Source organism: Natrinema sp. CBA1119, from assembly GCF_002572525.1.
Classification (GTDB): domain Archaea; phylum Halobacteriota; class Halobacteria; order Halobacteriales; family Natrialbaceae; genus Natrinema.
In genome coordinates this window covers 1,125,761-1,183,431 of the sequence record NZ_PDBS01000001.1, presented here as the reverse complement: position 1 = coordinate 1,183,431, position 57,671 = coordinate 1,125,761, and the positions used below count along the sequence as shown (strand labels likewise).

The window sequence follows — 57,671 nt, the reverse complement described above, 5'->3', positions numbered from 1 at the left end:
CATAAATTCGTGATCGACGGTGCTGGACTCTTTCTCGGCTGAATCGTTTCGTTAAAGCTCGTGTTCACTGCTACCACGCCGCAATGATTAACTCAGATAGCGTAGTCCCGCCGTTTACGGCGTTGACGAGACGCTTCGCGTCTCGTTCGCACATCAGAACGCTTCGCGTTCTGAGGACGGGCGTGAATCGCGCCACCCGACTACGCGAACCACCGGTTACTCCCCAGCTGGAGTCTCCAAGTCGTCGGCGGCGTGGATCAACATCCCACGCCATGTCAGGCCGTGTTCGTTTTTCACACGTTTGATGCGCTCGTACTGTTCGTCGTCAGGGACTTCGATGTTAACGTGGTTCGACACAGTACCTACGATAATCCGTAGATTTATGTTAGTTTTGCTCGTACACAGAAGTAGCGATGAAGCGTACCAACGAGTTCGAAGTAGTTCCCCAGTCCGACGAGGACGGGGAGTTGCTTCGTCGACTGTTGGACGCTTCAGCCGCTCTCTGGAACGAGATCAATTATCAGCGCCGAACCAACTTCGACGACCCGGACGGCGACGTTTGGAAAATCGACGAGTACCGCGGTCGGTACGGCGGTATGCTCGGCGCGTCGACCGTTCAGCAGATCGAACGAAAGAACCGCGAAGCGTGGCACTCGTTCTTCGCACTCCGAGAGAAGGGCGAAGCCAACGGCAAGCCCGGCTTCTGGGGCAACCAAGACGAGGGTCGCGAACTGCGGACATACATCCGCAACACGTCGTACTCGGTCGAATGGGGCGAACACTCCCGGCTCGAAATTCTTGTTGGTCAAGACCTGAAAGAGGAGTACGGTCTTGGATACCAAGAACGGCTTCGGCTCGAGGTTCGCGGCGAACCCAATTGGAAAGAGTACGACAAACAGGGCCGGTTGGAACTGTATTACGACGATGTGAGCGAGACATTCAGGGCCTTTCAGCCAGTCACAATCGACAATTCTCGACTGGCACACCCACTGGCGGACGAAACCGCCGCTCTGGACATCGGCGCAAACAATATCGTCGCTTGTACGGTTTCGACTGGCGAGCAGTACCTGTACGAAGGCCGCGACCTGTTCGAACAGTTCCGCAAGACCACGCAACGGATTGCCGAACTTCAGTCGAAGCTTCGGGAAGGCCAGTACAGTTCGAAGCGAATCGACTCACTGTACCGACGCCGGACGCGACGGCGCGACCATGTGATGGACGCGCTCGCTCGCGACGTGATCGAACGGCTGTACGACGAGGGTGTTTCGACGGTGTACGTCGGCGATCTCACCGGCGTACTCGAGACACACTGGTCGGTTCGGACGAACGCCAAGTTGCACAACTTCTGGGCGTTCCGGCGGTTCATCAAGCGACTCAGTTGCACCGGCGAGGAGTACGGTATCACCGTCGAGGTTCGAACGGAAGAATGGACCTCGCAGACGTGTCCGAATTGCGGTTCGACCGAGGACACGACGCGGCACCAGGGCACGGTGACCTGTACCTGCGGTTTCGAGGGCCACGCGGACCTATCGGCAAGCGAGACGTTCCTGAGGCGGCACGAAACAGACGTAGCACGGCCGATGGCACGGCCTGTGTGCCTCAAGTGGGACAGTCACGAATGGCTGGGGTCACCACGCTCTCCCCGTCCCAACGAGGAGCACACGAACCCGCAAGTTGCCTCCGTGGTCGTTCGAGACGACGAAGTCGTCTCGTGATGACGAGAGAGCTTGCTCTCTCGAAGCAACTCGGCATAGCCGAGACCCCCAGCGTGAGGAAACCCCGGCGTTCACGCCGGGGAGGATGTCATGACGACGACGTCTGGAACCGCGACGTGGAGATCAACCTCACCGGCACCTACAACATCAGCGCCGAGGTCTTCCCGGAAATGTGCGACCGCGGCTGGGGCCGGGTCGTGAACATGTCCTCGATGGCCGGCTGGTACGGCGGCTTCGGCCAGATATCCTACTCGGCGACGAAAGCCGCCATGATCGGCTTCGGCCGGACGATGGCGCTCGAGGGAGCCCAGTCCGGGGTGACCTCGAACGTCATCGCGCCGAACATCGTCGTCGGCGACTGGGCCGACATGAGCCCCGACGAACTCCGGGAGAACGTCGACGAGTACTACGCCCGCATCGCCGAGGCGACGCCGATGCGCCACCTCGGGACGGAAGAGGACGTGGCCAACATGGTCACCTACCTCTGTTCGGAGCAGGCGAGCTACGTGACCGGACAGGTGATCGGCGTGACCGGCGGGATCGATCTATTCAGCTTCTGACCGCGAGCGGGGACCGGCCGCGGCCGCGCTCTCGTCACGTCGGCCGTCACTCGGGATACGCGTCGTTCCAGGGCCGCTGGCGCTCGAATGCGGCGCTTGCGGTGATCACGTCGTCGTCGGCGTGGCGTGGGCCCGCGATCTGCATCCCGACGGGGAGCCCGTCGACGACGCCGGCCGGGACCGAGGCCGCAGGTTGGCCGGTGAGGTTGAACGGCTGCGTGAGCACCCAGCCCCGATACGGCTCGATCTCGACGCCGTCGATCGCCGTCGGTTCCTCGCCGTGGGGGAACGGCGTTGTGCCCGCGGTCGCCGTCACGAGAAGATCGTACTCCCCGAAGAGGTCAACCAGCCCGTCGAGGACGTGGGTCCGGACGACGTCAGCGCGCTTGTACTCCCGCGTGGTCGGCTCCTCGGCGTCCATAATGAGGTCGACGAGATACGGCCGAAGGCGGTCGCGATCCTCGCCGAGCGGATCGAACCCCTCGTCCTCGAGGTTCTCGAGCAGCGATCCCCACCGCACGGTCGCCATCGTGTAGTAGGCCTCGAGGATCTCCTCGTTGTCGTGTCCGAGATCGGGATCGACCACGTCGACGGTCGCGCCGGCGTGCTCGAGCGCCGAGACGGCGTCCTCGAGCACGTTGCGCACGGCGGGGTCGACGGGATAGATGCCCATATCGGGGCTGTACGCGACGGTCAGTTCGTCGATCGGCCGGTCGACCGCGGCGTGGTACTCGCTTCCCTTTGGGATCGAGAACGGGTCGCGCGGATGGGCTCCGGCCATCACGTCCAGCGACAGCGCCGCGTCTTCGACCGTCCGGGCCAGCGGCCCCTTCGTGGAGAACGGGGTGTGACTGGCGAACGCATTCGGCCGGCTGACGTTCGGGATCACGCCTTGCGTGGGTTTCAATCCGTATACGCCACAGAAGCTCGCCGGGATCCGGACCGAGCCACCGGCGTCGGAGCCGGGTGCGAGCGGGACGAGCCGGTCGCCGAGCGCCGCGCCGGCCCCGCCGGAGGAGCCACCCGAGACGCGGTCGGGATCGAACGGTGTTCTGGTCGGCCCGGCGACGCGGTTGTCGGTCGTCGTCCCGAGCCCGAACTCGGGTGTGTTTGTCTTTCCGACCACGATCGCGCCCGCCTCCCTGAGCCGGGCGACGAACGGTGAATCCGACTCGGCGACGCGGTCCTCGAAGAGCAGGGAGCCGGAGGTTGTCCGGACTCCCTCGACATCGTCGAGATCCTTGATCGCGACGGGGACGCCGTGCAGCGGCCCGAGCGGCTCGCCATCATCGATCGCGCGGTCGGCCTCGGCGGCCATCTCGCGGGCCAGATCGTCCGTGACGGTGACGAAGGCGTTCGTCCGATCGTTTCGGTCGTGGATCCGCTCGAGGGTGTCGTCGACGACCTCGGTCGGCGAGTACTCACCGTCCCGGATCGCTCTCGCGAGGCCGGCGGCCGTCGCGTGCGTGGGTGAAGCGACCATAGCGGTCAGTCTGTGATCCCCATCGACTTCGCGATCGTGTTCAGTTGAATCTCGTCGGTGTCCTCGACGATCCGCAGGATGCGCGCCTGGTGGACCAGATCCATGCAGGGGTTCTCTTCGGCCAGCCCGTTTGCGCAGTCGTCCAGACTCTCGAGGATCAGTTCGGTCTCGTCGTCGGTGTCGAAGCTCACGCCGCCTGCGGTAGTAGCCACCATGTCTAAATGTGAACGATATCCGTTGATTGCTTATTGCTGGGGTGTCTGCTCGTCGTCTTCGGCCTCGAGGACGATGTCGAACTCGTCGCGTAGCGATTTCTTGTCGAACTTCCCGGTCGAGGTCTTCGGAATCTCCTCGATGAACCGGTATTCGTCGGGCAGCCACCAGGAGGGGAACGTCTCCGAGAGGTGGGCCTCGAGGTCGTCCTCGTCTACGTCCGCGCCCGCGGTCGGCACGACGACGGCCAGCGGCCGCTCCTGCCAGCGCTCGTGGTCGACCGCGATGACCGTCGCCTCGCGGACGCCCTCGTGAGCGATGAGTTCGTTCTCGAGTTGCACCGATGAGATCCACTCCCCGCCGGACTTGATGACGTCCTTGTCCCGATCGACGATGTCGATGTATCCCATCTCGTCGCGGGTGGCGATGTCGCCGGTCCGCAGGAAGCCGTCCTCGGTAAAGGACTGCTCGTTTTCCTCGGGTCGGTTGTGGTAGCCGTCGGCCACCCAGGGGCTGCGAACCTGCAGTTCGCCCATCGTCTCGCCGTCGGCGGGCACCTCCTCGCCGTCGTCGTCGAGTATGCGGATCTGCATACCCGGTACGGGCAGTCCCGCCTTCGCGCGGTACTCGTACTGCTCGTCGCTCGGTAGTTCGGCGACTTCCTTGCGGAGCGTGCTGAGCGACCCCAGCGGCGAGGTCTCGGTCATCCCCCACCCCTGAATGATCGGCGCGTCGTACTCCTCGTCGTACTTCCGGATGAGCGATTCGGGCGGCGCGGAGCCCCCGACAGTCAGCCGGTCGATGTTCGAGATGTCGACCGTGGGATTCTCGTCGAGGAACTCGGCCATCTCGAGCCAGATCGTCGGCACCGCGGCGGAGAACGTCACGTCCTCCTCGTCGATCAGGCGCGCGATCGACTCCGGATCGGTGTGGACCGAGGGGAAGACCTGTTTGGCCCCGACGAGCGTCGCGCCGTAGGGAATTCCCCAGCCGTTAGCGTGGAACATGGGGACGACCGGGAGCACGGTGTCGCGCTCGCCGATCGCGTTGGCGTCGGTGTGACCGCCCATGATGCTGTGGAGGTACATCGCTCGGTGGGAGTAGGCGACGCCCTTGGGCAGCCCCGTCGTCCCCGAGGTGTGGCACATCCCGTACTCCGCGTCCTCGTCGATGTCCGGCCACTCGTACTCTGCCGGCTGCCCTTCGAGCAGCGATTCGTAGTCCGTGACCGGCTCGAGGCTCGTCTCCGGCACCTCGTCGTCGAGGACGACGTACTGCTCGACGGTGTCTAACTCGTCGGCGTTGGCCTCCACCTTTTCGATGAGCCCCGGATCGACGAAGATCACCCGGTCCTCGGCGTCGTCGATCGTGTGGACGAAGTGGTGGTCGGGCAGCCGCATGTTGCACATGTGGATCGACCGCCCCGAACACGCCGGCCCGAAGTAGAGTTCGTAGTGCCGGTAGTGGTTCGTCGCGACGACGCCAACGCGGTCCCCCCGCTCGAGGCCGAGGTCGTCGAGCGCGTGCGCGAGTCGGTTGATCCGCTCGGACGCGTCGGCGTACGTGTAGCGGTGGACGTTTCCGTCGGGCAGTTTCGTCACCAGTTCCCGGTCAGGAAACAGGTCGACCGCCCGCTCGAGTAACTTGTCAAGTGTTAACTGGGAACCCATCATGGTCGTCTGCAGTGATTCTGTCCAGCGACTTATGGTTTGGGTTAATATTGCTCCCGAAATTCGCTTGTGGGTCCATCACTGCCTCGTTTACGCGCTCAGCGCGGTTTTCGTCGGAGGCCGTCACCGCGACCGTGTCTACATTCCGTCGGTGGTGTCCTGTCAACGTAGACGAAGAATTATACCTGCGGTCGTGGAGCGGTGGACTGTGACATACGATAGCATATACAATGCAGTCGCTGACCGGTACGAGTCGGGGATGGGGTGGGACGAACACGTACACGTCGGGGACGAGGAGTCGCTCAATATCGCCGAGGAGGCGCTGGGTCGTCACGCCGACTCCGACGAGACGGGCCTTCGCATCCGCGACTTCGAGCGCGGCGAGACCGAGACGTACACCTTCGCCGAACTCGCGGCGGCGGCGAATCGGGTCAGCAACTACCTGGTCGAACACACCGAGCGCGGCGACCGCGTCGGTGCGATGCTCCCGACTCAGCTCGAACTCTACGCCGTCGTCTTCGGCACGATTCAGGCCGGACGGATCTACCTGCCGCTCGCTCCCGTGTTCGGCCCCGACGCGCTGAACTACCGGCTCGAGGACTCGGGCGCGGCCGCGCTGTTCACGACGACCGAGGGCTGCGAGGTGGTCGATGGCGACCTGCCGGCACTCGAGCGCGTGATCGCGATCGACGACGGGGACGCCGGCGGTGGGACTATCGACGGTGGCGGGGCGCTCGAGGGCGACGCGACGGTCGACGAGTACGACGCCGTCCGCGCCCGCGACGACGAGTTCGAGACCGTCGAGACGCACCCGAACGACCCCTACTCGCTGACCTACACCTCGGGGACGACGGGCCCGCCGAAGGGCGTCCCGACGAGCCACCGCGGCCCGATCGAACTCTACGCCTACTCCGAGTACGTCGTCGACCTCCGGCCGGACGACGTCTACCTCGTCGCGGCGTCGCCGTCGTGGTCCTACGGGCTCACCATGGGGACGATCATGTCCGGCGTCCGCGGGACGGCAATCGGCTGCTATCGCGGCCAATTTGATCCCCACGCGTTCTTCGAGACGCTCGAGGCGTGGGACGTTGACAACGCGATGATCCCGCCGACGGCGCTCAGACAGTCGCGGGCCGCCGGGATCGACCTCGAGGCGTGGGACATCGACCTCCGGGTGTTGATCTCGGCCGGCGAATCGCTGGACGAAGAGACCGTCAACTGGTGCGAGGACGGACTGGGCGCGCCGCCCCAGGACGCCTACGGGCTGACGGAGGGCGGCATGGTCGTCTGCAACTACGCGTTCGACGACTGGGACGTAAAGCCCGGAAGCATGGGAAAAGTCACGCCCGGCGAGGAAGTGGCGCTGTTGGACGACGACGGAAACGAGGTCGATCAGGGTGAGGTCGGCGAGATCGCGATCAGACGCGACGAGGACGCGCGGGGATCGTACTGGGGTCGTCCAGAGGCGACCCTCGAGACCTTCACCGGCCTCTGGCTCCGAACCGGCGACCTCGCGCGGCGGGACGAGGACGGCTACTTCTGGTACGTCAGCCGGGCCGACGACGTCATCATCTCTTCGGGGTACCGGATCGGCCCCGCGGAGGTCGAGGAGGCTGCCGTCGTCGGGGAAGACCACGAGACCCGCGGCCAGATCGTCAAAGCGTACGTCACCCTCGTCGGCGACCACGAACCGTCCGGAGAACTCGAGGTGGAACTGAGCGAGTTCGCCCGCGCGGAGCTCTCGAAACATGAGTACCCCCGCGAGATCGCATTCCTCGACGCGCTCCCGAAGACCGCCAGCGGGAAGATCAAGCGCTCTGCGCTCGCTGAGTGATGACCGGTCGCGCCCCGACGACTACGCCGCTCACAGGATCACACCGCTCCCGCGGAGGTCGGCCAGTTCGTCCTCGTCGTACCCCACCGACGCGAGCAGGTCGTCGGTGTGCGCTCCGTGATCCGGGACCGACTCGTCGTGGCTTTCGGGCACGTTAGACCCCGCTGCCGGAAACCCGACCCGCGGCGGCGCATCCGCCGGCCGCTCGATCAGTCCGCGCGCCTCGAGCTGGGGGTGCTCTGTGGCTTCGGCCGGCGTACACACCGGCCCGACCATCGTCTCGTCGGAGAGCGCCTCGAGCCACTCCTCCTGCGAGCGGCTCGCGAACAGCGACTCGAGTTCCTCGCGGACCGCCTCGAGTTCGGCCGGGTCGTCGGTGCCGTGAGCGTCGATCAGCCCCTCCCGTCCGGTCTCCTCGCAGAAGGCTTCCCAGAACTTCGGCTCGAGCGCCGCGAGCGTCACGTAGCGCCCGTCGGCTGCCTCGTACACGTCGTACCAGGGGTACCGTCCGGTGAGCGCGGTCTCGCCGGGCCGGGGATCGTCGCCGGTGAGCGCCTCGTGGGAAATCGCCTGCGAGAACGAGGCAACTACGTCGGTCATGGCCACGTCGATATACTCCCCGCCGTTACCGAGTTCGCGAGACAGGAGTCCGCCGACGATGCTGAAGGCCGCGAACAGCCCGCCGCCGAGGTCGCCGATCTGGTAGCCGGGGATCTGCGGTGCCATCGCCTCGTCCTCGCGAGTCATATCGAGCAGCCCCGCGAGCCCGACGTAATTGAGGTCGTGGCCCGCGCGCTCGGCGTACGGCCCGGTTTGACCGTAGCCCGAGAGCGAGCAGTAGACGAGGTCCTCGTTGTACTCGAGCAGCGTTTCGTAGCCGATCTCGAGTCGCTCGGCGACGCCCGGTCGGAACTGTTCGAAGACGACGTCGGCGTCCGCGACGAGTCTGTAGAAGGCCTCCCGCCCCGCCGCCGATTTCAGGTCGACGGCGATGCTACGCTTGCCTCGATTGACGCTGTCGAACAGCGCGCCGACGTCGCGGTCCGTCGTCGGCGGTGTGTACCGCGCGTAATCCCCCGCGTCGGTGTCCTCGACTTTGACCACGTCAGCGCCCGCGTCGGCGAGCAGTTGCGTCGCGTACGGGCCCGGAAGCAGGCGGGACAGGTCGAGTATTCGGATGGAATCGAGCTGCATGGTACCACGTCCCGGTCTTCTCTCAAAAGCCTACTGTCGTCGAGCAGCCAGCCACCGCGGCGACCGCTGCTGCGTCGGCAGTCGCCTCGCTTCGTCAGCCACCGCTTCGTTCCGTCAGTCGTCGCACTCCTCCGTCAATCGTCGTCCGCTACCGTCAGTCGTCGCCCTCGAGTTGCACTAACTCGTCGACGTCCGGGATGTCGGCCGCGGCGTCCGTGATCTGTTGCATCCGGTCGGTGTGTTTGTCGACCGCGTAGGCGGCCAGTCTCCCGTCCTCGAGGCCGACGCGCTCGTCGGGGTCGTCCGGCTGGAACCGCTCATCCTCGGTGATCCCCTGGACGAGCGGGAGGAGTTCCTCGACCGTTTCCTCGACGATTGCGGGGTCGACGCCCTCGGCGATGAGCTTCTTGAGCTGGTTCATCCCGAAGCCGACGTGGCGGCCCTCGTCGCTGCGGATCTTCGTAAAGCCCTGAACGAGTCCCGGCAGGTGTGGCAGCTCGTCGAACTCGCCGCCGTAGGAGGTCTGCATCCCGTAGTACCCCGTCTGAGCGAGGATTCCCTCGACCGTGAGGTGGTAGTGGCAGTACGCTCTGGCTCGGTTTTCGGGGGTATCCTCCTCGAGCAGCCGGAACTGCGCCTTCCGGTTGCGGTCGAACAGTTCGATGTAGGGGTCGTTGAACCACCGCTCGTGGCGGGGGTTCGATCGCTCCCAGCCCAGTTCGTCTTCGACCGTCCAGACGACCTCTCGCCAGTAGCGGTCGAAGAAGTCCGCGTGTTTGGCCTCCTCGTACATTTGGGTGGTCAGGAACAGCTGGTCGTCGATATTGTCGAGTACTGCCCCCAGCGGCGCGAGATCCTCGGTGACCGCGTCCTCGCCCGCGCCGAACTTCGCGATGCCGTTGAGGGTGCCGTACCACGACTGCCGGTCGTACGATTCCGAGGCCTCGATGAACTCGAGGAGGTTCTCGACGTCTCGCTCGAGGTCGATCTCGCCGGGGTCCCAGTGTCGCTCGACTGCGTTTCGATAGTAGCGGTTCGATCTGGACTCCCGGTCCATCATCTCCGTTGGCGTGTACTCTGTTGCCATATCCCACATATGTCGACTCGACTATTAAATGTGCGGTCGCTGTCGGGTTGCTCGGCTCGCGAGGACTCCGTTCGGACCGTCTCGGCTGATAGCCGACACGGGGACGGAGGTGCAGTTCGTCGGTCAGTTACCACTCTCACCGGCGTTCGCTCCCGGGGTGTCCCCGCTCGCGTCACCCGAGGCGCGTTGGGCCTCGCTCTCCTCGACGCGCTCGTGGACGTCGAGCGTGGTCATCGTTCGGTAGGTTTCGATCCGGTCGGTCTTGGCGAGTCGGTATCGGTAGTAGACGTACGCGACGCCGAACCAGCCGATGAGGACCACGCCGACGACGGGTCGCTGGAGGAGCGTGACCAGCCAGAACGCGCCGGTGGCGACTCCCCCGCCCAGCACCGCGAGGAGGAGCCCGCGGTATCGGCGGAGTCGAAACGGGGCGTTGGCGTAGTGTGCCGGGAACTCCCGCGGCAGGTTCCAGAGGCCGATGGCACAGAAAAAGTACGCCGTGAGACTGGCAAGGCCGATGAACACGGAGAGTCCGACGATTTCGTCCGCGAGGGGAACGAGCGCGAACGGCGGGACGCCGAGCACGGCGACCGCGTAATGGGGCGTGTCGAACCGGGGGTGAATCCGGGAGAGCGACGCCGGGAGAATGCCGTCACGGCTCGCGCGCATGAGTGTCCGGGAGAAGACGAGCAGCGTCGTATTCACCGTGGTGACGACCGCGAAGATCGCGCCGGCGGCGACGACGTACTCGCCCCACCAGGGGAGGAATCTCGAGGCGGCGTGCGCGAGATCGGCCTCGTTCCCCAGTTCCACATACGGAACGACCCCGACAAGGACGGCGATCAACCCCACGTAAAACAGCACGACGATACCAATACCGAGTCCCAGTACGAGCGGGATCGTTCGTCCGGGGTCGTCTATCTCCTCCCCGAGTTCGATCAGTAACCCGAATCCGAGGAACGGGTAGAACAGCGCGACGACTGCGAGCCCGAACCCGCCGTAATCCGGGAAGAACGGGGTGTAATTGGCGGTCTCGATCGCGGCCGCTCCGGGGACGATGAACGTCAGGAGTGAGACGACGAGACCGACGAAAAAGACGATCTGCACCTGTGCGACGACCCTGAGCCCGACGACGTTGACGAGCAAGACGAACCCGAGCAGGACGTAGATGAGCCACATCGACGGCACGTCGAAGAAGATTCGGGTGTACTCGGCGAAGCCGGTCGCCGTAATGAGCAACGACGCCCACGCGACGAGGGGGATCGTGAACGGGACCAGAAACCCCCAGTAGGGGGCCGTGAGCCGAGAAATATAGACGTACAGGCCGCCGGCGACCGGCATCGCTGAGCCGAGCAAGGCGTTGTACAGGACGACGAACCCGGCCGGGATCGCTGCGAGCGTGATCGCCAGAACGAGCGCCGGCCCCGCGGTTCCCGCCAGCGGTCCCGGCAAGACGAATATCGGGACCGAAATCGCGTTCCCGACCAGGAGCGCTAGCACCCCAAAGATGCCGATGCTCGAGGAGAGCGTCTCCCCGTCGCCGTCGGTGACCCCGCTCATTCCGTCGCTGACCGGTCCCTGCGGCGGCGACGAATCGCGTAATCGCGGAACCGTCGCCCGAGGACGAACCCGACGATACCACCGAGGAAGGGTGTGAGGACGAGCAGCGCCTGGATCGTCAGGAGGGGGAGTACGATCCCGATGCCGAGACCGACCACGAGCCCTCCTTCGGGATACTGCGCCGCGGCTACCTCGCGCTCGACGTCGTCCATCGCCGCCGGATCGTCGCGGTACTGTCCGATTGCCATGTTATGTCCAACCATACCAATGATAAAATACCTTTGGGTGTTGACACTCGGAGGGCGCCGTCGGAGAGAGCGCCGGCCGAACCGAGTAGCCACGGCAGTTGACAAGAACTAAGTCGATACTCGTGAAGGGTGATGGCATGGCACAACAGAGCGCTGCCGTCGTCGGCGGCGGCATCATGGGCGCCGGTATCGCACAGGTACTCGCACGGAACGGCTACGAGGTGGCCGTCCGCGAGATCAACGAGGAACTGGCCGACGAGGCGCGCGAACGCGTAATCTCGGGCAACTACGGGCTCGAGGACGCCGTCGAAGGCGGCTATCTCTCCGAGGACGAGAAAGAGGCGGTGCTCGAGCGGATGACGTTCACGACGGACCTCGACGCGGCGACCGACGGGACCGACTTCACGATCGAGGCGGTGACGGAGAATCTCGCGATCAAGGGACAGGTCTTCCGCGACCTGGACGAGGTCACGGACGACCAGCCGCTATACTCGAACACGAGCGGCTTCGCGGTGACCTCGATCGCCAACGCCGTCTCCGACCCGTCTCGAGTCGCGGTGACGCACTTCTTCAACCCCGTCGCCGTCATGGACATGGTCGAGATCGTGCAAGCGCCCGAGACCGACGAGGCCGTCGTCGAGCGCGCCGAGGAGCTGATTGACGAACTCGGAAAAACACGTGTTACCATCGACGACGACCCCGGTTCCTACGGTTTCCTCGCCAACCGCTGTCACGCGGCGATGCGCGAGGAGGCCCAGAAGATCGTCGACGAGGGCATCGCCACGGAGGAACAGGTCGACAAGGCGCTCGAGGACGGGTACAACCTCCCCGTCGGCCCGTTCTCGCTGGCCGGCATCGGTGAGGAGTGGGACTGAGGGCTGTTTCTACAGCGGTGTGGACTCGTTTTTCGCTTCGGACCGACGAACCGACATGCGGTGGCGCGCGCTGTCGGTCGACCGAACGATAGTGAGGGCGGCCGATGATACTGCGCGAGGGATGAGCGAAGGAACGGAGTGACTGAGCGAATCGGCTGGGGAGGACGTGGAATCCCTAGTTGCCACGATGGCAGGACACCCTTATCCGCCAGTTCTAAACACCACTCAATGATTATTGTCAACCAAGATAGTGTGCGCTGCTATCGTGGCAATACGGAGGGACCACGCCCTCCCCAGCCGATTCGCTCGCTCTGCTCACGGTTCCCTTCAGTCACCGTTCGCTATCCGAGGCGCTCACAGTGTTCGCGCCTCGCACCGCTCACTCATCCCTCGCGCAGTATCGAACCGCAACTCGCTAGTCGCTCACTGCGGTTCAGCGCGCGCCACCGCAGGCCGAAAAATCGGTCAGGAGCGAGACGGCGGTCGTCCGCCCTATCCCGTTACTTCCCTTCGAACTCGGGCTCGCGGTCCTCGCTGAACGCCGCCGCGCCTTCCGCGTGGTCTTCCGTCTTGAGCAGCTCTTGGAAGAGCGATCGGTCGTACGCCAGCCCCTCCTCGAGCCCGGAGTGAACGGCCATATCCGCGGACTTCTTGATCCCCTGGATCGCCAGCGGTGCCTGTCCGGCGAGTTCGGTGACGAATTCGTCGACCTCGTCCTCAAACTCATCGTCGGCGTAGACGTGATTGACGATCCCTTCGTCACCGGCTCGTTCCGCAGAGATGTGTTTCCCGGTCATCGCGAGTTCCTTCGCGACGGCGGGACCGGCCAGTTTCTCGACGTACTGGACGCCGCCGGCACCGGGGAGGATGCCGAGATTCACTTCGGGGAAGCCGAACGTGCTGCCCTCGCTGGCCAGTCGGAAGTCACAGGCCAGCGCGGTCTCGAGGCCGCCGCCCAGACAGTAGCCGTCAATCTTCGCGATGACCGGGGTCGGGAAGTCCCTGATGAAGTCATAGTGAGTTCTGGCCGAGGTGCCGCCGGCCGACTCGTCGGAGAAGCCACCGATGTCCGCCCCCGCACAGAAGGCCTTCTCGCCGGCACCCTCGAGCACCACGGCGCGCAGCGCGACGCCGTCGGCGTCCTCGTTCCGTTCCTCGAGGGACTCGAGCCCCGCGATGATGTCGTCTCTGAGCTGGCCGTTCAGCGCGTTCAACGCGTCCGGCCGGTTCATCGTGATCGTGCCGACGCCGCGCTCGTCGTCATATTCTACCAGGACAGTATCGAAAGATTGGTCCATGCACGGTGATCGCGGCCAACAGTCAAAAAGGTACACTGTTCGCCGTTTCAGGCGTCGCGAACTCGTTCTCCCGACGATTCTACCGGACACCGATTACAGACGTTGCGAGGCGAACGGCACCCGTTTGCTCGTCGTCATACGGAGCGATCGAGGGCGAGCCGACGATGCGATCGCTCGCTCGAGTCGCATTCGAAGCCGCGGGTGACAGCGCTCGGGAAAATAGCAAACCATATACTATATGGTACTATAGGGTAGTTATATTATTCCTCACACCTTAGCAGGATCCGTTCCAAAAACCGGACTCGAGCGGTAGACCGCCTTCTGTGGAAGGTTATGTGTTAGACAGCAGTTTGTCGACGACCCGGTCGTGTTCGCTCGAGAGACGGTGAAAACCCTCTAACTTGGTCGAAAATGGTTGTCTCACACTTCTCGATGTTGTTACTGTCTCACTCATAGAGTACTAGATGTGTTTCATTTCTTTCATAGTAAGCGGAGAGAAATCATCTCCCATTTCGACGAACGGTTGACGATACTGCGCGCAGACTCGAACGCTGCTCGAGCACCGGGACGAACGTGGTCGACCGCTTTGACCGACGACTCAGACCGCCCGCTTCGACCGACGACTCAGACCGCCCGGTTCAGACCGCTCGGCTCAGAACGCCCGGAGGTCTTCGAGCACGGCTTCCGCACTGCCGTCGGCAATGACCTCGCGTGCCCGCTCGAGTCCGTCCTCGAGGCTGTCGACATCCTGGCGGGCGTGCATCCGGAACGCGCCGTTGAGGGCGATGGCGTCGGCGAAGTGTCCCTCGCGGTCACCGCTGAGGACGGCCTCGGTGATCGACGCGGAATCGGCCGTCACGTCGTCGACCTCGAGGTCTTCGGCCTCCATGGCCATGCCGTAGTTCGCGGTTTCAATCTCGTAGTCCTCGAAGGAATCCCCACCGTCGTCGCCGTCTCGATCCCACTCCGCGACCTTCGTATATCCGGGCCGGATGTCGTCGTAGCCCTCCATTCCCTGGAAGAAGATGGCCCGCGAGTAGTCGAGTCGCTCGCTCTTGGTGATCGTGTCGGTCAGCTTCTTCGCGAACGCGAGGTGGTAGAACGAGCCCAGGTGAACGTCGGCGTTCGCCGGGTTCCCGATCGTTTCGATCGTGTTGACGAACGTTCGGACGCCCATCTGATCGCGCCGGTCGTAGAGGTCCTGTATCCCGGGGTTGAAATTCGGCTGATAGTAGAAGCCAAAGCCGGTCTCGTCGACCATGTCCGCGCTTTCGCCGGGCTCGAGTTCGGTTCGGACGTCGAGCTCGTCGAGGACGTGTTTGTACGCCGTCGCTTTCTGCGTCGGGACCCGATCGCCGGAGTGGACGACGATGGGGGTGCCCGCGGCCGCGGCGACGACGCCGGCTCCGACGCCGAGGACGGCGGAGCTGTGCTTGCCGTCGTAGTTCGCCCCGCAGTCGACCGGATCGCACTCCGGCTCGGCGGTAACGATCGACTCCTCGTGCATGACGTCGGTGTAGGCCGCCAGCTCCGTCGGAATGTTTCGCTTCCAGCGATTGGCCAGCCAGAACGCGCCGAGCGTCGTCTCGTCCGGTTCGCCCGCCAGAATGCGCTGGAACGCCTCTCGAGCCTGTTCGCGGGTCATGTCGTCGGCCGACTTCGGGCCGGAGCCGATCACTGCCGTCAGCAGCCGCTTGAGCGGCCAGTCGCCGAATTCCTGGGTTGCGTGCGCCATGTTGTGCACCCGTTGGGTCGGATCGCGCAAAAGTCTCCCGCTTCCGGCGCTCGTTCGGCCGTCAATTGACGGGTTTCACACCGATAATCGGGTGAACCCCAAGAACGGCCCCGCCGCACGCGGTTCGAGTCGGACCCGAAAACGATACGGTCCCCTTCTCCCTAGGGCTACCAATGAGTAGCCTGTCGGGGGACTGGCGCGAGGCCATCGACGACGTGGACGCGGCGCTGATCGACGGCTATCAGAGCGGCTTTCCGATCGAAGCGCGACCGTTCCGCCGCGTCGCCGCCGACCTCGGAATCGAGGAATCGGCGGCGGTCGACCGCGTCCGCACACTCCGGGAGGCGGGGATCGTCCGCCGGTTCGGTGCCGTCCTCAATCCCCCCGTGATCGGCTCGTCGACGCTCGCCGCGGTACGGGCGCCCGCGGACCGCTTCGACGAGATCTCGACCGTCATCAACGAGTATCGGCAAGTCAACCACAACTACGCCCGCGATCACGAGTGGAACATGTGGTTCGTCGTCACCGCCGGCTCGCGGGAAGCCCGCGACGAGATCCTCGCCGATATCGAGGCTCGAACCGGCTGTGACGTACTGAACTTGCCGATGCTGACCGACTACTACATCGACCTCGAGTTCCCCGTCGTCAATAGCGATCGGTTCGCGCGCGAGTCACTGGCGCGGCGTACCGACTCCTCGGCCACCCGGATCAGCGAGGAGGCCACGGGCGGTCTCTCCGCGATCGAGGCCGAACTCCTCCTCGAGATCCAGGAGGGGTTCCCGCTGTCGGCGACGCCGTATCGCGATATCGCCGCGAACGTGGGATACGCCGTCGAGGACGTGCTCGCGGCTATCGAACGCCTGCTCGAGAGCGGCTGTCTCAAGCGGATCGGCTGCGTGATCAACCACGTCGTGACGGGGTTCGATGCCAACTGCATGGTCGTCTGGGACGTCCCCGACGACGATCTCGACGAGCGGGGCGAGCGCGCGGGCGAACTCTCCTACGTGACGCTCTGTTACCACCGACCGCGCCGGCCCGAGCAGGAGTGGCCGTACAACCTGTTCACGATGATCCACGGTCGCGACCCCGAAGCCGTCGACGCAAAGATCGACGAACTCGCCGCCGACTACCTCCCCGTCGACCACGAGCGGCTCTACTCGACCGAGACGCTGAAGCAGACGGGCGCGCGCTATGACGAACTGGTCGGACGCTGACGGGCCGGTTACGGTCGTTCCGGACCGTCGCCGTTCAGTCCGAATCGGAGACGGGACCCGATCACCCCGTTTTCACGAATTTCGCGGCACCGTTCTGTTCGACGGTGATCCGATACGTCTCGTAGCTGAACTCGACTTCCATCTGTGATTCCGGTGCGGGCGGGTTCGAAAAGAGTTCGTCGAGCATGCCGTCGATGCAATCGTACATCGTCGGTAACTCGGCGCGCCCTCGATCTTCGATGTCCGCGACGACTTCGACGATCTGTATCGCTGGGTTCTGCGCGTCGGTGTCCAGCTGTCGATGACGGATCTCTCGCTCAGTTCGATCTGACACAATAGACGCCTATCGGGAACCGCCGGCATAGCTGTTCGTATCCGTACGGATGACTCTCGTGTAAATGAAGCATATCAGGCCGCCTTACTCGAGCGCTTCGGCCACGGCTTCGATCGGCGTCGGCGGCTCCTCGGTCGCACCGGGCCCGTTCTCGAGTTGTGTCCGGCAGGAAGCACCGGGTGCGACGATGCGGTCGCCGTCGCTCTCGTCGACCTGCTCGTAGAGGATCGAGGCGATGGCGTCGCTCATCGAGGCGTGTTCGGACTCGTAGCCGAAACTGCCGGCCATCCCGCAGCAGCCCGAATCGAGCGGGTCGACGGCGTAGCCCGCCCGTCGGAGCACGCCGACGGCGTGGTGGTCCTTCGCGACCGACTTCTGGTGGCAGTGGCCGTGATAGACCAGTTCGTCGGTCGCCGCGCGCTCGTCGAAGGGGATCTCTTCGTCCAGCCGGAACGTATCGACGTATTCGCAGACGCCGTAGGTGGCGTTCGAGAGCGTCTCGGCGGCCTCGGTGGAGAGCAGATCGAGGTAGTCCTTCTGGAACATGACCGCATCGGAGGGCTCGATGACGACCACGTCCCAGCCGTCCGCGACCCGCGGGGCGAGCGCGTTCATGTTCTCGCGGGCCGCGTCTTCCGCCTTCTCGAGGAATCCCTTCGAAAACGCCGGCCGACCGGTATCGCCGAGGTCGTCGGGGACGGCGACGTGGACGCCGGCGGCCTCGAGCACTCGGACGGCCGCCTTCCCGGCGTCAGGGTGACTGTAGTTGGTGTAGGTGTCAGGGTAGAGGACGACTTTGCGGGTGGCGTCGGCCTCCCTGACTCGAGCGCCGCCTCGCTCGTCAAACCAGTCCCGGAACGTCTCCGCGTGGAACGTCGGCAGCGGCCGGTCGGCATCGATCCCGGCGGCGACCTCGAGGAGATTGCGCGCGCCCGGCAGCTTCGGCAGGGCGTTCGACAGCGGCGCGAACCTGCTCCCCCACTTCGAGAGCGTCGACACGTTGGCGAAGAGTCGATCCCGGAGCGTCGCGCCGTTTCGCTGGTGGTACTCGTGGGTGACCTCAGCCTTGAGCTTCGCCATGTCGACCTCGCTGGGGCAGTCGATGGCACAGCCCTTGCAGCCGATACAGAGCCCCATCACTTCCTCGACGAACTCGTCGGAGAACGCCTCGTCGGGATCCAGGTCGCCGCTCATGGCCTGTCGAAGCGCGTTCGCTCGACCTCGAGTCGCCGTAATCTCCTCGCGGCTCGCGCGGTAGGTCGGGCACATCACGCCGCCCGTCGTCGACTGCTCGCCGCGACAGCCGCCGCAGCCGTGACAGAGCTCGACCATCCCCTGCATGCCGTTGTCGTTTGCCCACTCGAGCGCGGGCTCGAAGCCCGCCTCGAACTCGTAGTCGGGGTCGAACCGCAGGTGCTCCCGCAGGTCGGTCGGATCATCCTCGCGGAAGACGACCTGTCCCGGATTGAGGATCCAGTCGGGATCGAACGCCGTCTTGAGGTCCTGAAAGGTCGCCCAGAGTTCGTCCCCGTAGAGCTTCTGATTCCACTGCGTGCGGGCGCGGCCGTCGCCGTGCTCGCCCGAAACGGAGCCCCCCAGCCGACACGAGGTCCGTCACGTCGTCCGCGATGCCGTGGAGCTGCTCGAGACCCACTTCGGTCTTCGTGTTCACGAGCGGTCGGACGTGGAGCACGCCGGGGCCGGCGTGGGCGTAGAAACTGGCGTAGGTGTCGTGTTTCTCGAGGATCTCCTCGAAGCGCTCGACGAACTCCGGCAGCTTCGCGGGCGGGATCGCCGTGTCCTCGATGAAGGAGATGTGCTTCTCGTCGGTCGTCCGCGAGAGCAGGATCGGGAGGCCGGACTTGCGGAGCTTCCACAGTTTCGCGCGCTCGGCGTCGTCGTAGGCCTCTATGGCTTCGAGCGCGAGCGTCTCGGAATCGCTGCTCGGGGCGTCCTCGGCCGGTTCCCCGGCGGGCGTCGCCGACGGGAGGCGGTCGGCGAGCAGGCCCGCGACTTGCTCCCTGCCGTGATCGGCGTCCTCGGCGTAGAACTCGACGAGCAGGACGGCGTTCGTCCCCTCGGGGAGCATTTCGGTGACCGGGCCGAACTCGGCCGTTTCGCGCGCGAGATCGATCAGCACGTCGTCGAGCACTTCGACCGCGGCGGGGTCGTGTGCGAGAATCGGTTCGACGTCCCGCATCGCCTCGTGGAGGTCGGGGTAACAGAGCAGCGAGACCGCCTTCGTCTCGGGGATCGGCTCGAGCGAAACGGTCGCCTCGGTGACGACCGCCAGCGTGCCCTCGCTGCCGGCCAGCAGCCGCGCGAGGTTGACGGTTCCGGGTTCGCCAGTTTCTTCGCCGCCGGGTAGTTCCTCCCCTCGCGCCTCCGCAACCAACCGGTCGAGATTGTAGCCCGAGACGTTGCGCTTGAGATTCGGATACGTTTCCGCGATTCGGTCCGCGTCCTCCTCGAGGATCCGCTCGACTTCGGCGTAGATCCGGGCTTCGAGGTCGCCGTCGGGGTCGGCTCGCTCGCCGATTTCCTCGAGCGCGACCTCGCCAAAGCGGGTGACGGTGCCGTCGGCGAGGACGGCCTCGCACTCCTCGATGTAGGCGTCGGTCTTGCCGTACTTCAGGGAGTGTGAGCCGGTCGAGTTGTTGCCGATCGCGCCGCCGATGGCGCTCTTATCGCCCCACGCGGGGTCCGGGGCGAACTTGAGGCCGTGGGGCTCGAGGGTCTCGTTCAACGTCCCCAGGATCGTCCCCGGCTGGACCGTCGCGGTGTGGCCGTCGGTGTCGATCTCGAGGATCTCGTTCATGTACCGTGTGAAATCCAGGACGACGGCCCGGTTGACCGTCTGTCCGGCGAGGCTCGTCCCGCCGCCCCGCGGGAGGACCGGAATCTCGCGCTCGGCGCAGTACTCGAGGATGCCCGACACGTCGGCCGTCGACTCCGGAAAGGCGACGGCGATCGGCGTCAGCTCGTAGGCACTTGCGTCGGTCGCGTACAGTTCGCGAGAGTAGGAGTCCGCACGGACCTCGCAGTCGACCAGTTCCTCGAGGTCCGCGACCAGGGCCGGTCGATCGACATCGTCGCTCCGATAGTCGTAGTTCGCTCGCCGGTCGGCGGCCGGGTCAGCGCTCGGCTCGAGAGACATACGTCACCCTTGCTCAGGGGTGGCTAAAAGTGCCTCCATTAGCGACGATTCGACCGGCTCCTCGATTCTCGGCGCGGATCGGACGGAGCTGCTCGCTCGGTCGACCGCTGTCCACGAGTGGGAAGGGAAGCGGCCGGACGGCGGATCTCGAACCGCCCGACCAGCACGCGGGCTGACGTACTGGGAGTGGTGACCGACCGGAAAGATGGCCCCGTCGTTTTCCCACGTGCGCCCCCGGGGCCGCCGCCCGTGGTGTTGGGCGGTACTAGTTAGTAACAGGGGAACCGAAACAAGCGATATGCCTAACTAGTAGGGGTTACCGCGAGCAGGCGTTCGAGGGCGGCTTTAACTCCGATTTCGGCTGTCGATTCCGCCCCCGGTTTCGGCTGTTGGCTCCGTCGCCATCACTCGAGGCGATTCGATCCATCGGTGTCGGGCTTGAGTCTACTCGTCGCCCCACTCGCCGCTCATGCCGACGCGCTCGCCGTCCTCCCAGACGTAGTAGCCCTCGCCGCTTTTCTTGCCGAGGTTGCCCGCCCGGACCTTCCGGCGCAGGGACTGGGGCGGCTTGAACCGCTCGCCCAGTTCCTCGCGGAGGTGCTCCGCGATGTGCAGGCGCACGTCCAGTCCGACGTGATCGGTCAGCTCGAGGGGTCCCATCGGGTGACCGTACCCGATTTCCATCCCCTCGTCGATGTCGGCCGGGCTGGCGACGCCCTGTTCGACCATCCGGATCGCCTCGAGCCCCAGCGCGAGGCCGAGTCGCGAGGTGGCGAAGCCGGCCGTGTCCCGGACGACGACATCTTCCTTTTCGATGTCTCGGACGTAGTCGACGGCGAACTCCTCGGTGCGCTCGTCCGTCTGCTCGGCGATGACGATCTCTACCAGGTCCATGAGATGCGGCGGGTTGAAGAAGTGCAGCCCCACCGCCCGCTCGGGGTGCTCGAGCGCGCTGGCCATCTCCGTTACCGACAGCGAGGAGGTGTTCGAGGCGATGACGGTGTCCTCGTCGGTCGCCGCTTCGACGTCCGCGAACACCTCCTGTTTGAGGTCCATGTCCTCGGGCACCGCCTCGACGACGAGATCGGCGTCCGCGACGGCTTCCTCGAGGTCGGTCGTCCCCTCGATGCGCTCGAGGGTTTCCTCCATCTCTGACTCGCTGAGTTTGTCCCGGTCGACACCGCCCTGGAGGTTGTCTCGGATCCCCTCGAGGCCGTTTTCGACGAACTCCGCCTCGATGTCGCGCAGCACGACGTCGTTGCCCGCCATCGCGGACACCTGTGCGATTCCGTGGCCCATACTCCCCGCACCGAGAACCGTGACTTGCATACGTGAAGACACTGGGGAAACTATCAAAAGCGTTCCCTTTCGAACAAACGCCGTCAGTACGCTTCCGGACCGTGAATCGCTCTGCTCGAGACGGTAGTCCACGCGCCACTGCGACGTATTCGCGCTGTGCTGTACACGAGTCCAGTCCCTCGTTGGTCGCTAACTGAACCATAGATGCACGGTCGAATGACGAAGAACGGAGCTACTTTAGTTCCGGAGCGCGAGCCACTCACTACCAATGAGCGACAGCCAGCCAGTCGTCGTGCAGGCGGTCAGGACTCCACAGGGGAAACACGGCGGCGTCTACGCCGAAACCGGGAGCGAAGAGCTCTCGGTGCCGTTAGTAAACGAGATGCTCGAGCGAACGGGACTTTCCGGCGAGGACGTCGACGATATCCGGTGGGGGTGTGCCAAGCAGGTCAACGAACAGAGCAACAACATTGCGCGGGTCATCGCCCTCCTCTCCGATCTCGGCGAGGGAGTCCCGGGCACCACTATCGACCGCCTCTGTGCCTCCTCGGCGGAGGCGATCATGAGCGCCAGCGACGCCATCCGGGCGGGCCAGCGCGAGGTCATCGTCGCGGGCGGCGTGGAGAACATGTCTCGCAACGAACGTCGGAAGGGGATCGACTCCTACGCCGGCATCGCGGAACAGTACGACGCGGCCGGCCTCGCGATGGGCCAGACCGCCGAGACGGTCGCCCGCGAGTACGACATCTCTCGCGAGGAACAGGACGCGTACGGTGCCCGGAGCCAGCAGCGCGCGGTCGAGGCGACCGAGGACGGCAGGTTTGACGACGAAATCGTCCCCATCGAAACGGACGACGGGATCGTCACCGAGGACGAGGGGCTCCGTCCCGGCACGACGGCCGAAAAGATCGCCGGCCTGCCGCCCGCCTTCGAGGAAGAGGGCACCGTCACCGCTGCAAACGCCTCGCAGGTCTCCGACGGCGCTTCCGGGGTCCTGATTACGAGCCGTGAGTTCGCCGAGGAGCGGGGCCTCGAGATCATGGCGGAAATCGAGGATCACAACGTCGCCGGCGTCGACCCCACGGTGATGGGGATTGGACCCGTTCCGGCAGTCCGCGGAATCTGGGAGCGCAACGGCCGGTCGGCCGACGACTACGACCTCGTGGAACTCAACGAGGCCTTCGCGAGCCAGACGATCTACTGCCGGGACGAACTCGGCTTCGACGACGACAGCTTCAACGTCAACGGCGGGGCGATCGCCATCGGCCATCCGCTGGGTGCCTCCGGCGCACGCCTTCCCGTCACGCTGATCCACGAACTCCAGCGCCGGGGCGGCGGGCTGGGCCTCTCGACGATGTGCGTCGGCTACGGGCAAGGCGCGGCCGTCGAGTTCCGCGTGCCGGAGCGATCGGGTCGGCTCGAGTAGACCCCTCTCGAGGTTCGAGCCCGTGTGATGGACCGGGTCTCGAGTCCCGTCGCGTCCCCCTTCTGATAGCGTTCTCTGCAGAATCCAAATCCGTCCTCGAGTACAAATTCAACGGCCGAAATAGGGATCCGTGGCCCTGAAAAAGCGTGCCAGCTATCCGGTAGCGGACTGCAAAAATACCGAGGTATTCGCTATTGGATCCGTCCTCGAGCGGAGCCCGATTACAGAATCTGGTCGGCGATGATGTTCTTCTGGATCTCGCTGGTACCCTCGTAGATCTTCGTGATGCGGGCGTCGCGGTAGTAGCGTTCGGCGGGGTAGTCCGTCACGTAGCCCGAGCCACCGTGGACCTGAATGCCCTCGTCGGCGACTTCGACCGAAATCTCGCTCGCGAAGTACTTCGCCATGCTCGAGTACTGCGCGGCGATGTCCTGGTTCTCCTGCTCGACCTGGGTCGCCGCACGATACGTCAGCGAGCGGGCGGCCTCGACCTTGGTGGCCATCTCGGCGATCTTGTGCTGGATGGCCTGAAACTCGGAGATCTTCTGGTCGAACTGCTCGCGCTGGTTGGCGTACTCGATAGCGGCGTCGAGCGCACCCTGGGCGGCACCGACTGCCTGGGCGGCGACGTTAGTCCGGCCGGCGGCGAAGAACTCCATCAACTGATAGAAGCCCTTGTCGACTTCGCCGATGACGTTCTCCTCGGGGATGCGAACGTCGTCGATGATGACTTCGGCGAGGTCGGAGGCGCGGATACCGAGTTTGTTGTCGATCTTCTCGGTCTTGATGCCATCCCAGTCCATGTCGACGAGGAAGGCGGTGATGCCGCGGTGGCCCTCGCCGGGGTTCGTCTTGGCCATGAGGACGCCGACGTCGGCGACGGTCCCGTTGGTGATCCACATCTTGTTGCCGTTGGCGACGTACTCGTCGCCGTCCTTGTCGGCCTGCGTCTCGATGCCGGCCACGTTCGAGCCGTGGGCGGGCTCGGAGATCATGGACACGGACGCAATCTCGCCGTTTGCGATCTTGGGGAGCCACTCCTCTTTCATCCACTCGTCGCCGAACTCGATGATCATGTTCGAGCCGAAGCCGGCACTCCCGATGGCCGAACCGATTCCCGGGTCGGCACGCCAGAGTTCCTCGGTGACGATGGTGCTGGCGATCTTGTCCATCCCGGCACCGCCGTACTCGAGCGGGATACTCGGTGCGACGAAGTCGTACTCGGCGGCCTTCTTGCGGAGTTCCTCGGGGTACTTCCCTTCCTGGTCATGTTCCTCGGCGACCGGTACCATCTCGTTTTCGCCGAACTCGCGGACGGCGTCGCGAATCGCCTCGTGTTCGTCGGACAGGGTGAATGCCATGCGTCACCGAACGTGTGCCGGTACCAAAATAGCTTCGATATATTCAACAGTTGCAAGGTATCGCCGACCACGTTCTAACGTTGTTAAGGAGATTCCGGGACCCGCTCGTCTCGAGGGGAACGGCAGGTTCCGTCGCGAACCGCCCGCGGGCCGCTTGCGAGCCGGCTACGACTCGTCGCGGAGTTCGAACTTCTGGACCTTGCCGGTCGTCGTCCGCGGGAGTTCCTCGACGAACTCGACCTCACGGGGGTGTTTGTACTCCGCGAGGTTCTCGAGGCAGTACTGCTTGATGTCCTCGGGGGTCGCCTCGGCGTCGGGAGTCGGGACGATGAACGCTTTCACGGTCTCGCCGCGGCGCTCGTCCGGGATCCCGACGACGGCGGCGTCGGCTACGTCGGGGTGCTCGAAGAGGAGCTCCTCGACTTCGCGCGGATAGACGTTGTAGCCGCCGGTGACGATCATGTGCTTCTCGCGGTCGACGACGTAGAAGAAGTCGTCCTCGTCCCAGTAGCCGATGTCGCCGGTGTGGAACCAGCGCTTGCCGTTCTCGTACGTGAAGGCCTCGTCGTTAGCCTCGGGCAGTCCGTAGTACTCTTTCATCACGTTGGGGCCGTGGATGACGAGCTCGCCCGTGATATCGTGGATCGCGGCCTCCTCCTCGTCGATCGGCCCTTCTTCGACGCGGGGAACTTCCTCGAACACCTCGTCTTCGGGCGGCTCGTCGCCGCCCGAATGGTCAGCGGAACTTCGTTCCGCGCTATCGACGATCTTCGACTCGACGCCCTCGAGCGGCCGGCCGATACTCCCCTTCCGGCGAGCGTCCCCGCGGTTGGCGTGGGTGACCGGGCTCGTCTCGGTCAGCCCGTACCCCTCGTAGAGCTCGACGCCCCACAGCTCCTCGAAGCGCTCTAAGACCTCGATCGGCAGGCTCGAGCCGCCGGAGTTGACGAAGCGAAGCGCCTCGAACTCGTAGCTCTCGGCGTCGGGTTGGTTGATCATGTCGTTGAACATCGCCGGCACGCCGAACATGATCGTGATGTTTTCATCCTCGAGGAGGTCCATCACGGTCGGGGCATCCCACTCGGAGACGGGGTAGTAGGTGCCGCCGCTGTACATCGCGCCGTTCATGACGACGGACATGCCGTAGATGTGAAACAGGGGCAGGGTACCGACGAGCCGGTCGGAGGCCTGAAACCCGCCTGGCGGGACGTCCGCGTTCGCTCGCGTCGTCCAGCCGATGTTGTGATGCGTGAGGAGGACGCCCTTTGGCGTACCGGTGGTCCCCGACGTGTAGGGCTGGACCGCGATGTCGTCGTCTGCGCGGTCGACGATGTCCTTCGTCTCGTCGGCGAGGAAGTCGTCGAACTCGGTGGCCCCCTCGACGTCCGCACCCACGCTGATCACCTGTTCGACCTCGGTGTCATCCTGGACCTCGAGGACGTTCGGAACGAGATCGGCCAGCGCGACGACGGCTTTGGCCCCGCTGTCGCCGAGCATGTGGCTGATCTCTCGAGCCTTGTACTGGGGATTCATCGGAACGATGATCCCGCCGGCGCGCAGGGTGCCGTAAAAGGCCGTGACGAACTGCGGCAGGTTCGGCAGGTAGATCCCGACGCGGTCGCCCTCGCCGATCCCGCGGTCCTCGAGGGCCTGCGCGAACTGGCCGGTTCGCTCCCAGAACTCCTCGTAGCTCAGTTCCGTCCCCTCATACGCGATCGCGGCCGAGTCCGGATGTTCCTCGACGGTCTCGGCGACGTCCGTCACGAGATTTGTCATACCCTGCGTATTGTTGTCAGGGGGATTCAAAAGGATTGTTACTCGCTGGGCGGATTCATTTCCGTTGTCCGAGAGACGGAGTGGACCGCCCCGTCGACGAGGCCGGCCTCAGTCGAGCGTCGTCGGATCGACGCCGGAGTCGGTGCCGCTCCCGCTCGGCAGGTCGTAGCCGACGACAAAGCGGGCGTGCAACAGCGTAGCGACGATGACCGCCGCGGCGACGATCTGGACGGCGACGTGGCCGATCGAGCCGAACATCGCGACCATTGCGGCGATGACGTAGAGCCCGCGGACCGGCGCGGAGAGATCGCGAGCGCCGTCGAACCCGACTGCCGCCACGATTAGGGCGACGGTGCCGGCCAGCACGACGGGGAACGCGACTAGCGTCTCGCTCGACCAGTAGATCAGACTCTCGTTCGCGATGAACGCGTAGGGGATAACGAACCCGGGCGCACCGAGCCGGAGCGCCTGCTTACACGACTGGAGGAAGCTCGCGTCCGCGATGCGCGCCCCGATCGCGACCGAGATCGCGACCGGCGGCGTGATCGCCGACAGCATCGCGAAGTAGAACACGAACATATGTGTCGCGATGTCAGGGGTCCCCAGTTCGGTGATCGGTTTCGCGACCAGGATGGCCACGAGGATGTACGCCGCGGGCGTCGGCATCCCCAGCCCGAACAGAATGCTCGCGATCATCGCGAGGAACAGGACGACGAACAGCCCGCCGCCGAACCCGAGCAGGCTCACGTCGCCGAGGCTGACGATCGACGTCGCGACGCGCGCGGTTAGCCCGCTCCCCTCGAGCAGTTCGACGATTATTCCCATGGCTGCGAGGACGCCGACCAGCGGTGCCATGTCGACGCCGCCCTGCTTGAATCCATCGAGGGTCTGTTTCGTTGTCGCCACGAGGTTCCCGAGCGGGTCGCCGCCCCGTATTTCCCGTCCGAAGATACTGGCCGCCACTTCGTCGGAGCCGACGCCGACGACGCCGACGACGAAGTTCCGAACGAACATCACGCCGATGATCGCGAAGATAGTGTTCATCCCCGACGACAGCGGTGTGTACCGCAGATAGATGAGCGTATACAGGAGGACGCCCATCGGGACCGCGAAGTGGACTCCCTTGAGCAGGAGCCGCCACTTGAACGACGAGAGGTCGCTCGAGATCCAGCCGAACTTGAGGATCGTGAAGTGGATGGCGAGACAGACGCTGAAGTAGAACAGCGCCGCCGGAATGACGCCCGCCTGGACGATATCCAGATACGGGACCTGAATGATGTCGGCCATCAGGAACGCGGCGACGCCCATTACCGGTGGCAGCATCTGGCCGCCCGCGGAGGCGACCGCCTCGATCGAGGCGGCGACATCGTCGTCGACGCCCTGGTCCTTGATCATTGGGATGGTGAAGCTGCCGGTCGTCGCGGTGTTGGCCGCCGCACTGCCGGTGATCGAACCCATGATCATGCTCGAGATGACGGCGATCTGGACGACGCCGGTCCGGAGGCTCCGCCCGAGTTCCGTCCCGACCTCGCGGACGAACTCCATCAGCCCGAACGCCTTCGCGATCCCGGCGAACATGATGAAGATCGCGACCCACGTCGAGCCGATCCCCATCATCGTTCCGTCGTAGACGCCGCTGAGTCCGATCGCGCCGTTCTCGGCGATCTGCTCCCAGCTCTGCCCCGAGTGCTCGAAGACGCCAAACAGCCGCGAGCCAACCGCGGAGTGGGCGTACGCGATCGCCGCGACGGCGACGGCTGCGATCGACGTCCCGAACGCCCGGCGAGTCGTATCGATCGCCAGCGCGATCAGTATCACGCCGACGACGTGGTCGGTGGTGGTGTAGCCGAGGATGTACGCGTCCTCGTCGAGCCGGGTAAAATTCGTGTAGACGTAGTACATCGTGAGCAGCGCCGCGATGGCGAACGCGAGCGCAACGTACGGATCGATCCTCGACCACGTGCGCCGCGCCCGCTCGAGTGCGCTCCCAGCGGCTTCCTCGGTTGTCGACGAGGACGCTGCCCCGTCGATACCGAATTCGCCGCTCTCGCCGGCGAACTCCTTGCGGGCATAGTCGAGATAATACAGCCCGAGCCCGAGCCCGAGGAAGAGGATCATATACAGCTTGTCCCGCTTCACCCAGCCGGGTTCGGGTACGAGCCCACTGAGGGGCCACCCTCCCACGAGAGACACGGCGTACGTGACGGTGTACAGTGTCAGGGAGAACCCCAACGCGTAGACGACGAATCCGAGGGCTATCTCGGGAAGGTCGCGGTCGGAATATGTTCCGGACATCGGTTTCGTTAGTTACCGCCGTCAGCGATGAAGAACCACGGCAGGTCGTAGAAGTGGACGATCTGTGCCATATCGAAGCCGAGTTCGCTGTAGTTACCGGCGTCTTCTTGCACCTGCTGTGCCGACCAGTTCTGGATGTACACCATCTCGGCGTCCTTCTGGTCGAGCGCACCGAGGTTCGCCTCGGTGCCCTGACTCGTCTGTGCCTCGACGAACAGATCGTCGGTCCCTTCGTTGACGGCGCTTGCCATCCCCTGGTTCGCGGCGTAGGCCGTCGTCGTCGACGTCGACGTCCGCATCCGGACGTCCGTGTCGCCGGTCGCACCGCCGCTCGTACTGCCGCCGGCGCGCTCGAACTCGTCGCTCCAGACGCCGATTTCTTCGTAGAAGTCGGCCGCGGCGTCGTGGAAGGGGACGCCGTCGTACATGTTCTTGACCCAGAACTCGTCGTCCTCGTAGGTTCCCAGCAGGCCGTGGTACTCCGCTAGCTCCTGTTGCTGTTCGTACATCGTCTCGAGGAACGTATAGACCGTGTCGTACTCGAGGTCGGCCCGGGAGACGAAGTTGTACGCGAAGGTCGGCGCGGGAACCTCGTCGGGAGCGTCGACGTTGTCGATCTGCCCTGTCTCGGCCGGCCGGATCAGTAGTCGATCGTCGTCGTTCCAGGCCTGCTCGGTCTCATCGGTCACGTCGAGGACGCGGAGGTTGTCGACGGTACTCGCGGTCTGCTGGAGCCAGCTGGGCGTGATCGAGAAGTTCATCAGCGTCCCGACGCCGACGTTGAGCTGGTTCTCGTTAATCGCGTTGCCCTGTTCGCCGTAGCTGGTACTCACGCGGTCGTAGCCGTCGGTCGCGTGATCGAGCGCTCGCTCGAGTGCCGGGGCGGTCCCGGAGCCGCTCGGCGTTGGTGACACCGACGTGTTCTCGTTGATGTCCGACAGGGTCTCGAGGTTCTGGTTGCTGCCGCCGCTCGTCTCGCCGCCGATACAACCGGCGATCGCCGCGAGGGAACCGACGCCTGCTGTCGCGAGAATCGATCGTCGAGTGGTACGCCTATCCGTGGACTTGTCTCTCTTCGCCATGCCAAACATCTTCATAGTTACCTATTATAATCCTTCCGCAATCTTCCGAAATCCCAATATATTATACAAAATTCCAACATGAATGGCCGGGAGAAACGACTCGAAGCGATCGGTGCGAACGAGAACCTCTTTTTGGACAATCGACAGCGAGTTGTCGAAACCGGCCGTCCGCTTCCGCCTCAATGACCACTCATGTGACACCCTGTATCGCAATACCTATTGTGCCATTCCCATAGGTCTAGGTATGCTGGATTTCGTTCAGCTCGAGGATGACCTCGACCAAGAAGAGCGGATGATCCGGGACACGGCCCGGGAGTTCGTCGAAGAGCACGTCAAACCCGACATCGGCGAACACTTCGAGAACGGGACGTTCCCGAAGGAGCTCATCACGAAGATGGGTGAACTCGGCTTCTACGCCCCCAATCTCGAGGGGTATGGCTCGCCGAACGTCTCCGAGACGGCTTACGGGCTCCTGATGCAGGAACTCGAGGCCGGCGACTCGGGGCTGCGCTCGATGGCGTCGGTCCAGGGGGCGCTCGTCATGTACCCGATCCGGGCCTACGGGAGCGAGGAGCAAAAGGAGGAGTGGCTGCCGGCGATGGGGCAAGGCGATGCGATCGGCTGCTTCGGCCTCACCGAGCCCGAACACGGCTCGAATCCGTCGGCAATGGAGACCCGCGCGGAGGCGGACGGTGACGGCTACGTGCTGAACGGCTCGAAGACGTGGATCACGAACTCGCCGATCGCCGATGTCGCCATCGTCTGGGCGCGTGATAAGTCGGCCGAGGACGACCCCGTCCGCGGATTTCTGGTCGAGACCGACCGCGACGGCGTCTCGACGAACAAGATCACCGAGAAGCTCTCGCTGCGTGCGTCGATCACGGGCGAGATTGGCCTGAACGATGTCCACGTCCCCGAGGAGAACGTTCTTCCCGGCGTCTCGGGCATGAAGGGGCCGCTGTCCTGTCTCACGCAGGCCCGCTACGGCATCGCCTGGGGCGCAATCGGCGCTGCTCGAGACTGCTTCGAGGAGGCCCGTCAGTACGCCAAGGACCGCGACCAGTTCGGCGGTCCGATCGGCCGGTTCCAGCTCCAACAGCGCAAGCTCGCGGAGATGGGCACCCAGATCACGCTGGCCCAGCTGCTGGCCCACCGCCTCGCCGAACTCAAAGAGCGTGGCGAGATGCGACCCCAGCACGTCTCGATGGCCAAGCGGAACAACGTGCGCACGGCACGCGATCAGGCTCGGATCGCCCGCGAAATGATCGGCGGCAACGGCATCACCACCGACTACTCGCCGATGCGCCACATGGCCAACATGGAGACGGTCTACACCTACGAGGGAACCCACGACATCCATACGCTCGTCCTCGGCGAGGAGTTCACCGGTATCCCCGCCTACCAGTAGCGACGCGAGCCGACGATTCGTACCACGCTTTTTTCCCGACTTGAGTTCGGATTCAGGGACGACCGTCCCGCCTGCCAACACTTCTGTCCCAGTATCCGGAACATTGATTGCGACGTGCGAACAGTATCGGATATGAATACGGATCGGGACGAGACCGAGACCGTCGGCGTCTCGACGACGCGAAAGACGTTCGAACTCCTCGAGGCGCTCAAAGCCGAGGAAGGGGTCACGATTGCGGCTCTCACGCAGCGGACCGACCTCCCCAAGAGTACCGTCTACCGTCACCTGCAGACGCTCACCGACATGGGCTACGTGATCGAGCGCGACGGGAAGTATTACGTTGGCTTCCGGTTCGTCGAACTCGGCGAGCAGGCCCGTTCCCGGAAAGTGGGTTACACGGCCGCCAAACGAGCGGTGTTCGAACTCGGTCAGGAGACCGACGAACGAGCGGTATTCATCGTCGAAGAGGACGACGAGGCCGTCTACGTCCACCGCTACGGCAGCCTCTCGAACACGATGATCGGCCACCGGCGACCGCTCCACTCGATGGCCTCGGGCAAGATCATTCTCGCAGAGTGGGACGACGCCGCAGTCGACCGCTACATCGAGGAGGTGGGACTCGAGGCGATCACGTCGAATACGATCACCGATCCCGACGCGCTGTTCGACGAACTCGAGCGGATCCGTGATCGGGAGTACGCAGTGAACAATCAGGAACACATGGACGGACTCCGCGGTGTCTCCGTTCCCGTCTATACGCCCGACGACGAGTTCCTCGGATCGCTGGCCGTTTTCGGACCGACGAGCCGATTTACGGACGACTACGTTCACGATGAGCTCCCGACCCGGCTTCGGGATAAGGCGGGCGAGATCAGGATCACGCTCGCGTACGGCTGACGGCCGTCACGATCGGCCGACCGAGGACTCAACCGGCACACGTGGCTCTCAATCAGCGCCGATATTTCATTCGACGAAACGACGATCGGACGGAGCGAAAACGGAGATCGCCTAGCGGCAGAGACGCATCGACTCTCCCGGCCCCCGGAACGGAACATCCGATATACAAACGGCACGTTCCGCATACTGAAACGAAGGCTGTCTGCCACCGAAACGACTTTCCTCGTCTTTCGGGACAGTCCATTCGATGAACCATCAGCCGACAGGGCCCGGACCGGATCCGAAAGTTCTGCGCCTCATCCGGAAATACGACCTCGAGGGCGTCGGCGACGAACTCGAGGCACGGTGGACCCATCCCGAGAACCGAACGAGTCTGCGAGCGCTCGCCGAATCATTCAACGAACGAATCCTTCGGGCCGCACTCGACGATGCCGACGTCGAGACAATCACCGACGATGTCAGCCGCCTGTACACCCTTCTCGATGGAACCGAGGGGAGTCGCGGCGAGCAAACTGCGGCCAGACGGCGACTCGAGCGAGCGGGGGTCGACGTCGAGACGGTTCGAGCGGAGTTCGTCTCCTACGGCGCGATCCGATCGTATCTCACGGGTCACCGGGACGCGTCGCTCCCGGAAACCGACGAAGACGCTCGAGAGTCGGAGTCCAAAACGATCGAGGGCCTCCGACAGCGGACGGTCGCCGTGACCGAAAGCAAACTCGCTCGACTGCGGGATACTGACCATCTGCAACTCGGTTCATACCGTGTTCTCGCCGACCTGCAGGTCCTCTGTGAGGACTGTGGCCGACAGTACGATGTCGCTACGCTGCTCGAAACTGGTGCCTGCGAGTGCGGCGAGCAGTAGCGTCCCCGCAAGCCGGTGATCGCTCGGTAACCATAACAATCGTACTCCTGTTATGGGTTCCGCCGTGTTTCCCGTTTCGCTCCGGTACTGCTCGAGCAAATTCCGACTGTATCTCGACTATCTATCATATATGGAAATATTATGATTTTAGGATGCGGTAACCGGCCCCACTCGTATACTCTGATTCACTGAAGTCCCATACACTCGCTCAGACGAGTTACTAACCGGAGATCTCCTCAAATTCTGCGTGAGTTAATCGCTCGTTCCCCGCCCCGTTCTTAAAACCCAAATAAGTGGCTAAAATGCGGGTCTCTGTACGTTTCAGCCACGTACTGTGACTCCTCGAAACAAAATGGCTAATATATATTATTCCTTAGTTATCGTTCGAAGTAGTGGAATTGATATACTTCTATGAACGGTGTCCATTGTCAACGGACGGGTTCGGTTGACCGGACGGGCGGGACGAGCCGACTCGACCGAGGGTTTATCAGACAACCCGCGGCCAACAGGGGCATGTCGGACCAACCCCGACGATCGCGACGGACAGTCCTTCGAATGCTCGGTGCGCTCACGACGGGGACGATCGCCGCAGTGACGACCGCCGGTGCGAGCACCGGTGAAACGCCTGATCGACCGGATCACCCATCGAATTCCCGGAGATTGCGACCGCCGTCCCGCGGTTCGTCCTCGGCCGACATCGCAATCGGCGATGTCCTCGACGGAACCGATCTCTACATCGGCGTCGTCGACCGGATCGTCGACGGAGAACACGTCGTCCTCCTGCTCGAGGACGGCGAGGCTGTTATCGATCAACTCGTGCTACCGGTCGATCGGTTCGACGAGATTGCACCGGACGACATCCTGTTGAGCGCTGCCACCGACGGCGAATTACACGCCTACCGACGCGTCCCGTCGAAACCGAACGGCTGTCCCGATCCCGATTTCGAGCAACTGTCGTCGGACGCCTGAGGCGAACTCCTGTCAATACCGGAACATACGATTGGCGGGTCGCGGGTACGTCGGGACACAGTTACAGCAGATTGTACGAAACGACGACCCGGGTAACCCATCATCCGCTCCCAGCGCTACGTTCGGGCCCCCGTCGGCCGTCCGCTTACAGCGCTGTCTCTTCCCCGAATCAAGTGACCCCATCACACGGCCGGAATCAGCAAGTACAACGCGTAATACTCGGACAAGCGTTGTCTTCAATACGATGGTGAACACGGCCTCATTCGGGATCGAGCTGAAGCGACCGGGGACTACCAGACTTCGGGCCGCGTTCTTTAGCGTGTGGTTCGTCGATCTCGTCGCAACGGTACTGTTCTTTACCGTCCCGTACGCGTACGAGATAAATCCCGTGACAGTCTTTCTTCACGACCTCTTCGGAATCGCCGGCGTCGTTTTCGCCGCCCTCATCTACGCCGGGTTCGTGCTCCTGATCGGCTACGTCCTCTCGACGCCGCTGGACATCGCCTTCGTCGCCACTATCGTCGGAATGTACGCCCTCTTCGCGAGCAACAACGTCGTTCTGCTCGTCTCACGCGAGCCGTTACTGGCCCCGATCGTTCCGTGACCGAGTCGACCGTCGCGACGATCCGTCGATCGGAGGGTCGAACGAATCTGTCGTTCCTCAGTGACTCGAGTCGTCCGGTAGGCCGCTGGTTTGCGAAATAGATCGCTGCGAGAAGTGGGCCAACTCGGATTTGAACCAGAGGCAGACGGTCTGGTTCACTTCGTTCACCAGCTGCGACTGCCAGGGCTCAAATCCGAGTTGATTGTATTTCCACTGCTCACGGCTCACTACGTTCGCATTGTTCGCAGCAAAAATGGGCCAACTCGGATTTGAACCACCGGAAGACGTTCCGGGTCGCTCACTTCGTTCGCTCCCGGGCTGCGACTTCCGTAATTCAAATCCGAGTCGGGTTCCATATTTGCGGCTCGCGAGATTGCTCGCGGCAAAAGTATGGGCCAACTCGGATTTGAACCGAGAGCCTCCACCTTATCAGAGTGGCGCTCAACCTAATTGAGCTATTGGCCCGCGCCGTCTCCCTCGCACTCGGTAGTTGCCCGGTGGGACGTTTAAGCGTTTCTTTCTCTCCGACCCGTGATATTCGCTACCGAGCGAGGGGATCGTCGTCTCGCTCGTCCCCGTCGTCCGTGCCATCGTCGCCGAACTCGATCGTGTACGAGTCCTCGGTGCCGTCGACGGTGTAATCGTCGTCGCCGAGGTCGTACATCCCGCCGTCGGTCGGTTCACTCTGTTCTCGAGTCGTCCCGTCGTCCGGGAAGCCGAACGTCCAGACTCCGCCGCTGGCGAAGCCGCCGGTCTTCTTGTCCGCGTACGGAACGATCACGAAGCGCTTGAGCGCGGCGCGGATCGGGATCCGCGTCAGCGGAACGGCGAGCAGGAAGCCGATGAGGTCCGTCACCAGTCCGGGAGTCAGCAGGAACGCGCCGGCGGCGATCAGCAAGCCGCCGTCGAGCAGTTCGTTCGTCGGCGGCTTCCCCTGTGCCATCGAGCGTTGCATCTTCCGGATCGTTCGTCGCCCTTCGGCCCGAACGAGTAACATGCCGACCAGTCCCGTCAGGACAACGAGCAGCACCATCCCGACCCAGTTGACGAACCCGAACTGGGTGACGATGACCGCGAGTAACACGGCGTCGAGAAACGGGATGAGCAACAGCGCGAGGATCCACCGGAGCATACGCCGATCTAGTCGCCGAACGGTGAAAATCTTTTACTCTCGTTCCAGCGACGGAATCGCCGCCCGCGCCCGCCCGCGCCCGCTCGAGGTCGCCCGAACCCACTCGAGACCCGAATCCGGTACCGGAAGCGAACGAAGGGCTTACGCCGGCGACTCACGTCGATGCGGTATGAACGAGACGACGCGCGTCGAGTGGCGCGAGTGGGGAGGGGAGGTCTTCGACGAGGCCGCGGAGGCGGACGTTCCCATCTTGCTCTCGCTGACGGCGACGTGGTGCGATCACTGCCACGAGATGGACGCGGAGACCTACGCGGAACCTCGAATCGCGGCCAACGTCAACGATAGCTTCGTCCCCGTGCGAGTCGACGTGGACCGGTACCCCCGCGTTCGCGATCGGTACAATATGGGCGGCTTCCCGTCGACGGTCTTCCTCGCCCCGAACGGGAAGGTCCTGACCGGCGCCGGCTATCTCGGCCCCGACGGGATGCGACAGGTCCTCGACAGCGTCCGAACGATGTGGCAGACGAAAGGGACCGGCGCGGCGCGCGTTCCCCGTCCGCTCCGCGAGGACAACCCGCCCGCCGGCGAGTTGACGGCCGATATCGAACAGGGAATGCTCGGCCACCTCACCGACACGTACGACGAGACCGCTGGCGGCTGGGGCCAGCAACCGAAGTTCCCGCTGCCCGACGCGCTCGAGTTCGCGCTCAAACGCGATCGGGAGATGGCGTTGCGATCCTACGACGCGGTCGGCGCGAACCTGCTCGACGAGTACGAGGGCGGCTTCTATCGCTTCGCGACCGAGCCCGACTGGTCGGGGCTCCAGCGCGAGAAGCTGCTCGACTCCAACGGCGCGTTAGTGCGGGCGTTCGCCAACGCCTACCTGCTGACCGGCGCGGACGAGTACCGCGACCCCGCCGAGCGGACGATCGAGTATCTGACGGGCACCCTGTGGAACGGCGAGGTCGCCGCTTTCGCGAACAGTCAGGCTCCCGGCGAGGACGACGCGTACAGCCTCGACGCCACCGATCGGGCGGCCGCCGCGGAGCCGCCGGTCGACGAAGGGGTCTTCGCCGGCTCCAACGCGTTGGCGATCGAGGGACTGCTCACCTACTACGCCTACACCGACGACGAGCGCGTCCGCCGCTATGCCGAACGCGCGCTCGAGACCCTCCGCGAGGACCTGCTCGCCGACGGTATCGTCGCGCACGCGCTCGAGGACGCCGATCGCGACAGCAACGGAGGCCCCGTCCCCCTTCTCAGCAATCAGGCGCGCGTCCTCGGCGCGCTGACGACGGCCGCGAGCACGATCGATCCGTCCGTCCTCGCGGACGCGACGGTGATCGCCGACGCGACAATCGATCGCCTTCGCGACGAGGACTCGTTCCTCGACGGTCCCGCCGCGGGTGTCGGCCTGTGCGATCGGCCGCTCCGGCCGCTGGACTCCAATGTGGCGTTCGCGGACGGGCTGGTCGAGCTGGCCGTCCTGACCGGCGAGGATCGCTATCGCGAAATCGCATGCGAGACGCTCGAGGCCTTCGCCGGCGCGAGCGATCGCTTTGGCGTCCAGATCGCTCGCTACGCGACCGTTGTTTCGCGACTGCTCGAGGGGCCGCTGGTGATCAGGATCGCCGGCGAGCCCGGTTCTGATCTGCATCGCGCGGCGCTTCGGCTGGCAGACCACGAGAAGGTCGTCGTCCCCGACGCCGATGCCCTCGAGGCGGGAACGGCGCGAGCCGAACTGGGCGATCGCGTCTCCGATCGCGCCGAAACTCCCTCCGAGTTGAGCGAGCAGGTCCAGTACCTTCTGGACTGACGTTCGGCCTCCTCGGGGCCGACTATCCCCTCTCGTCAAACTACCACAGTGTTTATGTTTCTTCGGGGGCATCGTCCGACATGGCCAGTCTCAGGGATCTCGGGCTCTCCGAGTACGAAGCTCGAGCCTACCGATCGCTCCTCACCACCGGCCCCACAACGGCCAAGGAGTTGTCACGGGCGAGCGACGTGCCGATGGGGCGGATCTACGACGTGCTCAACAGCATCGAACAGTACAATCTGGTCCGGAGCCAGACCGCCAGTCGGCCGAAGAAGTACGTCGCCGTCGAGCCATCAACGGCGCTCGATCGGCTGCTCGAGGACAAGAAACGCGAACTCGACGAGAAGGCGGACCAGTACGAGTCGATCGTCGACGATCTCGCCGACGAACTCGATGCGGCCGAACCCGTCGAGGAACAGTTCTGGACCGCCGCCGTCGGTCCCGAGGAGACGATCGACCTCCTCTTAGAGCGCCTTGCGGCTGCCGACCGCAATATCGTAATGGTGTCGTCGCATCCCTCCCCCCAGTGGGACATGCAGGCGGTCAGCGAGGAGATAAACGCTCAACTCGAGGACGCCCTCGATCGGGGCGTCTCGGTCGATCTGTTAATGACCCGCGAGATGGTCGCCTCGATGTCGGAGGAAGTGGGCCGGCGGTATCGTGAGACCCTGCAGCAACGCGACGACTTCGACGTCCGAACGCACGACGACATCACGGGCTCGTTCAACATTATCGATGGGGTCGAGGTCTGTATCCAGGTGCCCAATCCGCTTTCCTCGGGCGAGGCCTTTGGCATGATCGACCTCAAAGATCCGGAGTTCGCCGCGAACGTCCACGAGGAGTTCGTGCCGCGGTGGGAGGATGCGGAGCCGCTCGAGTTTTAGTCCGCGATTTCGTCGCGTAGCGTTCCCATCTCGACCACGCGCTCGGCGTGGGCGTTGTGCTGGTGGATCGACTCGTCGTTGGACTGGCTCATCGTGATCACCGCGTCGTCGGGCAGGTGGTCGAACTCGTCGACGACGCCCTCGGCTAACGCGCGGACGCAGTCCTCGACGAACTTCGCGTCGGCGTGGGCCTCGTAGGTCATGTGGTCCTCGTCGGGTCGCTTCGCGAGGTTGTAGATCCGCGCGCTCATCGAGTCCCGCGCGATGTCGATGATGTCGTTCAGATCGACCGCGGGATCGCCGTTTGCCTCGACGGTCAGCGTGGCGTGGCCCCGCTGTGAGTGTCCCGGCTGTGGGACCTCGTCGAGGAACTGCGTGATCGTCTCCTCCTCGACGCCGAGATCCTCGAGGGTCTGCTTCGCGCGGGCGGTGGACATCCCCTGCGAGCAGGGGCAGACCGTCATGCCGGTGACGTTCGCGCCGATTTCCTCGCGAGTTCCGTCTTCGGTCGCCGTCGCTGAGGCCACGATATCGACCGTATGCTGGGTCTCGCGGTCGCTGGCCGGCGTCTGCTCGCGGCGCATGAATTCGGCTTCCATCGATACCTCCGTTCTCGAGGTGTAGTCGTGGCGCTCGAGCAGTCGTTCGGCGGCCTCGCCGCAGACCTCTTCGACGCCGTAGGCCTCCTCGCGGGTGGCGTCCTCTAAGATTTCGTCGATGACCTCCATGTTGCGGCTCATGTCCGCCCCCTTTCGCCAGCCGGGGAGGTCGACGAAGACTTCGAACTCCGCGGTGAGGACGATCGGTCGCTTGCCCTCGCGGGCGATCTTGACGAGTTTGTCGACGCCGGTGACGCCGACCTGACTCAGGCCGACGGTCACGTCGGGCGACGTCGCCTGCACGTCCGGCAACTGATGACTCATTGGCCGTATTCAGGGGAGCGGGCGATTCAACCTTTCGGAACCAGTAGTAACTGGCTCGACGGGTGAGGAACGTTCGGTACTACTCGAGCGGGCCGTCGATTCTTTAAGTATCTCTGGTCACAAGGTAGAGCTATGACGGGAGGACGGTCGTTCTGCAGTCCGCTGACTCACATCCGATAGCCACGACGCTGTGTTTTCGGTTTCCGCGTTCGATTGGCGAACGGGCACCAGTTTCGGTGACCACGGATTCACGAGTCGCTCGAGCGATCGCCTTCCCTATGCTCGGTCACTGACATCGACCGCACTCGTTCTTTAAGTGCCTCTGGTCACAAGGTGAAGCTACGAAGGGCATTCGTCACCCGGTCTTCTCGCGTCTCGGTTCCACAGACTCGAGCCCCAGCTATGACCACCGTTCCGGCACACGTCCACGAGACCGTCGACGACCACCTGACGGCGATCGAACGCGAGCACGATATCGCGGTCGCGATGGCGGTCGCCCGTGGAAGCCACGCCTGGGGGGCGGCGAGTCCCGACAGCGACTACGACGTCGGATTCGTCTTCGCGCCGACGGATCTGCGCCGGTATGCTCACCTCGAGGGCGCTCCCGAGACCGTCATCGCGGACCGCGGTGAGTTCGAGTATCAGGGGTGGGACGTGCGGACGTTCGCACGCCTGCTCGCGGACTCGAACGAGGGGGCGATCGACCTGCTGCGGAGTCCGATTCGCTACCGCCTCGCGTACAACCCCGACGATCTCACCGCATATATCGAACGAACGTACAACCCGATCGACCTCTATCATACGTGGCGCGGGATCGCAACGAGCAACTACCGGAAGTACGTCTCGCACCATCTGGTCCGGAGCGACGACGAGATCTTCCCGATCATCGATGCGGCGGGCGAAGAGTACACCGTCGAAACCGACGACGGAACGATGACGGTCTCGGCGGACGACGAACGGTTCACCGAAACCCAGACGAAACCGACCGTCAAGCGAAACCTGACGATCTGTCGAGCGGCTATGTCCGCCTACTACCTCAAAGAGACCGGCGAGCGCGGAGGACACGAACTGCCGACTCTCGAGTTCGAGACCTTCCTGCGCGACCAGGCTCCCGCGGTGTTCGACGCTGATCGGATCGACCGCGCTCGCGAGTTGCTCGAGCGGAAACGAGCGGGCGAGGGCGACGCCGTAATCGGCGACGCCGTGGGTCGCGAGCTCGCCCACCCGCCGAAAGCGATCGATCCCGCGGTTCACGCACGCGACGGCCCCGACACCGAACGGCTGAACGGGTTCATCGACGAGATGATCGCAGCCGTCCGGTAGCTCGAGTTGCGTCCCGACAGTCGCGTCCCGACCGCAATCTCGTTTAAGTGTCTCTGGTCACAAGGTAAAGATACGACGGGAGAGACGCCCCGGTTCTGCCGAGACACCCTTCCCGAACAGCGACGGCTCGGGCTGTCGGTCGCTCGCCGATGCTCGCCGTCGTCGTCCCCGCCTTGCGATGCTCGCTGTTCGGCCCCACCTCGAGCAGTCGTTCTTTACGTGCCTCTGGTCATAAGGTAGAGCTACGAAGGGATTTTCGCGGACCCACTCACTCGAGAGCGGAGCGGCAGCGATCGACATCACTCGAGCGCCGCTGCTATCGCCCGATACCTGTTAGTACAGTTGTTAGTCCGGGTAATCGTCCACTACACGGAGCGAGCCTTTTTCACTCTCCCTCTCCGAGCGACAGACGATGCAAGACGACGGTGCCGACCCCGGTCCAGATTCCGAGCGAGCCGCGGCGGTCGCGGACGGCGTCGAGTCCGATCCCGACCCCGAGCGCCGCCTCGAGACCCGGCCCGGTTCCGGGTCGCTCTCCCGGGCGGACGTCCAGCGAGATTCGACGGTCCGCCAGTGGGGCGTCGTCACGCCGAGCGCGACGGTCATCGGCCGCGCCGACTCCCCCGACGCGGACCTCTCCGAGAGCGTGCGACGCCTCCACGACGAACAGCACGCGGCGACGCCGGGCTACAGCGAGCGCGCCCACCACCTCGATCGGCTGCGAACCACCCAGGCGCTGTGTAACGCCCTCGATGTGACGCCGTGGCAGCGCGACCTGGCACTCGGCGTCATGGACGAGATCGACCTCACCGAGTTCGGCAGCCAGCGAGCGATCGAGAAGGTGGCGCTGGTGGCGATCCGCCACGTCGTCGACGTCGACCGCCAGCAGTACTTCGGGCTGGACGAGATCGACGCCCAGACGCTTTCCGCCGACCGGATGGAGGAACTGTTCGCCGAGTACCGCGCCCACGATATCACCGACGAGGAATCGTTCAAGCGCCTCGCGGCCGACTACGGACTGGACACGACGAGTCTGAACCGGCTCCGCCGCGTGCTGAAATCGCAACTCGAGGACGAGCTCCCGGCCTACGGCCGCAACCCGTACCGGGACCCGAACCTGCCGGACGCGACGGACGCCGAGACGAACGCCGCCGACGCGGCCGCCTCCGGATCGGAGAGCTAACGGGCTGGGCTATCGACTCGGACCGGCGCTACGCCGCAGCCGCCTCTCACTGGCCCGTCGTCACCCAGTCCCGAGCCACTTCCACCGCCGCTCGAGCCGCCTCCCCCGCGTCTCGAGCCGTCTCCGGCCGACTGCCGGTGACCCGCGACTTTTCCGTGGTGACCGCCTAGCAGCGCTATGGCTGACGCTGATACCGGATCGACGCCGGAGACCGCGGATCGACTCACGATATACGCCGACTACGTCTGTCCGTTCTGTTATCTGGGGACCCGCTCGCTCGCGCAGTACCGCGAGGGCCGCGACGAGCCACTGAACGTCGAGTGGCATCCCTTCGACCTGCGACGGGGGAAGCGGAACCCGGACGGTTCGATCGATCAGGACGCTGACGACGGTAAGGACGACGAGTACTTCGAGCAGGCGAAACAGAACGTTCGCCGGCTGCAGGAGGAGTACGGCGTCGAAATGGCCCAGGTGATGGCGACCGATATCGACTCGTTCGACGCGCAGGTCGCCTCCTGGTACGTCAAGCAGGAGTACCCCGGCCAGTGGCCGGCGTTCGACGAATCGATCTACACGGCGCTGTGGCAGGACGGCCGCGACATCGGCGACGTCGACGTCCTGGCCGACCTCGCCGAAGACGCCGATCTGCCGGCCGACGAGATCCGCGACGCCGTCGCAGATGAGAGTCTCCGCGCAGAGCTCGAGGATCGGTTCGCCGAGGCTCAACAGCAAGGAATCACCGGCGTGCCGACGTTCGTTTCGGACGGCCGCGCCGCCCGCGGCTCGGTGCCGCCGGAACACCTCGAGCGGCTCGTCGAGGGCGAGCAGTAGGACTACTCGAGTTTGTCGAGCCCGTCGAAAAAGTTCGCCTGCGGGCCGACGAGCGTCACGAACTCGTCGGCCAGCGAGACCGATACCGTCGCGGGCGGCTCGAGGTGCCGTCGGTTGCGCCCGTCGCTGATCGCGTAGGCCGTCTCGGTTCCGGAGACGGTGAGTGTTAGTTCGGTATCCGGTTCGACGACTAGCGGCGGCATCGACTCGGTCGCGGCCATCTGCGTGACGACGAGCGCGTCGGCCGACGGGTGAACCAGCGGACCGCCCTCGCTGAGGTTGTAGGCGGTCGAGCCCGTCGGCGTGGCCACGAGGACGCCGTCCGCGTGGCTCTCGGTGTAGCGCTGGCCGTCGACGGTGATTTCGATGGTTGCCCCGCCGCCGTGGCCCCGTCGAGGGCCGTGAACGACGACTTCGTTGAGCGCGGGTTCGAGCGTCCAGTCCTCGTCGACGCCGGTCGCCTGCAGCCGCGCCAGTTCGCGGCCCTCGACGGTGCCCGTCTCCTCGAGTTCGGCGACGAGCGCGGTGACAACCTCGAGCGAGTCAGCGGGGGCGACGGCGTTGAGAAAGCCGACTTCGCCGAGGTTGATCCCGAGGATCGGCGCGGGGCTGACCTCGCGCGCGACGAACAGCAACGTTCCGTCGCCGCCGATGCTCACGACGAGATCGCGACTCGCCATCGCGGCGACCGGGACGGCGGTCGCCGCGATCGCCCCGCCGGTTGCCTCGTCGACGACGGCGCTCGCGCCCGCCCCCTCGAGGGCGTCGACGAGACTCGCGGCGAGGTCCTGTGCACGCTCGTTGTCGCGTTGGGCGACGATTCCGACGTCGACGTCCATCGTCCGCGGCTAGCCCCCCCGTCGTCAAAAAGCCACGCTTGTTCCCGTCGGCGGCAACAAGCTTAATCCGGGTGGAACGAATCCGGTCACGTGAACGCCCGCGACGACCACGTCGCAGTGTCCAGTATGGCAGCTGTCTACTCGAGTACCCCCGTCGCGTCGCCGTCGATCCCAGCGGTCGGCCAGTTTGCGATTTCTGTCGGCCGCCCCTGCTGGTTCCGGCGACGGCCCGCAGGTGGTCGCCGTGAGTGACGATGTCACCGACTGGTTCGACCGGGCACTCGAGGACGAGGACGACGGCGATCGATCCGAGTCGGAGCAGGATGTCGACGATCTCGAGGACGACGACGATCGATCCGAGTCGGAGCAGGATGTCGACGATCGTCTCGACGACGATTCGGCCCGGGATCAGCGCTCAGGGACTGACGACGCGGCGGACGGCGACTCCCTGTTCGAGGAGGACTTCGGCTCGGCGTTACAGGACATCGAGGCGTCGGAGCCGGCCGCCGTCGGTGACGACGGCGATTCGGCGGCCGATCTCGAGGGATTCGATGATCTCGACTTCGTCCTGGGAAGCGACGAACCGGACTTCGACGAGGAGCTCGATTCAGAACTCCCTCGAATCGACCTCGGTATCGACGGGCTCGATCAAATGATTCAGGGCGGCGTTCCCGAGCGCTCGCTCCTCGTCGCGATGGGCGGTGCCGGGACCGGGAAGACGACCTTCGGACTCCAGTTTATCACCCATGCCCTCGAGCGGGACGAACGAGCGGTATTCATTACGTTGGAGGAGAGCCGCGATCGGGTCATCAACAGTGCGACCGAAAAGGGGTACGCCTTCGACGAGTACGTCGCCGACGGCCAGCTCGCCGTGGTCGACGTCGATCCCATCGAGATGGCCAACAGCCTGGCGTCGATCCGCAACGAACTCCCCGCGCTCGTCGAGGAGTTCGACGCCTCGCGGCTCGTTCTGGATTCGGTCTCCTTGCTCGAGATGATGTACGAGGACCGGGCGAAACGCCGCAACGAAATCTACGATTTCGCCCGAAGCTTGAAGGGGGCGGGGGTCACCGCGTTGTTGACCAGCGAGGCGTCCTCGGAGACCGCCTACGCCTCGCGGTACGGGATCGTCGAGTATCTCACGGACGCCGTCTTCGTCCTGCAGTACATCAGACCGGACGACTTCCGCGAGACGCGAATGGCGATCGAGATCCAGAAGATCCGCGATGCGAACCACTCCCGAGAGAAGAAGCCGTACGAGATCACGAGCGAGGGGATATCGGTCTATCAGCAGGCGAACCTGTTCTAGCGGCCGATTCGGTGCCGGTTTCTCGAAGTGCTATAGTAGCCCCTGAACGTCATTGCACGCCTGATCGACCGCCAGCTGTCCGATCAGCGTGTGAATCGTTTCAGTGGCTACTATATCAGTGACCCGTTACAGCGGCGGTCGAGCCGGTAACAGCGAGTTAGGACGTCGTTCGCTGCCCATACTTTTGCGGGCACGACCGGCATATTGGCGCATGGCCCAACGGACGACCGCCGACGAAACACTGCCGCGAGAGGAACTCGCCGCGTACTTCACGGACCTCGCAGCGGAGTTCGAGCGGAGCGACGAGGAGGTCACCATCCCCGTCGGGAACAAGAACGTGTCGCTCGACCCACCACAGAACATCGACCTCTCGGTCGAAGTGGTCGAACGATCGTCGATGCTCCGAGGGAATCGTGAGACGGTCGAGATCGAACTCAGCTGGAAACCATAGTATGGCTGCCGCGGACTCAATCCTGATCTTCGTGCTGAGCTTGCTCGTGGGAACGATCGGTATTCTCGCGGGCGCACGGCTAGTGTTAGACAGGGATGCGAGCTTCGTGAACGCGGCAGTGACGGCGCTGATCGGCGCGGTCGCGTGGGCCGTTACGAGCTTCTTCGTCGGCTGGATTCCCCTTCTGGGTATCCTGTTGATGTTGATCGTCTGGGTCGGCGTCATCAACTGGCGCTACCCCGGCGGCTGGGGCTCCGCCGTCGCGATCGGGTTCGTCGCCTGGATCGTCGCGGTCGGAATCGTCTACCTGTTTGCGGTGGTCGGACTCGTCACGCCCGACGTGCTTGGTATCCCCGGCGTTTAGCCGGCGTCTAACCTGTCGTTCCCGCCATTGAGGAGGGAGGGAAACCCCTTTTTCCGTCCGCGCGAGAGGCTAGCGCAGAGATCGATGTACGAGACGATTTTGTTCCCCACCGACGGCAGCGACCACGCGGCGACCGTTGCGGCGCACGCGATCGATGTCGCGGCCACGAGAAACGCGACCCTACACGTCCTCTCGGTCGTCGACGACCGCGCCTTTCTCGTCCTCGACGACGAGCGCGTCACACACGTCCGCGAGGACCTCGAGGCGACGGCCCGCGAAGCGATCGACGACGCCGTGACGCGGGCCACGGCGAGTGACGTCGAGACGGAGACGGCGGTCGATACGGGCAATCCGGCGGAGTGCATCGTCGACTACGCCGCAGCCACTGACGTCGATCTGATCGTGATGGGAACCAGCGGCGACGAGTACGAACAGAACGTCGTCGGGAGCGTCTCACAGCGCGTCGTCCGCGAGGCCTCGGTCCCCGTTACTACCGTCGGTCCCACCGTCGACACCTGATTTTGGCACGGACACGCACAACAGACCGGACGGCGGACCCTGAGTCCCCTGTCATGTCCCTCGAGCACGGCTGATTCGACTGGAACGGACGCTCCCCGTCACCCATCGGATCAATCACATACGGTTTGATATGGGTCCCGTGGCTAGTACCCACGAAATGCGTCGATCGCTCGTGATCGCGGCCGTGTTACTCGCCCTTGCGTTCGTGCTCGTCGGCGGTCCCTCGATGTTGCTGTCGCTGTCGACCGGCCAGTTCACGGCTGAGGATCCGGCCCCGGAGAAGCCGACTCCCGACGTCGTTTCGTTCGATGACTCCGAGAGCGGGTTCTGGGAGTATCTCAGTCCGCGGGAGGGGTTCCAGAAACGCAGTCCGATCAACGTGATCGTCCGCGGTGATGTCGACGATATCGAACGAATACTGACCGAACCGGGCGGCGGCGACTGGTCGGAAATCAACGAATCGGAGGAAGAGGCGGTGCCGGACACGTACGCACTGACCGGTGATGAAAACGTCTCCGAGAACGAAACGCAGGCCGAGACCGATTCGGCCGCCAACGCGACGACCGATTCGGCCACCAATACAACCGCCAACGCGACGAACGATTCGGCCAACAACACGACCGCAGACGAACCGCCAGCGGACGAACGGCGCGGACGAATCCCCTCTCTCAACTGGGGCGAGGCCGACGGCGGCGTCCGCTACGCCTACGTCGATCCCGGCTCGAACGAGAGCGGCTACTGGACGACCGAGACGCTCCAGCTCGAGGACGGCGATTACTACGGACAGCGATATCACATCCGGCTCTACGAGAGCCCCAACGAGGACGACGACTGGGTCGCCATGCAGACGCACTCCGAACACTTCGACTGGTTCACGTTGCAACACCGCGTCCACGGGTCCCAGTCCGCCCAGCGAAAAGTCGAGTCCAACTTCATGGCTCACCCCCAAGTAGACGTTCAGGAGGACGTCAGCCGCATCTACCTCGATAACGGCAACTCTTCCGATGCAGACGGCTGGGCTACCCTCGTCGAACTCGCCGGATTGCTCGTCATCCCCACGCTGGTCGGCATACGGTCCCGCAGGCATGCCGCCGACGCTGCGAGTGACGCCGGCCGGTCCGCCGAACAGGTCCGTCAACGGACGCCCGACGCCATCGACGATCATCTGACCGACATCGACCGCCGGCGGATCGCCGCCGCCTACGACCGCGTCGAGGTCGGCCATCTCCTCCTCGTCATCGCCATCGTCGCGCTCTACCTCGGCGTCCGGGCGGGCGGCATCTTCCTCGAGCACCGCGCCGAGTTCCTCACGCCCCATCAGATCGCCGCGCTGCTCTATCCGGTGATCGGCGTCGGCATTCCGGCGACGACCTACCTGATCGCACGCGGACTCACGCGCCGGCTCGACGCCGCCGTCGTCGCCGCGGGCTCGCTCGCGGTCGCGGTCTGGCTCGACTACGGCATGCTCGGCGTCGACGCGCTCCCCCTCGAGGTCGTCGTCCAGCGCATGCTCGTCGTCGTCGCGCTCGGCCTGATCGCCGGCGGCGCGGCCAAACGCGCGGCTCGGGACTCGAAGTTCAACGACATGCTGCTGGTCGGCACCGCGATGTGGCTGCTGGTACTGGTCGGAACGCTGTTTGGCTACCTATGAAATCTCTCACCGTTCGGAAACGAGGGATTTGAACCCGAAAACGTGGCTGAAACGGCGCGTAATATCGATTTATCGTCGAAACGGAACCTGATCGACCGACTTCGAGGGTGACTCTATGGTGGCGAGTCCTTAAGTCGTTGCAACATCGTTATCTACACGAAATGGCTAGCCCACCCCGCCAACGCGAACGAGAACCTGAAACGACAGAAAAAGAACAGGAACCGGAGCGTGAGCGGGTGTGCGACGAGTGCAACGGAGGGACACTCGTCAAGAGCGAGGATCAAGGGGAACTCGTCTGCGACCAGTGTGGCCTGATCGTCGAAGGAACGAACATCGATCACGGGCCGGAGTGGCGCGCGTTCAACCACTCCGAACGGCAGAACAAGTCCCGCGTCGGCGCACCGACGACCCAGACGATGCACGACAAGGGGCTGACAACCTCGATCGACTGGAAAAATCAGGACGCCTACGGCCGCTCGATTTCTTCTGACAAGCGAAACCAGATGCGCCGCCTGCGCAAGTGGCAGGAACGAATCCGTACCAAAGACGCCGGCGAGCGAAACCTCCAGTTCGCGCTTTCGGAAACCGACCGGATGGCATCCTCGCTGGGCATCCCCCGCTCGGTCCGCGAGGTCGCCTGCGTCATGTACCGGCGCGCGCTCGACGAAGACCTCATCCGCGGGCGCTCGATCGAGGGTGTCGCGACCAGCACCCTCTACGCCGCCTGCCGCATGGAGGGCATCCCCCGCTCGCTCGAGGAGGTCGCCGCCGTCTCCCGGGTCGAGCGCAAGGAGATCGGCCGCACCTATCGCTACGTCGCCCAGGAACTCGGCCTCGAGATGGAGCCGGTCAACCCCAAGAAGTACGTCCCGCGCTTTTGCTCCGAACTCGAGCTCTCCGAAGAGGTACAGGTGAAAGCCAACGAGATCATCGATACGACGACCGAGAAGGGGCTGCTATCGGGCAAATCGCCCACGGGCTACGCCGCCGCCGCGATCTACGCCGCGTCACTGCTCTGTAACGAGAAGAAGACCCAGCGCGAGGTCTCCGACGTCGCGCAGGTGACCGAAGTGACGATCCGAAACCGATATCAAGAGCAGATCGAAGCGATGGGAATTCACGAGTAAGCCGGTTTTGAGCCCATTTTAGTGTCGTTGCGGGTGGTCGTATCTACGGAGCCAGTGCGAACTGGCACATGTGGGTCTGTTCACCGACAGTTGGGACTTTCCTCCTAATAGCGATCAGCAGAGAGCGCGCTATCGGATTGTCGATCGCTCGAGAAATGCGCCGGCCGGGAATTGAACCCGATGGCGAGACGTTCCTGCTCGCTCCGCTGTGCGGGCTCCGTCTCGCGTGATTCGATTCCCTCGTGGCGCACCAGTCGCTCGCAGTTTGCTTACGACGGGATGCGCCGGCCGGGAATTGAACCCGGGCCGCGAGCTTGGGAAGCTCGAGTCCTACCACTGGACCACCGGCGCTCGCTCACTTCGTTCGCTCGCGCCGAGGATCGCAAATCCTGCGGATTTGCTCACCACCGGCGCACTGTGCCACTACACTCCTCGCGCGCCGAGGCTCGCAGTTCCGGAGGAACTGCTCACCACCGGCGCACGTCATCCGCTTGCGCGCCGTAATTCGACGGACTTCTTGCGTCTCACTACCGACGCGCTGCGTCATCCAAGGCTATCTTCCGGTCGCACTTGAACGTAGCGCTCTCGGACCGGCCCACGTGCCCGCGGCGACAAAAATCCGTCCTCGAGTCGCAATCGATGCAGACTATCAGTACGTATTACGTGTCCACCGTGGTAGCGGGTCGTGTCGAAAGACGCGACGTGTCCGGGTTGGGGTAGTGGTTATCCTTCAGCCCGTCCGGCTGAGACGCGCAGTTCGATTCTCGCACCCGGACCTTCCATTCGGCCGCCTTCTGGACTTCGCCTCGAGCCGTAGCGCTCCGCCAAAATCGACCGTTCGGGCACTTTTTTCCGGAGAGGACAGCCTATTAGGCTGCGGCCGGCATAGCACCCCGTATGATCGACCTTCGCTTTTCGGACGGGGAGCTGGAACGGCAGCGCGACCACATCACGGCGTTCATTCGCGACCGGGTCGACGCAGCGGGAGCCGACGGTGTCGTCCTCGGCCTCTCGGGAGGGATCGACAGCACGCTGACTGGCTATCTGGCCGTCGAGGCGCTCGGAGCCGAGAACGTTCACGGACTCGTCCTGCCGGCGACCGTCAGCAGCGAGGGGAACATGAGCGACGCCGAGCTGGTCGCACAGGACCTCGAGATCAGCTACGACGTACTCGAGATCGAACCAATCATCGATACCATCCTGTCGACCTATCCCGAAGCCGAAGGCGACCGCGAAGCCGTGGGCAACGCTCGCGCCCGCGTCCGGGCGGTCCTGAACTATCTCGTGGCCAACCACGAAAGCCGGCTGGTCCTGGGGACCGGAAACCGCAGCGAGGCCGCGGTGGGCTACTTCACCAAGTACGGCGACGGCGCGGTCGACTGCCACCCGATCGGGAACCTCTACAAGGGACAGGTCCGCCAGCTCGCCCGGCACGTCGGCGTTTCCGAGGAACTGGCCGCGAAGACCGCCACCGCAGAGCTGTGGGCCGACCAGACCGACGAGGGCGAGCTGGGGATCAGCTACGAGACACTCGACGACATCCTCGCGACCCACATCGACGGCCCGCTCTCCGTCGCCGCAACCTGCCGGCTGCTCGAGGTTGACGAAGAAACGGTCGAACGAGTCCGCGGGATGTACGAACGCAGCGAACACAAGCGCAACGCGCCGCCCGCCCCGGAGCCCCTCGAGTAAGTTTTCACTTCCGATCTCTCACTTCTGGCGCCACTCATCCTCCAGCAACCCGTACCAGTACGCGTCGTGATACTCACCGTCGACGAATTCGACGTCGCGGTGGACGCCCTCCCGCGTGAAGTCGACGGACTCGAGCAGTCGTCGCGACGGTTCGTTGAACGCGAACACGCGGGCCGAGATCCGGTGGAGGCCGAGCTGATCGAACGCGTACCGGACGACGCGCTCGACTGCGTCGGTTCCGTAGCCCCGCTCGTGGTGCTCCGGTGCGACCCAGTAGCCGAGTTCGGCGTTCCGGGCCTCCCGGTCGAAGGAGTGGAGCCCGACCGTCCCGACCGGCGTCGAATCGGCGACGATCAGGAGCACGACGGTGTCGTCACCACAGACATCGTTCTCGAAGAACTCGCGTTCCTGCTCGCGGTTCACGGGCCTCGAGCGACCGATCGGCCGCCAGATTTGCGAGTCGTTGACCTGCGCTTGTAGAAACTCGAGATCCTCTTCCTCGATCGGGCGCAGCGTGACGCGGTCGCCCTCCAGAAACACCGGTCCGGGCATACCACCCCAATTCATGTAAGCGAACAAATTACTTTCCCCAACCGTCGTCCGCTGCTCGATCCACGTCACCTACTCGAGCAACGCGTCGATATCGTCGGCGTGAGCGGCGACGAGGTCGGCGAAGGCGGCGGCCTCGCGTCGCTCTTGTGTCGCACGCTCGCTGTCGTCTCGGATCCGGCGTTTCAGGGCGACCAGCGCATCGGTCTCGTTTGTCGCGATCTCTTCGGCGACCGATCGAGGATCGTCATCGATGCGCGAAATGAGTCCGATCCGTAGCGCTTCCTCGGCGTCGATCGACCGTCCCGAGAGCGCGAACTCGAGCGCGTCGCCCTCGCCGAGCACCCGGGGCAACCGGACGGTCCCGCCCCAGGCGCCGAACAGCCCGAAGCTGACCCCCGGTTCGCCGTAGGTCGACTCGGGCGTGCCCACACGAACGTCACAGGCCAGCGCGAGTTCGAGGCCGCCGCCGCGTGCGGGCCCGTCGATCCCGGCGACGACGACTGCGGGAGCGTCCTCGATCGTCCGCGCGACGCGCTGGCCCAGGCGCGCGAAATCGGCCGCGCGGTCGCGATCTCCCTCGAGCGCCGCGACCTCGTTCAGATCGGCTCCCGCGGAGAAGGCCGGACCGCGACCGCGGAGGGAGATCACCGGTTCGTCGGCGTCGTCGATCGCCGTCTCGAGGGCCTCGAGGCCATCCACGGTGAGGGCGTTGCGCGCCTCGGGGCGGTCGATCGTGACGGTGCGAACCGATCCGTTCGTGTCAACGTCGAGCATGGCAGCAGTCGACCGGGCGTTTCCAAAGGTCTTTGGCTCCGCCCTCGTAACCCCTCGCTAATGGAAGAGGCCGACAGCTGTCGGCGTGCCGCCCTCGAGGCCGTCGCGGACGTCGAACCACCACGGCTGCACGAATATCTCGACTCTATCCTCGATCGAGCGTCGATGGTCCCCGCGGTCCTCACCCTCGAGAGCGCCGCGGCGATGCGCACTGAGGGTCGCGTCCTCGAGGACGCGGACGAGCCGCACCGCGACGGCGAGTCCGAACCCGACCGGAACCGAACGCAAGCCGTCAGCTCCGATCGCGACCCCGCTCGCATTACGACCCACGCGGCCGGCGTCCAACTCATCTACGAGGGGCTGCGACTGACGCGGTCGCTCGCTCACGACGAACCCTGGACGGCGACCGACGCCGAAGCCAGCGACGCCGACCTCGGGATCCTCGCCGCCGATATCCTCGTCGCCCGCGGCTTCTACCTGCTGGCGCGCACCGACGCCGCCGACAAAGCCGTCCGAACGGTGCAGTCGTTCGGTCGCGACCAGACCCGCCGCGAAGATCTCGAGTCCGGAGCCGAAACCAGCGCCGGCACCGCCGTTGGCATCGACGGCGGCGATCCCGCATCGACCGATGCGAACCTCGAGCGAGACGTGCTCGAACTGGCCGTCCGTACCGGCGCCGTCGCCGTCGGCGAAACCCCCTCACCCCGACTGCACGCCGTCGTCGCGGAGTTCGCCGCCGATGTCGGCACCTCGTTTCCCCCAGTCGCGGACTGTCTCACCGACCTCCACGCGCGGGCTCGAGAGCTGTCGCTCGAGGATTCCACGACCGATCGAGCGACGTCCGCGACGGATCCCTGAGAGACGAACGCAATCGCGGGATGGGGCTGCGACAACCCGGCGCACGGCCCGCTCGAATCGAAACCCATAAAGACGACTCCGGTCAACGAACAGATGCGTGCCTGGGTAGCTTAGCGGTAAAGCGCGTCCTTGGTAAGGACGAGAGCCCGGGTTCAAATCCCGGCCTAGGCTTAATACGATTCCTTCAATTTCCCCCGGAAGAGGGGGAAAGCTACCTGCACACTACAGTCTCAACTCTCATAAATTGGGGTGTCGCGCGTGAGGCAGATCGCGACTGCACCTCACGAGTGCGAAGGGAACCTCATCTTCACCGAGCACGGGCTGAGTCCATACTGGATTCTCGGTCGACTCCTCATCCAACGGTTCGACGGATACTCCGGTGAGATCGACACGGAAGTCGACGGCGAAGAGTGGACGATCAACCTCAAGTACCAGAAGAGCGGAATCGCACCGCGCCTCGAGGACGACGTTGCGAGTGAGCGGCTCTACGAATACCGGATCAGCGGGTACGGACAAGGAGAACGGAAGGCGAACTTCTTGATTCAGTCCCGGTTCGCGAACATGCGTCATTACGAGACTGGCGACCAGGTCTCGACGCCGTTCGACAACCTTCCCGAAGACGAAGGCGTCAACGTTCGCTTCGCCGGCTCGAATCTCGAACCGCTCGAGTTCCGTCGTCTGCTGCCGACGTTCGTCCAGGTGCTGGCTCGAGAAGGCAGTCTCCCGATCAACACGGACTATTTCGCGGGAGAGGTCCACGGGATGAGTAATATCACGACGTACGAACGATACGTCCGGCTAAATCGATCCTGGAGTCCCAAGGTCGTCGGTCGAGCCGGAATCATGCAGCGATTGATGCACCTCTGTGCGACCGAGAAAGGCAGTAAGTTCGAGTACCGCGTCGACAACGAGGACATCGTCGGATATAATCACCGAGTCCGGCTGCCGACGCCGGACGCGAAGCGACTGATCTCGGGCCACCGATTCGGGAAACAGATCAAGCACTACCACCCGAAGTACGTCCGCGAAGACGATGAGACGGATCCGCTCTACCATCCGAAGGTGGGCGTGCTGCTGAAAAAGAAGCTGAACAGCAATCGCTCGTTCCGATGGGAAGATCATCGTAAGCTACGTCGGGAGATCGACGAGACGCTCATCAACGTTCTTTCCTGGAGCGGAGTTCCGGTCCAGGTCGATCAGACGACGTACGTCCCCGACGATCACTTCGACGCAGTCGCTTCGGAGAAGCCCGTCGAGCTGTTCGCTGATCCGACGCCGGAACTCGAGACCGAGCAGAACGCGATGATCCTCCAGACGTTCGTCGGACTCCGTGAGAGCGACGAGAAGGTCCTCAAGACGCTCGTCACTGATGGCGGAGAGCAACACCCGAACGAGCTGGCGGATAACACTGGGCGGAGTATCAGTACGGTGTATCGGACGCTCGACCGACTCCGGGGTGTACTGCGAAACGACAACGCCTGCGTCTCCTTCGCGAGCAAGAAGTTCGAGCAGGACATCACTGCGATCGTCGAGCAGGTCGAGTTCGGTATCGAGAACGCTGCCGATCGTGTCTCGAAGCTCTACAACCTCGAGACGAAGAGCGCGTCATCGAACGCCTGGCAACAGTTCTGTACGAAGTACAGTGCGAGTCTCGTCGGCGTTGCCGATGAGGAGGATACGACGCTACGGATCGATACGATTCTCTCGAAGCTGAAGAGTTCGTCTAACCCGCGTGTCCAGGACATACTCGCCGAGGCCGTCGACGCGTGGTCCTCGATCGGTCGTGACCCGCTCGAACTTCGAGCGGCCAATGTTCAGTGGCGATCGGATCCCGATTCATGGGAGTACGGAAAAGTGAATCCGACCCTCAGATAGCGCCGTCCCAGTGAGTGGCAACACTGTCGTAAGGGACTAATTAGCGGTCTGTTTTACCGGAATATCGTCGAACGTGTGTTTCGACTGGAGAGTCGGTCGGCACGATAGAGCGAGAATGTGACTCGAGCAGGTTATCCGTTCCCGACCGCTGGGACAACCCCCTTAGCGAGTGTGCCTAAGGGCACTTGCTCAAAAAATTACTGACGCCTCCGCGAGTTCCAGCTGATCCACTGGAAACTGGGGTATGGGTTTTAAACCAGGTCTTGTTTTCAGTATGTTATGCTAGTTGGATGCTTTGTTCGCGGCTTCTATTGTCCTCCGGTTTTCGGTATATCGGTCGGCGAGACCCTCTATATCATATCTGTCAGGGCCCCTCTGATTTGTGGACGGTTGAAATCCAAGGGACAACGTTGGGTCGTTTTAAGAAACGCGTCGTTCGCCGTTTAGAGTTCGTTCAGATTCTGAACAGACGATTCGCTTGGAAATAATATCAGAAAATTGCTCTTAGAGGGGCCTGGCAAGACGGATTCGACACGGAATCGTTTGGAGACTCCCAATACGATGATTATCTTCGTGAATTTGCCGAGGCAAATGAGAATCCCTAATCGCTTGATAAATGCTGTCCGGCGGGCTAGCCTAATCGATTGTTAGGCGACGGTCGCCCAGATTATTTCGATACTTGGTAGTTCGGTACCCGAATGTTCGTGCCGCAGGCACAATGAAAGTCATCCCCGTCGAGTTCCATTTTCAGCCCGCCACAGCTACTGCAGGGCTTGTAGCGCTTGTAGGACTTGTCCTGAACGGAGCCGTCCGCACTTGTCTCGAAGACGATCGTCGGAAGAGTGTTTCCGTTTTCCATACCGCTGTAGTGTGCCTGGACCTCCTCTCGCAGCCAGGCCTTCTGGTCAGTGGTTGGTTCCTTTGTAAGCAGTACACGTGCACGCTTGTGTCCCGCCCAGCGTTCAAGCACGAACTTTACCAGCTCGTCTTCCCGCTGATTCAGGGCACCTAGGTCCCATCCATCGGCGGGATCAGAGAGGTGCTCCAGAATCGCGATCTTTGAGTCCTTGTAGATCTTGTTGTATTTTCTTTCGTATGTGTCATTCCCGACGGTCTTGTTGTCTTGTGGCCAGAGGAATGCGAGGTTCGCCAAACGGTGACGGTTTTCGTTGTGGTTCTCCAGACGTGCCTCTGCGACGTCAGGATTCTGCGGCGCAATATGTTCTATTTCAGCTTCGGTAACGAATGTCCCGAAGCCGACCAGGGTATGCAGCCCGGTCGTACCCATTTGGCTGCGCAGTGAGCGTTCGTACTCATATAGAAGGTACAGCACGGTGTTTTTCCCATTCCCGAAGCCACCCCAACCCCGATTGAACTCACCGCTGATGACGTCTCCCCGGGTTAAGCAATCAATGATATCCGATTCAGGAGCGCGGTTGCCAGTCTCGGTATCGATTTTATCGATGATTGAGGTGACGGCGTTATCGACACTACTGTAACGGTCATCGATCGTGACTGCATCGAATAGGTCCCTGATGTCAGTCTCCGTCCAGTCAGCAATGAACAGTCGATGTGATTCGCGTTTGAGCTGTCGCCGAAGTAACATCGTACTTCGGTTCATAATTTCGAAGGCTCGAACGGCGAACACTTCACAGGCCCGCACTAGGTCGGCGAAGTCGTCGCTCTTGACATCCATCTTGAGATACGCTGCCATAAGCAGAGGTCGGAACGTAGAAGCCGCCCCACAGGTATCCACGGCCGTGAGCTTGTTTAGCGTCGCTGCATCGATGCCATCGTACTGATTGCCAAGCCGTTCGGGATCGTAAATCGCATTGAACGCCTCCGCGGCCTCCCGAAGCGATTCGACATATCTATTAATCCAGTCGGCGAGATCCGCTTCCGGCCGATCTAAAGAGGCATAGCGATCGATCTGTTTGATTCGGCGATGGATGTCCGAGATATCCGAATGTGGTCGCCGGCGCTTCGTTTCGCCGGTGAACATCTCCCAGTGGCGCTTGACGAATTGGTCGACAAGCTCTTCGTCACCACCTCCGAGCGTAATCGTCTCAACAGCGTCATTGAAGTCCCGAGCGACGTTTTCTGAATCCAGCTGTTCGACTTCACCGGCACAATACAGCAGGTGGCTTTTGATTTTCTCAGCGATTGTTAGATCCTTGCCGCGATCGTTGACAACCTCGAAGAGGCGTCCTGCTTCCGCGGCGTCGTCAACTTCGTATTTGGTCACCTCGAAGATATTGTCGATTGCCGAGAGAACGTCATAGAGATGGTCAAAATACGCACGGAGGTTCGCCTGTGCTGCGTCCTCAAGTGATGCTTCGAGATGGGCTTCGCGTTTGTCTTCTAACCAGCCTTGAATGACTTGCTTGGCTTCCGCGAGTCGGCGTGCAGGCAGCAGGGCCTCCTCTTTGTCGAGGATTACCCCTGGGGGCTTCTCAGCGACCACGAGCTGGCTGTAGGCTTGCTTGGTCAACCGGGCTGGTTTGAACCGCCGACCGTTCTGCTTGTTCCGGTATTTGACGTACAGATCCCGGTACTGTTGATAGAGCTCGTCGGGCGAGTTACGTCTAGATGTATCTACATCTACGATGCCATTCAGGTTCTGTAGTTCCTCACAGAGACACCCCACCAGCAAACTTGCCGTTGTCAGCCGTTGCTGCCCGTCAACGACGTTGTACAGCGTCCAGTCGTTAGGCGTTGGACTGTCGATCTCACGTACGTCATCCAGAACGATTGTCCCAAAGTAGTGGACGACATCACGAGAGTCACCGACAGCGGCGTCCCGCTGGATAACATAGGTGATATCTTCAAGCAGGTCCGCAACCTCGGTCTCTGTCCAAGCGTAACTCCGCTGATATCGGGGAACATTGAGTCGAGCCTCGTGGAAGATTTGTTGGAGGCTCTGTTGTTCCGCTTTTGCCATACAGTTCGCACCTCAATACATATACCTAAGTCTTTATTATGAGCTGTCAACCTCCCTTGATAGTCACATGTGAACGGCAATGGGACTAGTCTAGGGAATACCACTACTGCCACGAAGTACCGATAGATACATTATATTCGGGCTGACATACTTGACGAGGAAATTGCCACCTACTATCGAAAACACTGCTGCCCTCCCCCGCGAAGCCTCTGTGGACCGACTTGAGGAGATTTGTCGACTCGTGGCTAACCAGCCCCGGAGCAAATCCCAGTTAGTTGATGAGCTCGTGGAAAACAACGACGCAGTCTATGATACGATCAGACTCGGCGAGTGGTTAGGGTTCCTCTCAGCGACCGACAAAGGTGTTGTTACGACTGAATTGGGAACGGAGTTAATCACCGAGGCCGGCCGCAAGCGAGCGGACGTGTTCGCAGCTGGACTGGCGAACCACGAACCGTACTGCCAGATCCT

The 57,671-nt window shown here is 63.6% G+C and carries 46 protein-coding genes, 3 tRNA genes and 3 pseudogenes (1 of these 52 cut by a window edge); 27 read left to right on the top strand and 25 right to left on the bottom strand.

Going from position 1 to position 57,671, the window contains the following annotated elements; translation table 11 throughout:
- Positions 1 to 216: 216 nt before the first annotated feature.
- Entirely contained in the window at positions 217 to 357 is a 141-nt protein-coding gene (locus tag CP556_RS25840) for a hypothetical protein (protein WP_021780798.1), read from the bottom strand.
- A gap of 56 nt (positions 358 to 413) precedes the next feature.
- Between CP556_RS25840 and CP556_RS05800 the strand changes: the two genes are divergently transcribed.
- Positions 414 to 1,715: an RNA-guided endonuclease InsQ/TnpB family protein gene (locus tag CP556_RS05800; protein WP_098724753.1), complete on the top strand. Its 1,302-nt coding sequence runs from the start codon at positions 414 to 416 to the stop codon at positions 1,713 to 1,715.
- 77 nt (positions 1,716 to 1,792) lie between these two features.
- Positions 1,793 to 2,275 (top strand): annotated as a pseudogene (locus CP556_RS05795) (SDR family NAD(P)-dependent oxidoreductase); the annotation flags it as partial.
- Between the two features lie 46 nt (positions 2,276 to 2,321).
- On the opposite strand, the gene CP556_RS05790 reads toward CP556_RS05795, so the two are convergent.
- From CP556_RS05790 to CP556_RS05780, 3 genes and pseudogenes are all read right to left on the bottom strand, one after another.
- The gene (locus tag CP556_RS05790; protein WP_098724752.1) at positions 2,322 to 3,758 is read right to left on the bottom strand and encodes an amidase; all 1,437 of its coding nucleotides are present in this window, start codon (positions 3,756 to 3,758) and stop codon (positions 2,322 to 2,324) included.
- A 5-nt stretch (positions 3,759 to 3,763) separates the two neighbouring features.
- Positions 3,764 to 3,892: pseudogene (locus tag CP556_RS25195) on the bottom strand (acyl-CoA dehydrogenase family protein); the annotation flags it as partial.
- Between the two features lie 111 nt (positions 3,893 to 4,003).
- On the bottom strand, positions 4,004 to 5,641 hold the full coding sequence (locus CP556_RS05780; protein WP_098724750.1) for a long-chain fatty acid--CoA ligase: 1,638 nt from the start codon (positions 5,639 to 5,641) through the stop codon (positions 4,004 to 4,006).
- Positions 5,642 to 5,849: 208 nt separating this feature from the next.
- Between CP556_RS05780 and CP556_RS05775 the strand changes: the two genes are divergently transcribed.
- Positions 5,850 to 7,475: an acetate--CoA ligase gene (locus tag CP556_RS05775; RefSeq protein ID WP_098724749.1), complete on the top strand. Its 1,626-nt coding sequence runs from the start codon at positions 5,850 to 5,852 to the stop codon at positions 7,473 to 7,475.
- 30 nt (positions 7,476 to 7,505) lie between these two features.
- Here CP556_RS05775 and CP556_RS05770 read toward each other — a convergent pair whose 3' ends face one another.
- The 4 genes from CP556_RS05770 to CP556_RS05755 form a co-directional block, all read right to left on the bottom strand.
- Entirely contained in the window at positions 7,506 to 8,669 is a 1,164-nt protein-coding gene (locus CP556_RS05770) for a CaiB/BaiF CoA transferase family protein (protein ID WP_098724748.1), read from the bottom strand.
- Between the two features lie 154 nt (positions 8,670 to 8,823).
- Positions 8,824 to 9,756, bottom strand: a complete 933-nt coding sequence (locus CP556_RS05765) for a ferritin family protein (RefSeq protein ID WP_098724747.1) — start codon at positions 9,754 to 9,756, stop codon at positions 8,824 to 8,826.
- 123 nt (positions 9,757 to 9,879) lie between these two features.
- On the bottom strand, positions 9,880 to 11,316 hold the full coding sequence (locus CP556_RS05760) for an APC family permease (RefSeq protein WP_098724746.1): 1,437 nt from the start codon (positions 11,314 to 11,316) through the stop codon (positions 9,880 to 9,882).
- A complete protein-coding gene (locus CP556_RS05755; protein WP_098724745.1) occupies positions 11,313 to 11,564 on the bottom strand; it encodes a hypothetical protein in 252 nt (83 codons plus the stop codon). Before CP556_RS05755 ends, CP556_RS05760 begins: the two co-directional genes overlap by 4 nt.
- A gap of 137 nt (positions 11,565 to 11,701) precedes the next feature.
- On the opposite strand from CP556_RS05755, the gene CP556_RS05750 reads away from it, so the two are divergent.
- Complete coding sequence (locus CP556_RS05750; RefSeq protein ID WP_098724744.1) at positions 11,702 to 12,439, top strand: 3-hydroxyacyl-CoA dehydrogenase family protein; 738 nt, start codon at positions 11,702 to 11,704, stop codon at positions 12,437 to 12,439.
- Positions 12,440 to 12,939: 500 nt separating this feature from the next.
- On the opposite strand, the gene CP556_RS05745 is transcribed toward CP556_RS05750, so the two are convergent.
- Both CP556_RS05745 and CP556_RS05740 read right to left on the bottom strand, forming a co-directional pair.
- Positions 12,940 to 13,737 (bottom strand): enoyl-CoA hydratase/isomerase family protein, encoded by a 798-nt coding sequence (locus CP556_RS05745; RefSeq protein ID WP_098724743.1) that lies wholly within the window; start codon positions 13,735 to 13,737, stop codon positions 12,940 to 12,942.
- Between the two features lie 652 nt (positions 13,738 to 14,389).
- The gene (locus CP556_RS05740) at positions 14,390 to 15,472 is read right to left on the bottom strand and encodes an anthranilate phosphoribosyltransferase (RefSeq protein WP_098724742.1); all 1,083 of its coding nucleotides are present in this window, start codon (positions 15,470 to 15,472) and stop codon (positions 14,390 to 14,392) included.
- A 173-nt stretch (positions 15,473 to 15,645) separates the two neighbouring features.
- On the opposite strand from CP556_RS05740, the gene ahbB reads away from it, so the two are divergent.
- Complete coding sequence (ahbB, locus tag CP556_RS05735) at positions 15,646 to 16,686, top strand: siroheme decarboxylase subunit beta (RefSeq protein WP_098724741.1); 1,041 nt, start codon at positions 15,646 to 15,648, stop codon at positions 16,684 to 16,686.
- 61 nt (positions 16,687 to 16,747) lie between these two features.
- Here the strand turns inward: ahbB and CP556_RS05730 are convergent, their stop codons facing one another.
- From CP556_RS05730 to CP556_RS05720, 3 genes and pseudogenes are all read right to left on the bottom strand, one after another.
- The gene (locus tag CP556_RS05730; protein WP_098724740.1) at positions 16,748 to 17,020 is read right to left on the bottom strand and encodes a HalOD1 output domain-containing protein; all 273 of its coding nucleotides are present in this window, start codon (positions 17,018 to 17,020) and stop codon (positions 16,748 to 16,750) included.
- An 84-nt stretch (positions 17,021 to 17,104) separates the two neighbouring features.
- Positions 17,105 to 20,177, bottom strand: a pseudogene (locus CP556_RS05725) (FAD-binding and (Fe-S)-binding domain-containing protein).
- A gap of 444 nt (positions 20,178 to 20,621) precedes the next feature.
- Positions 20,622 to 21,506 (bottom strand): 3-hydroxyacyl-CoA dehydrogenase family protein, encoded by an 885-nt coding sequence (locus tag CP556_RS05720; RefSeq protein WP_098724739.1) that lies wholly within the window; start codon positions 21,504 to 21,506, stop codon positions 20,622 to 20,624.
- A 238-nt stretch (positions 21,507 to 21,744) separates the two neighbouring features.
- Between CP556_RS05720 and CP556_RS05715 the strand changes: the two genes are divergently transcribed.
- Positions 21,745 to 22,902, top strand: coding sequence for a thiolase family protein (locus tag CP556_RS05715; protein WP_098724738.1), 1,158 nt, complete (start codon positions 21,745 to 21,747; stop codon positions 22,900 to 22,902).
- A gap of 221 nt (positions 22,903 to 23,123) precedes the next feature.
- On the opposite strand, the gene CP556_RS05710 is transcribed toward CP556_RS05715, so the two are convergent.
- The 4 genes from CP556_RS05710 to CP556_RS05695 form a co-directional block, all read right to left on the bottom strand.
- The gene (locus tag CP556_RS05710; protein ID WP_098724737.1) at positions 23,124 to 24,263 is read right to left on the bottom strand and encodes an acyl-CoA dehydrogenase family protein; all 1,140 of its coding nucleotides are present in this window, start codon (positions 24,261 to 24,263) and stop codon (positions 23,124 to 23,126) included.
- Positions 24,264 to 24,428: 165 nt separating this feature from the next.
- On the bottom strand, positions 24,429 to 26,039 hold the full coding sequence (locus tag CP556_RS05705; protein WP_098724736.1) for a class I adenylate-forming enzyme family protein: 1,611 nt from the start codon (positions 26,037 to 26,039) through the stop codon (positions 24,429 to 24,431).
- 108 nt (positions 26,040 to 26,147) lie between these two features.
- The gene (locus tag CP556_RS05700; protein ID WP_098724735.1) at positions 26,148 to 28,334 is read right to left on the bottom strand and encodes a TRAP transporter permease; all 2,187 of its coding nucleotides are present in this window, start codon (positions 28,332 to 28,334) and stop codon (positions 26,148 to 26,150) included.
- Positions 28,335 to 28,342: 8 nt separating this feature from the next.
- Positions 28,343 to 29,416 (bottom strand): TAXI family TRAP transporter solute-binding subunit, encoded by a 1,074-nt coding sequence (locus CP556_RS05695; RefSeq protein WP_098727298.1) that lies wholly within the window; start codon positions 29,414 to 29,416, stop codon positions 28,343 to 28,345.
- A 244-nt stretch (positions 29,417 to 29,660) separates the two neighbouring features.
- Here CP556_RS05695 and CP556_RS05690 point away from each other — a divergent pair, with 244 nt between their 5' ends.
- The 5 genes from CP556_RS05690 to CP556_RS05670 all read left to right on the top strand — a co-directional run bounded on the left by CP556_RS05690 (position 29,661) and on the right by CP556_RS05670 (position 34,156).
- Positions 29,661 to 30,824 carry an acyl-CoA dehydrogenase family protein gene (locus CP556_RS05690; RefSeq protein WP_098724734.1) on the top strand — a complete coding sequence of 388 codons (1,164 nt, stop codon included), beginning with the start codon at positions 29,661 to 29,663 and terminating at the stop codon, positions 30,822 to 30,824.
- Positions 30,825 to 30,956: 132 nt separating this feature from the next.
- The gene (locus tag CP556_RS05685) at positions 30,957 to 31,721 is read left to right on the top strand and encodes an IclR family transcriptional regulator (protein ID WP_098724733.1); all 765 of its coding nucleotides are present in this window, start codon (positions 30,957 to 30,959) and stop codon (positions 31,719 to 31,721) included.
- Positions 31,722 to 31,968: 247 nt separating this feature from the next.
- A complete protein-coding gene (gene rdfA / locus CP556_RS05680) occupies positions 31,969 to 32,583 on the top strand; it encodes a rod-determining factor RdfA (protein WP_098724732.1) in 615 nt (204 codons plus the stop codon).
- A gap of 513 nt (positions 32,584 to 33,096) precedes the next feature.
- Positions 33,097 to 33,552: a hypothetical protein gene (locus tag CP556_RS05675; RefSeq protein WP_098724731.1), complete on the top strand. Its 456-nt coding sequence runs from the start codon at positions 33,097 to 33,099 to the stop codon at positions 33,550 to 33,552.
- Positions 33,553 to 33,796: 244 nt separating this feature from the next.
- Positions 33,797 to 34,156 (top strand): hypothetical protein, encoded by a 360-nt coding sequence (locus CP556_RS05670; RefSeq protein ID WP_098724730.1) that lies wholly within the window; start codon positions 33,797 to 33,799, stop codon positions 34,154 to 34,156.
- Between the two features lie 391 nt (positions 34,157 to 34,547).
- Here the strand turns inward: CP556_RS05670 and CP556_RS05665 are convergent.
- Both CP556_RS05665 and CP556_RS05660 read right to left on the bottom strand, forming a co-directional pair.
- Positions 34,548 to 34,621, bottom strand: a tRNA-Ile gene (locus CP556_RS05665).
- Positions 34,622 to 34,697: 76 nt separating this feature from the next.
- Positions 34,698 to 35,288: an FxsA family protein gene (locus tag CP556_RS05660; protein WP_098724729.1), complete on the bottom strand. Its 591-nt coding sequence runs from the start codon at positions 35,286 to 35,288 to the stop codon at positions 34,698 to 34,700.
- Between the two features lie 169 nt (positions 35,289 to 35,457).
- Here CP556_RS05660 and CP556_RS05655 point away from each other — a divergent pair, with 169 nt between their 5' ends.
- Both CP556_RS05655 and CP556_RS05650 read left to right on the top strand, forming a co-directional pair.
- Positions 35,458 to 37,104: a DUF255 domain-containing protein gene (locus CP556_RS05655; RefSeq protein ID WP_098724728.1), complete on the top strand. Its 1,647-nt coding sequence runs from the start codon at positions 35,458 to 35,460 to the stop codon at positions 37,102 to 37,104.
- Positions 37,105 to 37,184: 80 nt separating this feature from the next.
- Positions 37,185 to 37,988 (top strand): TrmB family transcriptional regulator, encoded by an 804-nt coding sequence (locus tag CP556_RS05650; protein ID WP_098724727.1) that lies wholly within the window; start codon positions 37,185 to 37,187, stop codon positions 37,986 to 37,988.
- On the opposite strand, the gene mptA is transcribed toward CP556_RS05650, so the two are convergent.
- Entirely contained in the window at positions 37,985 to 38,911 is a 927-nt protein-coding gene (gene mptA / locus CP556_RS05645; protein WP_098724726.1) for a GTP cyclohydrolase MptA, read from the bottom strand. The genes CP556_RS05650 and mptA overlap by 4 nt on opposite strands.
- A gap of 402 nt (positions 38,912 to 39,313) precedes the next feature.
- Between mptA and CP556_RS05640 the strand changes: the two genes are divergently transcribed.
- From CP556_RS05640 to CP556_RS05630, 3 genes are all read left to right on the top strand, one after another.
- A complete protein-coding gene (locus CP556_RS05640) occupies positions 39,314 to 40,234 on the top strand; it encodes a nucleotidyltransferase domain-containing protein (protein WP_098724725.1) in 921 nt (306 codons plus the stop codon).
- Between the two features lie 412 nt (positions 40,235 to 40,646).
- On the top strand, positions 40,647 to 41,417 hold the full coding sequence (locus tag CP556_RS05635; RefSeq protein ID WP_098724724.1) for a DNA-directed RNA polymerase subunit epsilon: 771 nt from the start codon (positions 40,647 to 40,649) through the stop codon (positions 41,415 to 41,417).
- Positions 41,418 to 41,594: 177 nt separating this feature from the next.
- A complete protein-coding gene (locus CP556_RS05630) occupies positions 41,595 to 42,248 on the top strand; it encodes a DsbA family oxidoreductase (RefSeq protein WP_098724723.1) in 654 nt (217 codons plus the stop codon).
- Between the two features lie 2 nt (positions 42,249 to 42,250).
- On the opposite strand, the gene CP556_RS05625 is transcribed toward CP556_RS05630, so the two are convergent.
- A complete protein-coding gene (locus CP556_RS05625; RefSeq protein WP_098724722.1) occupies positions 42,251 to 43,087 on the bottom strand; it encodes an NAD(+)/NADH kinase in 837 nt (278 codons plus the stop codon).
- A 235-nt stretch (positions 43,088 to 43,322) separates the two neighbouring features.
- Between CP556_RS05625 and CP556_RS05620 the strand changes: the two genes are divergently transcribed.
- The 6 genes from CP556_RS05620 (at position 43,323) to CP556_RS05595 (ending at position 48,508) form a co-directional block, all read left to right on the top strand.
- Positions 43,323 to 44,396: a KaiC domain-containing protein gene (locus CP556_RS05620; RefSeq protein ID WP_394340740.1), complete on the top strand. Its 1,074-nt coding sequence runs from the start codon at positions 43,323 to 43,325 to the stop codon at positions 44,394 to 44,396.
- Between the two features lie 211 nt (positions 44,397 to 44,607).
- A complete protein-coding gene (locus tag CP556_RS05615) occupies positions 44,608 to 44,847 on the top strand; it encodes an amphi-Trp domain-containing protein (protein WP_098724721.1) in 240 nt (79 codons plus the stop codon).
- A gap of 1 nt (position 44,848) precedes the next feature.
- Positions 44,849 to 45,211, top strand: a complete 363-nt coding sequence (locus tag CP556_RS05610) for a hypothetical protein (RefSeq protein WP_098724720.1) — start codon at positions 44,849 to 44,851, stop codon at positions 45,209 to 45,211.
- An 84-nt stretch (positions 45,212 to 45,295) separates the two neighbouring features.
- Positions 45,296 to 45,730 carry a universal stress protein gene (locus CP556_RS05605; protein WP_098724719.1) on the top strand — a complete coding sequence of 145 codons (435 nt, stop codon included), beginning with the start codon at positions 45,296 to 45,298 and terminating at the stop codon, positions 45,728 to 45,730.
- A 157-nt stretch (positions 45,731 to 45,887) separates the two neighbouring features.
- Positions 45,888 to 47,381 (top strand): hypothetical protein, encoded by a 1,494-nt coding sequence (locus CP556_RS05600; protein WP_098724718.1) that lies wholly within the window; start codon positions 45,888 to 45,890, stop codon positions 47,379 to 47,381.
- A gap of 161 nt (positions 47,382 to 47,542) precedes the next feature.
- The gene (locus CP556_RS05595; protein ID WP_098724717.1) at positions 47,543 to 48,508 is read left to right on the top strand and encodes a transcription initiation factor IIB; all 966 of its coding nucleotides are present in this window, start codon (positions 47,543 to 47,545) and stop codon (positions 48,506 to 48,508) included.
- Positions 48,509 to 48,788: 280 nt separating this feature from the next.
- On the opposite strand, the gene CP556_RS05590 is transcribed toward CP556_RS05595, so the two are convergent.
- A tRNA-Gly gene (locus tag CP556_RS05590) sits at positions 48,789 to 48,859 on the bottom strand.
- Between the two features lie 546 nt (positions 48,860 to 49,405).
- Here CP556_RS05590 and CP556_RS05585 point away from each other — a divergent pair.
- Positions 49,406 to 50,200 (top strand): NAD+ synthase, encoded by a 795-nt coding sequence (locus CP556_RS05585; protein ID WP_098724716.1) that lies wholly within the window; start codon positions 49,406 to 49,408, stop codon positions 50,198 to 50,200.
- Positions 50,201 to 50,218: 18 nt separating this feature from the next.
- Here the strand turns inward: CP556_RS05585 and CP556_RS05580 are convergent, their stop codons facing one another.
- Both CP556_RS05580 and CP556_RS05575 read right to left on the bottom strand, forming a co-directional pair.
- Positions 50,219 to 50,752, bottom strand: a complete 534-nt coding sequence (locus tag CP556_RS05580; protein ID WP_098724715.1) for a GNAT family N-acetyltransferase — start codon at positions 50,750 to 50,752, stop codon at positions 50,219 to 50,221.
- A gap of 69 nt (positions 50,753 to 50,821) precedes the next feature.
- On the bottom strand, positions 50,822 to 51,526 hold the full coding sequence (locus tag CP556_RS05575) for an enoyl-CoA hydratase/isomerase family protein (protein ID WP_098724714.1): 705 nt from the start codon (positions 51,524 to 51,526) through the stop codon (positions 50,822 to 50,824).
- Positions 51,527 to 51,586: 60 nt separating this feature from the next.
- Between CP556_RS05575 and CP556_RS05570 the strand changes: the two genes are divergently transcribed.
- The 3 genes from CP556_RS05570 to CP556_RS05560 all read left to right on the top strand — a co-directional run bounded on the left by CP556_RS05570 (position 51,587) and on the right by CP556_RS05560 (position 54,259).
- Positions 51,587 to 52,384, top strand: a complete 798-nt coding sequence (locus CP556_RS05570; protein WP_098724713.1) for a DUF7114 family protein — start codon at positions 51,587 to 51,589, stop codon at positions 52,382 to 52,384.
- A gap of 99 nt (positions 52,385 to 52,483) precedes the next feature.
- Positions 52,484 to 52,555: transfer RNA gene (locus tag CP556_RS05565), tRNA-Thr, on the top strand.
- Positions 52,556 to 52,642: 87 nt separating this feature from the next.
- Positions 52,643 to 54,259, top strand: a complete 1,617-nt coding sequence (locus tag CP556_RS05560; RefSeq protein ID WP_141551635.1) for a DUF7845 domain-containing protein — start codon at positions 52,643 to 52,645, stop codon at positions 54,257 to 54,259.
- A 667-nt stretch (positions 54,260 to 54,926) separates the two neighbouring features.
- Here CP556_RS05560 and CP556_RS05555 read toward each other — a convergent pair.
- Positions 54,927 to 57,200, bottom strand: a complete 2,274-nt coding sequence (locus CP556_RS05555) for a DUF262 domain-containing protein (RefSeq protein ID WP_098724711.1) — start codon at positions 57,198 to 57,200, stop codon at positions 54,927 to 54,929.
- A 211-nt stretch (positions 57,201 to 57,411) separates the two neighbouring features.
- On the opposite strand from CP556_RS05555, the gene CP556_RS05550 reads away from it, so the two are divergent.
- Positions 57,412 to 57,671: the 5' portion of an AAA-associated domain-containing protein gene (locus CP556_RS05550; protein WP_176548133.1), read on the top strand. Its footprint extends 580 nt past the window's final position; only the first 260 of its 840 coding nucleotides appear in the window; the start codon lies at positions 57,412 to 57,414; the stop codon falls past the right edge of the window.

Coding starts and splice junctions, on each gene's coding strand:
- CP556_RS05685 (WP_098724733.1), top strand. CDS start 30,957: ATGAATACGGATCGGGACGAGACCGAGACCGTCGGCGTCTCGACGACG.
- rdfA (WP_098724732.1), top strand. CDS start 31,969: ATGAACCATCAGCCGACAGGGCCCGGACCGGATCCGAAAGTTCTGCGC.
- CP556_RS05710 (WP_098724737.1), bottom strand. CDS start 24,263: ATGGCATTCACCCTGTCCGACGAACACGAGGCGATTCGCGACGCCGTC.
- CP556_RS05610 (WP_098724720.1), top strand. CDS start 44,849: ATGGCTGCCGCGGACTCAATCCTGATCTTCGTGCTGAGCTTGCTCGTG.
- CP556_RS05635 (WP_098724724.1), top strand. CDS start 40,647: ATGCAAGACGACGGTGCCGACCCCGGTCCAGATTCCGAGCGAGCCGCG.
- CP556_RS05615 (WP_098724721.1), top strand. CDS start 44,608: ATGGCCCAACGGACGACCGCCGACGAAACACTGCCGCGAGAGGAACTC.
- CP556_RS05660 (WP_098724729.1), bottom strand. CDS start 35,288: ATGCTCCGGTGGATCCTCGCGCTGTTGCTCATCCCGTTTCTCGACGCC.
- CP556_RS05600 (WP_098724718.1), top strand. CDS start 45,888: ATGCGTCGATCGCTCGTGATCGCGGCCGTGTTACTCGCCCTTGCGTTC.
- CP556_RS05670 (WP_098724730.1), top strand. CDS start 33,797: ATGGTGAACACGGCCTCATTCGGGATCGAGCTGAAGCGACCGGGGACT.
- CP556_RS05570 (WP_098724713.1), top strand. CDS start 51,587: ATGGAAGAGGCCGACAGCTGTCGGCGTGCCGCCCTCGAGGCCGTCGCG.
- CP556_RS05690 (WP_098724734.1), top strand. CDS start 29,661: ATGCTGGATTTCGTTCAGCTCGAGGATGACCTCGACCAAGAAGAGCGG.
- mptA (WP_098724726.1), bottom strand. CDS start 38,911: ATGAGTCATCAGTTGCCGGACGTGCAGGCGACGTCGCCCGACGTGACC.
- ahbB (WP_098724741.1), top strand. CDS start 15,646: ATGAGTAGCCTGTCGGGGGACTGGCGCGAGGCCATCGACGACGTGGAC.
- CP556_RS05595 (WP_098724717.1), top strand. CDS start 47,543: ATGGCTAGCCCACCCCGCCAACGCGAACGAGAACCTGAAACGACAGAA.
- CP556_RS05630 (WP_098724723.1), top strand. CDS start 41,595: ATGGCTGACGCTGATACCGGATCGACGCCGGAGACCGCGGATCGACTC.
- CP556_RS05720 (WP_098724739.1), bottom strand. CDS start 21,506: ATGCAAGTCACGGTTCTCGGTGCGGGGAGTATGGGCCACGGAATCGCA.
- CP556_RS05800 (WP_098724753.1), top strand. CDS start 414: ATGAAGCGTACCAACGAGTTCGAAGTAGTTCCCCAGTCCGACGAGGAC.
- CP556_RS05705 (WP_098724736.1), bottom strand. CDS start 26,039: ATGACAAATCTCGTGACGGACGTCGCCGAGACCGTCGAGGAACATCCG.
- CP556_RS05640 (WP_098724725.1), top strand. CDS start 39,314: ATGACCACCGTTCCGGCACACGTCCACGAGACCGTCGACGACCACCTG.
- CP556_RS05715 (WP_098724738.1), top strand. CDS start 21,745: ATGAGCGACAGCCAGCCAGTCGTCGTGCAGGCGGTCAGGACTCCACAG.
- CP556_RS05695 (WP_098727298.1), bottom strand. CDS start 29,416: ATGGCGAAGAGAGACAAGTCCACGGATAGGCGTACCACTCGACGATCG.
- CP556_RS05780 (WP_098724750.1), bottom strand. CDS start 5,641: ATGGGTTCCCAGTTAACACTTGACAAGTTACTCGAGCGGGCGGTCGAC.
- CP556_RS05790 (WP_098724752.1), bottom strand. CDS start 3,758: ATGGTCGCTTCACCCACGCACGCGACGGCCGCCGGCCTCGCGAGAGCG.
- CP556_RS05555 (WP_098724711.1), bottom strand. CDS start 57,200: ATGGCAAAAGCGGAACAACAGAGCCTCCAACAAATCTTCCACGAGGCT.
- CP556_RS05740 (WP_098724742.1), bottom strand. CDS start 15,472: ATGGCGCACGCAACCCAGGAATTCGGCGACTGGCCGCTCAAGCGGCTG.
- CP556_RS05745 (WP_098724743.1), bottom strand. CDS start 13,737: ATGGACCAATCTTTCGATACTGTCCTGGTAGAATATGACGACGAGCGC.
- CP556_RS05625 (WP_098724722.1), bottom strand. CDS start 43,087: ATGGACGTCGACGTCGGAATCGTCGCCCAACGCGACAACGAGCGTGCA.
- CP556_RS05760 (WP_098724746.1), bottom strand. CDS start 11,316: ATGAGCGGGGTCACCGACGGCGACGGGGAGACGCTCTCCTCGAGCATC.
- CP556_RS05700 (WP_098724735.1), bottom strand. CDS start 28,334: ATGTCCGGAACATATTCCGACCGCGACCTTCCCGAGATAGCCCTCGGA.
- CP556_RS05770 (WP_098724748.1), bottom strand. CDS start 8,669: ATGCAGCTCGATTCCATCCGAATACTCGACCTGTCCCGCCTGCTTCCG.
- CP556_RS05605 (WP_098724719.1), top strand. CDS start 45,296: ATGTACGAGACGATTTTGTTCCCCACCGACGGCAGCGACCACGCGGCG.
- CP556_RS05675 (WP_098724731.1), top strand. CDS start 33,097: ATGTCGGACCAACCCCGACGATCGCGACGGACAGTCCTTCGAATGCTC.
- CP556_RS05580 (WP_098724715.1), bottom strand. CDS start 50,752: ATGCCCGGACCGGTGTTTCTGGAGGGCGACCGCGTCACGCTGCGCCCG.
- CP556_RS05650 (WP_098724727.1), top strand. CDS start 37,185: ATGGCCAGTCTCAGGGATCTCGGGCTCTCCGAGTACGAAGCTCGAGCC.
- CP556_RS05585 (WP_098724716.1), top strand. CDS start 49,406: ATGATCGACCTTCGCTTTTCGGACGGGGAGCTGGAACGGCAGCGCGAC.
- CP556_RS05755 (WP_098724745.1), bottom strand. CDS start 11,564: ATGGCAATCGGACAGTACCGCGACGATCCGGCGGCGATGGACGACGTC.
- CP556_RS05655 (WP_098724728.1), top strand. CDS start 35,458: ATGAACGAGACGACGCGCGTCGAGTGGCGCGAGTGGGGAGGGGAGGTC.
- CP556_RS05750 (WP_098724744.1), top strand. CDS start 11,702: ATGGCACAACAGAGCGCTGCCGTCGTCGGCGGCGGCATCATGGGCGCC.
- CP556_RS05575 (WP_098724714.1), bottom strand. CDS start 51,526: ATGCTCGACGTTGACACGAACGGATCGGTTCGCACCGTCACGATCGAC.
- CP556_RS05765 (WP_098724747.1), bottom strand. CDS start 9,756: ATGGCAACAGAGTACACGCCAACGGAGATGATGGACCGGGAGTCCAGA.